The organism is Pseudomonas sp. NPDC089396, from assembly GCF_044749545.1.
Lineage (GTDB): Bacteria > Pseudomonadota > Gammaproteobacteria > Pseudomonadales > Pseudomonadaceae > Aquipseudomonas.
On sequence record NZ_JBIVIC010000006.1, the window covers coordinates 56,842 to 110,619 of the forward strand.

A 53,778-nucleotide genomic window follows, 5' to 3' on the forward strand; every position below is an offset into this window, starting at 1 on the left:
GGGCGAGGCGCGCGAAAGCGTGATGGTGTTCATCGCCGATGAACTGCCCGAGGCTAGGATTCGGGCTGGGTTCGAGGCGCTGGCTGCGGGCTGAGGCGGCGCGCTGGCTGAGCCTCGAACCACTGTGGCCAGGAGCTGCGGTGGCGGGTTTCGACCTCGATACAGGGGATCAGCCGCTCGCTGAGCACGGCGATCTGCTGCACCGCTTTGGCGGTGCGGTACTTGACGCTGTGGATGCACTCGCGGTCGCCGAACTCGCAGCGATTGAGCGCGGTGCCGCCGCAGGGGCCGTTGGCCAGGCCCTTGGGGCAGGTTTCCGGGCAGATGTACAAGGTGTCTTCCAGGCGGCAGCGGCCACAGGTATCGCAGCCCAGCAGCGGCCGCTTCACGCTGCGCTCCAGTCCATGCAGTAGCCGCGCACCCGTTGCCGTGCCCCACAGAGGCCGGCGCACCCCCCAGCCAAACGCCTTGCTCAGCCAGTTGTTGCGGCTGAACAGCGCTGCGTGGAACCCGTGCAGCAGGTGGTAACGCAGCTTCTCCGCGGGCGAGGCGCTGACCAGGGATTGGCCATTGCGCCAGTCGGCCAACGGCGGGTGGAAGGTCACGCCAGGCAGGCCAGGCATCTGCCAGCTCTGCGCCCAGGCCAGTGCCCATTGCGCCAGTGAATGAATGCGTGCCTGCCAGTGTTCGATGCGCGCCTCCAGCGCGAGCAATTGCTCGAGTTCGTGCACCCCCGACAGGTGTACCCCGGCGTAGCCCATCAGCTTCACTCCGATGATCTGCAAGGCCAGGCGATCGACGCTGCGCGTCTGGGCGAAGGCTTTGGAAACGGCAGTTTCGGCTTCGAGCATGGCGCGCATCGAAGGCGTGACGGTGACGCCGGCGACGTGTTCGAGCATCGCCGCGCGGCCGTGGGTGAGGCTCATTAGGCAGGCCAGCAGCGGTTTCGGCGTGGCTTGCCGGTTCATCCACTGCAGGGCCTCCTGATGCTTGTCGGCATCGAAGCCCAATTGCAGGATCAGGAAGTCGGCACCGGCGGCGAGCTTTTTCTGTGCCTTCAGGTATTGCGCGCCGCCTTCTTCCTCGCGGTACTTGAACGGGTTGAGCGCAGCGCCGAGCAGCCAGTGGGGGCACGCCTGACGGGCGATCTGCAGGGCGGCGACCGATTCCAGATAACGCACCGGCCGCTCACCGGGCTGATGGCCGGGGAGGCGGTCGCCCGTGAGCAGCAGCAGTTGATCGAGGCCGGCGGCGTCCATGCGTTGCAATTGCGCCAGCAGATGGTGGCGTTCGCGGTCCTTGCCGGAGAAGTGGGGCAGGGCGGGCACGGGCGTGCTGAAGCTGTCCAGAGCATCCAGCGGCGAAAGGTCCAGCGGGCTGGCGACGCGGTCGCCGATGGCCAGGGTCATGGGCCAGCCACACAGGTGCCCGCGCTGCATGATGGCCTGCATGGCGGCGAAGCGTTGCGCCGAGGGCTTGGGGACGAACTCCATGACGCAGACGAAGGATTTTTCGCGCAGCGCCGATTTCAGCAGGCTCATGGCAGGGTGGCACCTGGAGGGTTCAGGGCGACAGTGTGGCGCAAGAGTCGAAAGGGGTCATGTCCAGATGCGCAGGGGGATGCTCTGAACAAGACATTGCGTGTCAGTGGCGGCCCTTTCGCTGGCAAGCCAGCTCCCACACAGGTACCCCACTACCCTTGAGAACAGTGGCGTACCTGTGGGAGCCGGCTTGCCGGCGATAGGGCCAATTCTGACGCTGGAGAACGCACAGGCAGCGCGCCCCGACTAAGCTGGAAACGTTCAACCCAGCCTTTCAACTCCCAGATTGGAGCCTATCGTCATGCGTATCCTGATTGCCGCCACCCTGCTACTGGGCAGCAGTGCCGCCTTCGCCGCCACGCAATGCACCACTGCCGACAAGAGTACCTGGCAAGACCCGGATAAATTCCAGGCCCAGCTCAAGGAGCAGGGCTACAAGATCAACAAGTTCAAGGTCACCAAAGGCAACTGCTACGAGATCTATGGCTTCAACAAGGATGGCAAGAAGGTCGAGATCTACCATGACCCGGTCACCGGCAAGGCAGTCAAGACCGAGATCGAAGACTGATGCCAGACGCCACGGTAAAACTGTGGGACCCGCTGTTGCGCCTGTGCCACCTGTCTTTCGCCACCGTGTTCTTTGCCGATTATTTTTTTAACGAAGAGGGCGACGACTGGCATCAGTGGCTCGGTTACTACGCCCTGGGCTGTGTGGTCATACGCCTGGTGTGGGGCTTCGTCGGTCCGCAGAGCGCGCGTTGGGCAGACTTCTGGCCAACGCCTGCGCGCCTTGCGGCCCATGCCCGGGCGTTGTTCAAGGGCCAGCCTTACCACCGGCTGGGGCATTCGCCAATTGGCGCACTGGTGATGCTGTTGATGTTGACTGGCATCACCGGCCTGGGGCTGACGGGGTGGGCATCACAGGAAATCGATGCGCTATGGGGCGCCGATTGGCCCATGGATGTGCATAGCTTTCTGGCCGATGGCGTGTTGGCGCTGGTTTGCGTGCATGTGCTGGCGGCCATCGTCGAGAGCGTGCGTTTGCGCGAGAACCTGCCGCTGTCGATGCTGACCGGGCGTCGGCGGCGTATTTCTGATGAGCCGTGATGGCGTTTGACCGGCGTTGTTTGGACGGGCCTCATCGCCGGCAAGCCGGCTCCCACAACGATCCCACAGGCCTCAAGAGTACCTGTGGGAGCCGGCTTGCCGGCGATAGGGCCACTAGGCCGGGCACTGATGGGTGACGCAGTGAATGCCGCCACCGCCTGCCGCGATCGCATCGATGTCCAGTTGCACGACCTCGCGCTCCGGGTACAGCGCTGCCAGCAAGGCCCGCGCCTTTTCATCGGCCTGGGCATCGCCGAACTGCGGGGCGATGATGGCGCCATTGATCACGAAGTAGTTGATATAACCCGCCGCGAAGTCCGGGTTGCCCTTGCTGAACCTGTTTTTCCGCCCACGCATCGGCGGTGACACCACGTGCACCTGCAGGCGCCGCCCCTCGGCGTCGGTCGCCTTCTTGAGAATCTCCAGGTGCTTGCGGGTCACGTCGTAGTCATACGACTCGGGATCCTTGTCCAGGTTGGCAATGACCACGCCGGGTCGGACGAAGCGGGCATAGAAATCCACATGCCCGTCGGTAATGTCCTCGCCGGCGATGCCCGGCAGCCAGATGATCTTGCTCAGGCCCAGGCGCTGCTTGAGCTCGGTTTCGATATCGGCCTTGCTCCAGCCCGGATTGCGGTTGGCGTTGATCCAGCTGCTTTCGGTCATGATGCCGGTGCCATGGCCGTCCACTTCGATGGCGCCCCCTTCGCCAACCAGTTCGCTGCGCTGATACTGCGCACCTGCCAGCGTGGCGACTCGCTTGGCCAGCCGGGCATCGTTGCGATGGCGTTGCTTGTTGCCCCAACCGTTGAAGTTGAAGTCCACCGCGCCCAGGCCGTTGCCGTCATCGACGACGAAGTTGGCGCCGATGTCGCGCATCCAGATGTCATCCAGCTCGCAGGTCTCGAACTGGGTGTTGTGGCTGCCGCAATGTTGCACGGCCAGCTCGCGTTCGCTGGCACGGCAGAACACGGTCACCGGCTGGTAGCGGGCAATCGCCTGGGCGATACGGCCCAGGGCCGCTTGCACGTCGGCGGTGAAATCCTCCCAGATGGCGTCCTGGGCGCCGAAGGCAATGAACGCGCGTTGCTGCGGTTCGCCCTCGTCGGGCATGAACCAGCGCCCGGGTTGCTCGGCGCGGGCCAGGCCCAGGGGCAAGCCCAGGCTGGCCCCAAGGCCCGCGGCCAGTGACAGTTGCAGGAAGGTTCTACGGCTTGGCATGGGTCAGTCAGTCCTGTGCAGTCTTGAAGCGGGTCCACACCCGCATGCGCGCGCGCATGTCGGCCTGGGGAATGTCACGGCCCGGAATCAGCCGGGCATAGGTGGCTTCGTCGAGGTAGATATCGGGGTTGTCGCGCAAGCGCGGTTCAACCGCCTCGCGGGCCTTGGCGCTGGCCGTCGGGTAGCCGGTGAAGTTGCTGATTGCGGCCATGTTCTGCGGGCGCATGACGAAGTTGATGAAACGATAGGCGTATTCCGGGTGCTTGGCATCGGTGGGTATCGCCATGGTGTCCATCCACACCGTGGTGCCCTGGCGCGGTACGCGGTACTGGAAGTCGAGCTGCTTGCCGGCGGCCTCGGCGGTGCGCTGGGCCTGGATCACATCGCCGCTGTAGCCCAGCGACAGGCACAGGTTCTCGTTGACCAGCTCGGTGACCGGTTGCGACTGGAACTTGCGGATATACGGGCGCACCGCCTTGAGCAGTTCGCTGGCCGCGGCCAGGTCTTCGCGTTTGGCGCTGCGCGGTTCCCGGCCCAGGTAGTTGAGGACCACGGCCAGGACTTCGTCGGGCGAGTCGATGATCGAGATCCCGCAGTCGGCGAACTTGGCGGCAAGCTCCGGTTTGAACAGCAGGTCGAGGTTGTCCAGCGGGGCATCGGCCATGCGCTGGCGAATCATGCCGGCGTTGCTCGTCAGGCCGATGGTGCCCCAGGTATAGGGCACGGTGGCCTGGCTGGCCTTGGGGTACTGGTCATGCAGCTTGCGCAGGCCTGGCTCGATGTCGTCGAGCGCCTCCAGGCGGCTGCGGTCCAGCGGCTGCAGGCTGCCGGCGCGCATCAGCCGCTCGGCCACGGTATCGCCGGGGAAGACCAGGTCGTAGCCACTGCGGCCCGACATCAGCTTGGCTTCGAGCACCTCGCTGCCGTCCATGACGTCGTAGATCACCTGGATGCCGGTTTCAGCGGTGAACTGCTTGAGCGTGTCTTCGGCGAAATAGTCGGCCCAGTTGTACAGGCGCAGGGTCGGCTGTTCGGCCAGGGCGTGGCTGGCGCAGAGCGTCAGGGCGAGCGCCGCCAGGTGTGGCAGTTTCATGTTCAGGCCCTCGCAACGTGGGAGTGGTGGCCGTCCAGGGTCAACAGCGGCGCGTACATTTCCGGACGCCGGTCGCGGTAGATGCCCCAGCTCAGGCGGTCTTCGCGCATGCGCGCCAGGTCCAGGTCATGCAGCCAGATACCCGTGCTGCTGCGGTCGGCTTCGGCCAGCAGGGCGCCCTTGTGATCGCAGATGAACGACGAGCCATAAAAGCGCATGGACAGGGTCTGATCGCTGCCCGCGACTTCTTCGCCCACGCGATTGGCGGCCACCACCGGCAGCAGGTTGGCGGCGGCATGGCCGCGCATGGCGACTTGCCAATGGTCGCGCGAGTCCAGTTCGGCAGCGCCCGGTTCCGAGCCGATGGCGGTGGGGAACAACAGCACTTCAGCGCCTAGCAGTGCCAGGCAGCGGGCGGTTTCGGGGAACCACTGGTCCCAGCAGATGCCGATGCCCAGACGCCCGAAGGCGGTGTCCCAGACCTTGAAACCGGTGTCGCCGGGGCTGAAGTATTCCTTCTCCTGATAGCCGATGGCGTTAGGGATGTGGGTCTTGCGGTAGAGACCGAGCAGGCGGCCATCGGCGTCGGCGACGGTCAGCGAATTGAAGAAGGCATTGCCGGCCCGTTCGTACCAACTCAGCGGCAGGACCACGCCCAGCTCGCCGGCCAGGGCAGCGAAACGCTGCAGGATCGGGCTGTCGGCATAGGGTTCGGCCAGGGCCTGGTGGCGGTGGTCCTGTTCGATGCAGAAGTAGGGGGTGGCGAACAGTTCCTGCAGCAGGATCACCTGGGCGCCCTGGGCGGCGGCCTGACGCACCAGCTGCTCGGCGCGGTCGAGGTTGTCCGGCAGGCTCCAGCTGCATGGCATCTGGGTCGTGGCGATGCGCAGCAGGCTCATGGCTGCACCTCGGGTTGTTGCTGGGTGATGCAGTGGATGCCGCCACCGCCGTGGGCGATGTGGTCGATGCGCACCGGCACGATTTCCCGGCCGGGGAAGGCATGCGCCAGCTGTGTGGCCGCGTCGGCGTCGGCGGCGATGCCGTAGGCGGGCATGATGACCGCGCCGTTGGCGAGGTAGAAGTTGGTGTAGGAGGCGCAGAACACCTCGGCCTCGGGGTCGACAGCGGCGCTGGCTTCGTACAGGTCGAGCAGCTCGAACCGGCGGCCCTGTGCGTCCGTGGCCAGTTCCAGGGCTCGGCGGTTCTCTCGCGCGACCTCGGCATACACCGAGCCGTGATCATGGGTGGCATCGACCAGCAGCACGCCAGGGCGGGCGAAGGCGCACACACCGTCCACGTGGCCATCGGTCATGTCACCGGTGACGTACTGCGGGTCACCGGGCAGCCAGATGGTCTTGCGGATGCCCAGGTGGCGGGCGAAGCAGCGTTCGAACTCGGCCTTGCTGATACCGGGATTGCGGTTGGGGTTGAGCAGCACCGACTCGGTGGTGATCAGCGTGCCTTCGCCGTCCACATGAATGGCGCCGCCTTCGTTGCACAAGGCCGTGCTGAAGCCGTCGAGGCCCAGGTGGTCGAGGATGCGCCGGCCCAGGCTGCGGTCTTGGCCGTGCGCGGACTTGTCGCCCCAGGCATTGAAACGCCAGCTCAGGCCGGCAAGGCCATGTTGCGGGTGGCAGATGAAGCTGGGGCCGCTGTCCCGGCACCAGCTGTCGTCGACGGCCAGTTCGACCAGCTCGATGTTGGCACCGCACAAGGCGCGCGCAGTGGCCATTGCCGAGGGATCGACGACCATTTTCACCGGCTCGAAGCGGGCAATGGCGGCGGCCACCCGTGCAAAGTCGCGTTGTACATCGGCCAGGCGCACCTGCCAGCCGTTTTCCCACAGGGCCTGGTTGTGCGGCCAGATCATCCAGGTGGCAGCGTGGCGGGCCCATTCGGCAGGCATGCGCCAGCCGCTGTCGAGGGACAGGTCCATAGTGAACTCCGATCTATTAAGGATTTTTATCAACGAAGCCCGCCGTCGCGGGTGTTGGTGCCCATGCTATGGCTATGAAGCGGCAGCGACAAACGATAGATTTAGCGCACATCTGATTAGCAGGGCTTATCGATCATGCTGAAACACTGGCCACCCCTCAATGCCCTCCGGGGCTTCGAAGCCGCGGCTCGGCTGGGCAGTTTCCACAAGGCCGCCGAGGCGCTGAACCTGACCCAGTCGGCCATCAGCCAACAGATTCGCAGCCTGGAAACCTACCTGGAACAACCGCTGTTCCACCGCAGTGGCCGCAGCGTCAGCCTGACCGATGCCGGGCATGACCTGCTCAGCACCACTCAGTCGCTGTTGCAGCACCTGGCCGTAGGCATTCGCCGCCTCGATCAGTACCGCAAGCCCAACCAGCTGGTGGTCAACACCACGCCGGCGTTTGCCCGGCACTGGCTGCTGCCGCGGTTGGCCGATTTTCATCAGCGTTGCCCGGAGGTCGACCTGTGGCTGTTCACCAGTTTCGAGGTGCCGGACATGGCCACCGAAACCATCGACCTGGCCATCCGCGATGACCTCAGCGCCCAGGCCGAGTGCAGCTTCACGGTGCTGCACCAGGACCTGCTGTACCCGGCCTGCCACCCCTCGCTGGCGAATGCCCGCGCTCGTACCACCCTGCATGGCGAGCGCGAGATGGACTGGAGCCATTGGCAGCTGGAGGGCGGCGAGGAGGTCGGGCAGCAGGGCAAAGGGCTGAATTTCTCCGACCCTGGGCTGTTGCTGGATGCCGCGAGCGAAGGCTTGGGCATTGCCTTGGTCAGCCAGTTGCTGGCCCGGCGGGCGGTACACGAGGGGCAGCTGCAGGCGCTTTCGGCGCAGCGGGTACGGGGCCCGGCGTGGGCTTGCCTGGTGCATCGGGACAGCCAGGATGATCCGCTGGCCAGGCAGTTTCTCGCTTGGTTGAAAGACGCACTGGGGCAAGATTGATGCGGGCGGATTTGAATCCCCCCGATCAGCCCGTAATATGTGTCGGATAACCTTTGGGGGTAGTCTCACCCTCTGATCAATCGGAAGCGCTGCCTGGTGGCGCTTCCCCAGCATAAACCTGACGAGGTACAGACATTGGCCATCATTCATCCTAAGGTTCGCGGTTTCATCTGCACCACGACTCACCCGAAGGGCTGCGAGCTCAACGTCCGTGACCAGATCGAAGCCACCCGCAAGCTGGGCGTGCGCGAGGATGGCCCGAAGAAGGTCCTGGTCATCGGCGCTTCCAGCGGCTACGGCCTGGCGGCACGCATCACCGCGGCGTTCGGCTTCAAGGCCGATACCCTGGGTGTGTTCTTCGAAAAGCCAGGTACCGAAACCAAGGCCGGTACCGCCGGCTGGTACAACGCTGCAGCCTTCGACAAGTTCGCCAAGGCCGAAGGCCTGTACAGCAAGTCGATCAACGGTGACGCCTTCTCCGACGAAGCCCGCGCCAAGGTCATCGAGCTGATCAAGAACGAAATGGGCGGCCAGGTCGACCTGGTCATCTATTCGCTGGCCTCGCCAGTGCGCAAGCTGCCGCAGACCGGTGAAGTGATCCGCTCGGCGCTCAAGCCAATCGGCCAGCCGTACAAGTCGACCGCCATCGACACCAACAAGGACACCATCATCGAGGCCAGCATCGAGCCGGCCACCGAGCAGGAAATCCAGGACACCATCACCGTCATGGGTGGTCAGGACTGGGAACTGTGGATCGATGCCCTGAACGCCGCTGGCGTACTCGCGCCACAGGCGCGCACCGTGGCCTTCAGCTACATCGGCACCGAAATCACCTGGCCGATCTACTGGCACGGCGCCCTGGGCAAGGCCAAGCAGGACCTGGACGAGACTGCCCAGCGTCTGGCCCAGAAGGTAGGTGGCAGTGCCAACGTGGCGGTGCTCAAGTCGGTCGTCACCCAGGCCAGCTCGGCTATTCCGGTGATGCCGCTGTACCTGTCGATGGTCTTCAAGATCATGCAGGAGAAGGGCGTTCACGAAGGCACCCAGGATCAACTGGACCGCATGTTCCGTGACCGTATGTACCGCGCTGACGGTGCCCCGGCGGAGCTGGACGAGAAAGGCCGCCTGCGCCTGGACGACTGGGAACTGCGTGACGACGTACAGGACGCCTGCAAGGCCATGTGGCCGCAAGTGACCACCGAGAACCTGTTCCAGCTGACCGACTACGCCGGTTACAAGAAGCAGTTCCTCAACCTGTTCGGCTTCGAGCGCGCTGACGTCAACTACGACGAAGACGTGGCGACCGATGTGAAGTTCGACTGCGTCGAGCTGTAAGTAGAACCCGGCTGGCCTCATCGCCGGCAAGCCGGCTCCCACAGGAAGAGCATCGCCCTCAAGGCCTGCGCTGTACTTGTGGGAGCCGGCTTGCCGGCGATAGGGCCGGTACAGCCCCCAGATTTTTTGCTAGCGTTGGCGCACAACAAAAGGAATGCGCGCCATGAGCAGCCTCACCCAACCGGCCACCCCTTTTCGCCAGACCACAGCCGACGGCTACAGCCTCGGTGGCTTCTGCTGGCGCCACACCCCGGCCCATCCCCAGCGCCCGCTGGTGATCATCAATGCCGCCACCTCTGTACGCTGCCGCTACTACGCGCGCTTTGCCGACTACCTGTTCGCCCAGGGTTTCGATGTGCTGACCTACGATTACCGTGGCATCGGCGAATCGCGGCCGCCTTCCTTGCGCGGTTTCCAGGCTTCATGGAGCGATTGGGGTCGGCTGGATTTCGAAGCCATGCTGACGCACGCCGCGCAGGCGTTCCCCGGCCAGCCGGTGGATGTCGTGGGCCACAGTTTCGGCGGTTGCGCAGTGGGCCTGGCGCCGTCTGCCGGCCAGGTGCGGCGTGTGTTGATGGTGGGCGCGCAGTTCGCCTACTGGCGCGATTACGCGGCCAACCAGCGTTGGCGGCTGTTGGGCAAATGGCATGTGGTGATGCCGCTGCTGACGCGGGCGTTCGGTTATTTTCCCGGCAAGCGCCTGGGCTGGATGGAAGATACCCCGGCGGGCGTGGTGCATGACTGGACTACCCGGACTGCGCGTTATGAACACAGGCCCAGTGGGCGCAGCCTGGAAGTGGCACCCTTTGCCTTGGTACGTGCGGCGACCCTGGCGATCAGCCTGACCGACGACCCGTTCGGCACTGTGGCGGCTACCGAGCGATTACTGGGCTACCTGCAGGGGACCGAGCGCCAGCATTTGCGGATTGCGCCTGTGGATATCTCGGTTGAGGAAATTGGCCATTTCGCGTTTTTCCATGACCGGTTCCGCGCCAGCTTGTGGCCGATTGCGCTGGAGTGGTTGCAGCGGGGCAGGTTGCTGGCAGGTAGCCCGGGAAAGATCATCAGTTGATGGTGCCTGCACCGGCCTCATCGCCGGCAAGCCGGCTCCCACACGTACAGGCTACGCCACAACCCTGTGGGAGCCGGCTTGCCGGCGATTGGGCCGCGCAGCGGCCCCGGTGCTATCAGGCGCTACGCTTGAGCGGCAGTTCAGCGAACTTCACACCCGCCAAACCCTGCTTGATCAGCGCACGGATGTTGCCATGGTCACTGCCCTCTGGCGTGGCCACGACATCACGGTAGTGCTCGCCAAAGGCCAGCAAGGCCTCCTGGTCGCTCAAGCCTTCCAGCAAGGCCAGGCCCAGGGTCTTGCACGAGCCTTCGTTCTGCCCGGCGGCATTTTCCACGCCGCCGTTGTTGAAGGCTTGTGGCTGGTAGCTGTAATGGGCGGCAATGAACGCCAGGGTGTCGGCAAAGGCGTGTTGGCCGCTGGCCAGGCTCGCGCGCAGGGTATTCAGATCAGTCACGGGGTTTTCCTTTTTCGAACGCCGCTTGTTGCTCGGCGCTGGCTTCTTTCTGGTGTTGGGCTTTCCACTCGGCGTAAGGCATGCCGTACACCGCTTCGCGGGCATCATCCAGGCTGATGTCGAGCTGACGCTCGTCGGCGGCGGCCTTGTACCACTTGGACAGGCAGTTGCGGCAGAAACCGGACAGGTTCATCAGGTCGATGTTCTGCACATCGGTGCGTTTCTGCAGGTGTTCGACCAGGCGCCGGAAGGCGGCGGCCTCGAGTTCGAGTTGTTGTTGCGGGGTCATGGGGCTTCCCTCAGGTCATGCGATTCTTCAGATGGCGGCCACCGTTGATGACCACCTGGCTGCCGGTGCTGTACTGGCTGGCGAGCAGGTATTTGACCGTCTCGATCAGCGGCCCGGCGCCGGGTTCGAATTCCAGCAGGGCCTTTTTCAGGGTCTGCTGGCGGTAGGCCTCGTCACCGCCTTCCTTGAGGATCAGCAGGCCCGGCAGGATACCGTTGACGCGCACCTTGGGCGCGTACTTTTCGGCGAACGACAACACCATGTTCTGCAGCGCGGCCTTGGTCGCGGCATAGCCGATATGGCTCTTGCTGCCACGCGAGGAGGTTTCGTCACAGATATGGATGATGTCGGCCTTGTCGACCTTGGCCAGCAGCTCGCCGAGGGCCAGGTTGAGGTGGTACGGCGCTTCGACGTGCAGGCGGAACATGGTCTCGAGGTTGTCCAGGCCATCGTCGAGCCACAGCGAGGCGTTGTGGATGATCGCGCGCAGGCCGTCGTAGCGATGCTGCAGGAAGTCGATCAAGGCCTGGCGGTCGGCTGCCTGGCAGAGGTCGGCCTGGAACTGGACGATGTTCGGGTGCGCCGATTGCGCCTGGACGCTGCGGCTGGCGCTGACTACGGTATGGCCGGCCTGTGCCAGCTCAAGGGCCAGGGCCAGCCCGACGCGCTGGCTGGCTCCGGTAATGAGAATGGGGCTGTTCATGTGCGGGCGGTCAACTTGTCTGTCCTGTCGTTGCCGCCCAGCATACCCGAACTGTTTCCCTCTTGTAGCCCCGGCCTAGCGGCTGCGCAGGGCGGCGCCTGGGGCCGGTGCGGCGTGCAGCCAGCTGGCCAGCAGGCGGGTGGAGAGGGGGATGAACAGGTAGACCATCACCGGTGTCAGGGCCAGGGTGCTGAGCAGCACGCGTGGCACCAGTTCCAGCCCCGCCAGCCAGTGGCCGAACAACAGGTTGAACAGCAGCGAAACCGGGAAGAACGCCAGCCAGATGGCCACCGCCTGTTTCCAACGCGGCGGTTTTTGCACCGTATTGGTGCCAAACCAGTCGTCGATGCCGCTGACGCGCCTCTCTTTGGGGCGTTCGAACAGGCCGTTACCGCGCTGCAACCAGGCCCGACGCGAGGCCGAGTGCTCCCAGGCATGCAAGGTGGGCTCGTCGCTGAAGCGGAAAATGATCTGGAATTCGTCGCAGTCACGGGGTGGGGCGAAGATGCCCGAGCCGAGGTAGCCGGGGAAGTCGGTGGCCAGTTGCTCGCCTTCGTGCAGCCAGGCCAGCAGGTCCTGGTAGCGGCCGTGGGCGGCGCGGCGCGACACCATCAGGGTGACGGGTGGGGTAGACATCGTGTATCTCCTGGCGGCGGGGCTGGCGGGTAGCTGGCCCCTAGGCTGTGTCGCCCGGGGTGGTGGGCGGCGCAGGCGTGCATGCAAGAATTGGGCGCGGATTATCGCGTATACCGAATGTTCAGCAAAATTTGTCGGGCAAACGGCTGTTGTCCTGTGGGCTATCGCGACGTAGTAGAATGAGCGTTCAACTTCCGTGCACAGGTTACGCAGTGTTGATGAACAAACAGGGACGTACTTCGCAAACCGAAGCCGGTATGGAACACCGCGATTTGTTTCCGATACGTGAAGTTTCCCGCCTCACTGGGGTCAATGCCGTCACCCTGCGCGCCTGGGAGCGCCGCTACGGGCTGGTCCAGCCTACCCGCACCGAGAGTGGTCATCGCCTGTATTCCCAGGCCGACATCGACGATATCCGCCGTATCCTCGGTTGGCTCGAACGCGGTGTTGCAGTCAGCAAGGTCGGCAGCATTCTTGCCCGCGACCACGCCGTGGTGCAGAGCGCATTGGCGCCCGATGCCGCCAAAGGTTGGCAGGACCAGCTGCGCGACGCCGTGCAGCGTTTCGATGGCGCGGGCCTGGATCGCCTGTTCGACCAGGTATTTGCTGCGATCACCCAGGACCAGGTATTTGCCGATGTCTTCATGCCGGTCTGGCACGATCTGGCGGCGGGACAGGCGGTGTTTGGCCAGGCCAGTGAATGGCTGTTCCTCGACCAGTTCCTGCGGGGCCGTGTGTTCACGCGTTTGCAACTGTCACAGCAGCGGCGCGGCCGTCATGTGTTGTTGGCACCCTTGCCAGGGCAATGCCTTGAGCTGGAGCTGTTGGTAAATGGGCTGCTGCTGGCGAGTGATGAAGTCAGAGTGACCCCGCTGATGCCAGGGCAACCGCTGGAAGAGCTGGCACTGATCAGTGAGCGCCTCGGGCCGGATGCCGTGGTGCTGTTCTCCAATCGTTCACTGACCCTCCACATGGGCAAGCGGCTGAGCCGCTTGGCCGTGGGCCTGCATTGCCCATTGTTGCTGGCGGGCGAGGCGGCCGAACTGGCACAGGAAAGCCTGGCAGGCAGCCTGGTGGCATGTCTCGGCGCAGAGGCTGGGTTGATGCGGCGGCGCTTGCGGCAGTACCTGGCCGGTCAGCTCGACACCTGAGCGTGCAGCTCCGGGTGTGCCTGGCGATGGGCCTGGAGGATGTATTCGCGCAGGCGTTCGACTTCCTCGGGGCGGCTGCGGCTGAGGTCGTAGGCCGCCAGGTCAGGGCCGATACGCCGGCGTAGCCTGCCGTGCAGGGCAATTGGCGCAATACCCCCAGGGGCGAAGTTCAAGTCGAAGCGCGACGGGGCTTGTGCCAGGCCACGAATCTCCACCAGTGCGCCTTTGAAGGAAATATCACGCACCAACAAGCCGGAAGTCTGGCCTTGGGCGTCCAGCAGCGCGCTCGGTTGGTCCATCGACAGGCGCCAGGGGCGCAGCATCGGGCCGTCTTCGTAGATCTCCGGCGAGCCGATCTGCAGGTGCAGGGCGTGGAACTCGTCTTCCACCAGCTGCAACGGGAAGCTGATCTGCTGATTGTTGAATTGCGCCTGCAGGGTGACCTGCTCGTTGGCGACCAGGCGGGTCAGCAACGATTGAATGCGATGGTCGCCGTTGACCAGCAGGCTCGACATGGGGTCGGCCAGGTTCAACTGCGGGGAGTGCTGCATGTTCTGGATGAAATCCAGCTCGTCCTGGGTCAGGAGCGCATCGGCTTGCATGATCGAACTCGGAGGTGACGATTTCTTCAACGGGATTGACCGTGCCGTGGACGATTGGTTCACAAGCGCTCGTCGCAATTGCGACGAGCGTGCAGTTCGGCCAGTTCACGTTCCAGTTCGACCTGGCGGCTGACGTCCTTCTGGATGCCGATGAAATAGGTGCGCTGGTCTGCGTCGCTCTTGACCGGGGTGATCGACAACTCGTTCCAGAAGGCGCTGCCGTCCTTGCGGTAGTTGCGCAGCACTTCGCGGCATGGGCGGCCATCGGCAAGTGCCTTGCGGATGCGCGCACGGCCCAGCTGGTCGCGATCGTCGGCCTGCAGGAAACGGCAATCCTGATAGAGGATTTCGTCGCGGCTGTAGCCGGTCAGGCGTTCGAACGCCGCATTCACGTAGATCAGGATGGTGTCATCGCCTTCCTGTTCGGCGACCACGATCCCGTCATTGGACGCATCGACCATCGATTGCAGCAGTTGCGCGTTGATCATGTTCGGGCCGTTGATCGGAAGGGGGACTTTGGTAGAGGCGGCCTTTTGCCAGCGCCGAATGCTAGTATCCTACGTTTTCACTCAGTTTCGGAATCCTCTCCCCGATGAAAGTCGCCATTATTTCCGGCTCGGTGTACGGCACCGCCGAAGAAGTCGCCCGCCACGCCGAGGGCCTGCTCAAGGCCGCAGGCTTCGAAGCCTGGCACGCCGCCCGCGCCACCCTGCAGGATCTTGAAGGTTTTGCCCCTGCAGCGTTGCTGGCCGTGACTTCGACTACGGGCATGGGTGAACTGCCGGACAACCTGATGCCGCTGTACAGCACCATCCGTGACACGCTGCCAGCGGCCTGGCGCGGCCTGCCGGGTGCGGTGATTGCACTGGGCGATTCCAGCTATGGCGATACCTATTGTGGCGGTGGCGAGCAACTGCGCGAGCTGTTCGCCGAGCTGGGGGTGCGGGAAGTGCAGCCGATGCTCAAGCTCGATGCCAGCGAGACGGTGACTCCGGAGACCGATGCCGAGCCTTGGCTGGCGGACTTTGCACAGGCCTTGAAGGCCTGAGGTATCTGCTTTGTCTGCCCCGGCCTTATCGCCGGCAAGCCGGCTCCCACAGGGTTTTGCAGCGCTGCGTCCATTGTGGGAGCCGGCTTGCCGGCGATAGGGCCCTCATGTCCCCCTCACCAGCTCAAGCCAGGCCTGAGCCGCCCGCGACAGATACGCGCCACGCCGCCAGATGAACGCAATGTCCCAGCGCAGGTCCTTTGGCGCACTCAAAGGCAAACGCACCACCCCAGGGCGTTCCAGCGCCTTCGCCACCACCCGCGGCAGCAACACCACGCCCTGGCCCGCCGCCACCAGCGCCACCAGAAAATCCGCCTGGCCACTGCGCCCACCTTCCTTTGGCGTGAACCCTTGCTGCTGGCAAGCCTTGAGCAACCGGTCATTGAGTACGAAGCTGCGCTGATACAGCAGGAAAGGGGTATCCGCCAGTTGCTGCAAGGTCACCTGTCGCTGCCCCGCCAGCGCATGGCCGGCCGGTAGCAGCGCATCCAGCGGCTCGTTGCAGAACGGCTGATGTTCGAACGCCGGATCACTGGGCGTCAGGCTGCCGCCCAGTTCCAGCTCGCCACTGTGCACCGCCTGCTCGACCGTGCGGCTGCCGCCTTCGAGCAGTTGAATCGAAATGTTTGGATGGCGCCGCCGGTACTCGGCGAACAACCCGGCGAACAAGGCATCGCTGCCCAGCATCGGCAGGCCCAGGCGCAGCTCGCCGCGCTCCATCTGGCTGAGGTCGTCCAGCTCGTTGAGCAGCGCCTGGCGTTGGCGCAACAACGCCTCGCCCCGTTCCAGGACGATGCGCCCGGCAGCGGTCAGGTGCAGGTGCGAGGCCTGGCGTTCGAGCAGTGGCTGGCCGATAGCCTGCTCCAGCTGGGCCACCTGCTTGCTCACGGCTGATTGACTGATATGCAGCGTCTGCGCGGCTTGGGTGAAGCCACCGCGCTGGACCACTTCGATGAAGCTGCGCAGCTGTTTGAATTCCATCTTCTGAATTCCATAATGGAATGGCGATCAGTCTAACAATTCGCTTCTGGCCTAGGCAGCCGAATCTTAGAATGAAGGCCTGTCGAGGAACCCTCCCATGAAACCCGCGTTATTGAAAAAAACCCTGCGCCTGCTCACCGAGCTGGCGGTCCTCCTGGCGTTGTTCTGGACCGGTAGCCAACTGGCCGGTTGGCTGGGTTGGCCCATCCCTGGCGGGGTGATGGGCCTGGCCCTGCTTCTGCTGCTGTTCGCCTGCGGCGTGGTCAAGCCCGCTACCTTGCAACTGGGTGCAGGCTGGCTGATGGCCGAGATGCTGTTGTTCTTCATACCGGCGCTGATGAGCCTGCTCGATTACGGCACCCTGGTACGTGAAGAAGGCTGGCGCATCCTGCTGGTGATTGCCGTGAGCACCCTGATGGTCATGGTGGTCACCGCCGTCACCGTCGAGCTGGTCTGCCGTTGGAGGTTGCGCCATGAGCATTGAGCCCATGCCGCTGTTCTGGCTGGCGCTGACCCTGCTGGCCTACCTGGGCAGCCGTTGGCTGTACCGACGTACCGGGCGGTACCTGATGTCGCCGCTGATCCTGGTGCCGGCGCTGCTGTTGGCGGTGGCTGTGCCATTGCACACCGCCTATGCCGAATATGCCCGCAACACCCACTGGCTGATGGGCGTGCTGGGCCCGGTGACGGTGGCCTTCGCAGTACCGATCTGGCAACAGCGGGCGATGCTGGCCCGGGACTGGCCGGCATTGCTGATCGGCATGCTGGCAGGTAGCACGGCGTCGATCGCCAGTTCCTGGGGCCTGGCGCACCTGCTGTCCCTGGACACAGCGACCAGCCTGTCACTGGTGCCGCGTTCGATCACCACGCCATTCGCCATGCCGCTGGCCCATGACCTCGGTGGCGTGCCGGAGCTGACGGCGGTGTTCGTCATGTTCACCGGCGTGCTCGGTGCCCTGTTCGGCGGCGTGCTGCTGCGCTGGCTGCCGTTGCGCTCGGCGTTGGCGCGGGGTGCGCTGTTCGGTGTCGGCGCCCATGGCGCGGGAGTCAGCCGCGCCCACGAGGTAGGTCGCGAAGAAGGTTCCGTGGCCGGCCTGGTCATGGTGCTGACCGGCTTGCTCAACCTGTTCGCAGCGCCGCTGCTGGCCATGCTGCTGTGACCGTTCGTGCCACTGGCTCGCTCGGTCAACAAGCTGGCTGGCAACGCAAGTTTCACCTGTTGGGCGGCTGACTAGACTCAGCCTCGACAAAGAGAGCACAAGTAAGTGCCGAGGTGACTTGCAATGACCGCAGCCTTGCCTAACACCGTCAACACCTAGACAACCGGGACGAATACGATGCCATTGGCCGAGATACCATTGTGCGTCTGGCGTACCCGGGGACAGAGTTTCACGTTCCGGGGCCAGAGCATCCGCTACTGGACCGCAGGGCAAGGAGAGCCCCTGCTGCTACTGCATGGATTCCCAACCGCCAGCTGGGACTGGCACTACCTGTGGGCGCCGCTGACCCAGCATTTTCGGCTGATCGCCTGCGACATGCTGGGGTTTGGCGATTCGGCCAAACCGCTGGACCATACCTACAGCCTGATGGAGCAAGCCGACCTGCAACAGGCCTTGCTGGCCCATCTCAAGGTACAGGTGCCGGTGCACCTGCTGGCGCACGACTATGGCGGCAGCGTGGCCCAGGAGCTGTTGGCGCGGCACCACGAACAGCGTGCCGAGATCGCCAGCTGCGTATTCCTCAACAGCGGCCTGTTCCCTGAGAGCTGCCAGGTGCTGCTGGTGCAGAAACTGCTGCTCAGCCGCCTGGGCTGGCTGGTCGGGCGCTCGTTCAAGCGTGATGACCTGGTGCGCAATGTCTCGCAGACCTACGGGCCCTGTACCCGCCCCAGTGAAAGTGCCCTGGATGACTGCTGGAGCCTGATTGCCGCACACGGCGGTACCCGCATTTTGCACAAGCTGGTGAGCTTCGTGCCGGAGCGCCGCGCCCATCGCGAACGCTGGGTTGGCGCGCTGCAGGCCGAGGGTGTGCCACTGCGCTTCATCAACGGCGTGGTCGACCCGCTCTCGGGCGCGCGCATGGTCGAGCGCTACCGGCAACTGGTGCCCAACCCGGACACCGTGCAGCTGCAGGGCATTGGCCATTACCCCCATACCGAGGCCCCTGCGCAGGTCCTGCGCCACTACCTGGTTTTTCGCGAGCAATGCCTGAGCTACCTGCCGCAGAAAGTCGCCTGGTCCTGAACCGCCGACCATCGTCCTGCGTTATCGCCTGGCATTCAGCGTGGGTGCGCTTGATTGTCCGGCGCCTGGGCGTTGGCACAGACTCGACGCATTCAACCTGAGCTGGAGCCAAGCGCATGAGCGAGCCGGTAACGCTGCAAGACCGTGTGGTGATCGTCACGGGGGCCGGTGGCGGCCTGGGCCGCGCTCATGCGCTGCTGTTCGCCGCGCGAGGGGCCCGGGTGGTGGTCAATGACCTGGGCGGTTCGAGCCATGGCGAAGGTGCCAGTGTTTCCGCGGCCGACCGGGTGGTGGCCCAAATTCGCGCTGCCGGGGGGACCGCAGTGGCCAACCACGACTCGGTCAGCGCTGGCGCGCGCATCGTCGAACAAGCGCTGGACAGTTTCGGCCGGGTCGACGTGCTGGTGAACAATGCCGGCATCCTGCGCGACAAGACCTTCCACAAGATGGACGACGCTGACTGGGAGCAGGTCTACCAGGTGCATGTCGAGGGTGCCTACAAGGTGACCCACGCCGCCTGGCCGCACATGCGCGAGCAACAATGGGGGAGGGTGATCTTTACCGCCTCGACCTCCGGCATCTACGGCAACTTCGGCCAGGCCAACTATGGCATGGCCAAACTAGGCCTGTATGGCCTGACCCGCACCCTGGCCATCGAAGGGCGCAGGCAGGGCGTGCTGGTCAACGCCATCGCGCCCACCGGTGGCACGCGCATGACCGAGGGGCTGATCCCGGCGCAGGTCTTCGAGCGCCTCAAGCCTGAACTGGTCAGCCCGTTGGTGGTGTACCTGGGCAGCGAGCAGTGTCAGGACAGCGGCGAGCTGTTCGAGGTGGGCGGTGGCTGGATTGGCAAGGTGCGCTGGGAGCGCAGCCTGGGCGTCGGGTTCGACCCCCGTGAAGGGTTCACCCCGGAGCAGGTGGCGCAGCACTGGGCGCAGATCGGTGACTTCGATGGCGCGGTACACCCCCAGGACAACGTGCAGGCGTTGCAGCAGATGATGGCCAATCTGCAGAAGTATCCGCTGGGTTGATGGCGGCTTTGCGCCAGGCATAAAAAAGGCCGCTGCAATCGCAGCGGCCAATCGAGACGTTAGATCAAGGAGCTTCAAAATCTACGTCGGTGAAACCTCGCGGGCCTGAAAGGCGGGGGGGTGCCCTTCATGCCGGCCAGTGAGTTAAGAATAAGCGCTTGATCCTGTAGGAAAAATAGCCGCTTATGACATTCACCTTTACGTTTCGGGCAACAGTGTCCAGGGGGCCTTTCAAGGCTGTGGCGAGTGCCCCATGCGCCAGCTGGTATCGCGCGCCGCCGCCAGTAGGCGCTGTGCTGCCGGACCCTGTTCATCGGCGTGGAAGATCGACGTCGGCCCCACTACGGTCATCACTGCGGCGATCTGCCCCATGGCGTTGAACACCGGTGCCGACAGTGCATCCACACCGGGCATCAGCAGACCATGCACATGGTGCAGCCCCTGCTTTCGAATGCCGGCCAGCACGGGTTCATAGTCGCTGGCGCTGTGCGCCAGCATGGCCAGTTCGCGGTCGCGCAGCTCCACCGTTTCGCGTTCGGGCAGGTAGGCGGCGAACACCAGCCCGGTGGACGAACTGAGCAGCGGCAGCACTGAACCGATCTGGGTGACCACGGTGACAGCCCGCACTGCCGGCTCGATGCTCACCACCGTCGCACCCTGGTTGCCCCATACGGCGATAAAGCAGCTCTCGTTGAGTTCGTCGCGCAATTGCGACAGCGGCAGCGCCGCGACCTTCAGCACGTCGATGCTGCCCAGTGCTGCCAGGCCCACGCGCAAGGCTTCACGGCCTAGCCCATAGTGATTGGTGGCCGCATCCTGTTCGGCAAAGCCACTGGCGATCAGCGCCTGAAGGTAGCGGTGCACTTTACTCGCCGGCATCTGCACGTGTTCGGCCAGGCGCGACAGCGAGGTAGAAGGGGACAGTTCGGCGAGGGCCTTGAGGATGTCGGTGCCGACTTCCGCCGAGCGGACCTTCTGCTTGCCGGTGTCGGTGGGAGAGCTGGCTTTGACCATGGAGGTGGAGGTTCCGATTCGTCGAGTCGCGCCTTTATAGCTTGACGCCATGCACCGATCAAATTACGTTATTCGTAATCTGATTACGATAAAAACAAAACCCGGAGGCATCGATGAACCGCGACACGTCCCCCGACCTTCAGTACCTGAGCGGCTTCGGCAACGAATTCGCCTCTGAAGCCCTGCCCGGCGCATTGCCCATCGGGCAGAACTCGCCGCAGAAGGCCCCCTACGGGCTGTATGCCGAGCTGCTGTCGGGTACGGCGTTCACCATGGCCCGCAGCGAGCTGCGCCGCACCTGGCTGTACCGCATCCGCCCCTCGGCGCTGCACCCGCGTTTCGAGCGCCTGGAGCGCCAGCCGCTGGTCGGCCCGCTGGGCGCGGTCACCCCCAATCGCCTGCGCTGGAACCCGCAACCGATCCCCAGCGAGCCCACCGATTTCATCGAAGGCTGGTTGCCCATGGTGGCCAATTCGGCCGCTGAAAAGCCGGCGGGGGTGAGCATCTACATCTACTGCGCCAACCGCTCCATGGACCGGGTGTTCTTCAACGCCGACGGCGAGCTGCTGCTGGTGCCCGAGCAAGGTCGCCTGCGCATTGCCACGGAACTTGGGGTGATGGTGGTGGAGCCGCTGGAGATTGCGGTGATCCCGCGGGGCATGAAGTTCCGGGTCGAGCTGCTCGATGGCCAGGCGCGTGGTTACCTCGCGGAAAACCATGGCGCGCCGCTGCGCCTGCCGGACCTGGGCCCGATCGGCAGTAATGGCCTGGCCAACCCGCGCGACTTCCTCACTCCTGTGGCGCACTACGAAGTAGCCGAAGGGCCGGTGCAGCTGGTGCAGAAATTCCTGGGCGAGCACTGGGCCTGCGAGCTGCAGCATTCGCCCCTGGACGTGGTCGCCTGGCACGGTAGCAACGTGCCCTACAAGTACGACCTGCGCCGTTTCAACACCCTTGGCACGGTCAGTTTCGATCACCCGGACCCGTCGATCTTCACCGTCCTCACCTCGCCGAGCAGTGTGCACGGCCTGGCCAACATGGACTTCGTGATCTTCCCACCGCGCTGGATGGTGGCGGAAAACACCTTCCGACCCCCGTGGTTCCACCGCAACCTGATGAACGAGTTCATGGGCCTGATCAGCGGTGCCTACGATGCCAAGGCCGAAGGCTTCCTGCCGGGAGGCGCCTCGCTGCACGGTGTGATGAGCGCCCACGGGCCCGATGCCGACACCTGCGAAAAAGCCATCGCCGCCGACCTCGCGCCGCACAAGATCGACAACACCATGGCCTTCATGTTCGAGACCAGCCAGGTGCTGCGTCCGAGCCGCCACGCCCTCGAATGCCCGCAATTGCAGGCCGACTACGATAGTTGCTGGGCCACCTTGCCGAGCACCTTCAACCCGAACCGGAGATAACCGATGAACCAGACCGCCATTGCCCGTAGTTGGGTCAAGCACGCCAACGGGCACCGCGACTTCCCGCTGCAGAACCTGCCGCTGGGCATCTTCAGCCGTCCGGGCGAAGCGCTGCGCTGTGGCGTGGCCATCGGCGATGCCATCCTGGACCTGGAAGCCGTGCTGGCTGCCGGGCTGTTCGAAGGCCAGGCCAAGGCCGCCGTCGAGGCTACCCGTGGCGGCGCGCTGAATGCCTTCTTTGCCCTCGGCCGCACTGCCCGAGTGGCCCTGCGCGAGCGCCTGCTGGTGCTGTTGGGCGAGCACAGCGAGCACCAGGCGGCGCTGAACGCGGCGCTGTATCCGGCCAGCGAATGCCAGCTGCACATGCCGGCCAAGGTGGGCGACTACACCGACTTCTACGTGGGCATCCAGCACGCCACCAACGTCGGCAAACTGTTCCGCCCCGACAACCCGCTGCTGCCCAACTACAAGTACGTGCCGATCGGCTACCACGGCCGCGCTTCGACCCTGCGTCCTTCGGGCACCGATGTCCGCCGCCCCAAAGGCCAGACGCTGCCGGCCGGCCACACCGAGCCGAGCTTCGGCCCTTGCGCACGCCTGGACTACGAACTGGAGCTGGGCATCTGGATCGGCCAGGGCAACGAGATGGGCCAGGCCATTCCGATCGCCGAGGCTGAGCAGCACCTGGCTGGCCTGTGCCTGCTCAACGACTGGTCGGCGCGAGATATCCAGGCTTGGGAATACCAGCCTCTGGGCCCGTTCCTGTCGAAAAGTTTCATCACCTCGATCTCGCCCTGGGTAGTGACCGCCGAAGCGCTGGAGCCGTTCCGCCGTGCCCAGCCGGCGCGCCCTGAGGGTGACCCGCAACCGCTGCCGTACCTGCTGGATCAGCGTGACCAGGCCACCGGTGCGTTCGATATCGAACTGGAAGTGCTGCTGCTGACCGAGCGCATGCGCGAGCAGGGCTTGCCAGCCCACCGCCTGGCGCTGAGCAATACCCTGAACATGTACTGGACCGTGGCGCAACTGATCGCCCACCACAGCGTCAACGGCTGCCAGTTGCAGCCAGGCGACCTGTTCGGTTCGGGCACCTTGTCCGGTGCGACCCCAGATGCCTTCGGCAGCCTGCTGGAGACCACCGTGGGCGGCAAGCAGCCAGTCGAGCTGGCCAGTGGCGAGCTGCGCAAGTTCCTCGAAGACGGCGACGAGATCATCCTGCGCGCCCGTTGTCAGGGCGACGGCGTGGCCAGCATCGGCTTCGGTGAATGCCGCGGCAAGATCATCGCAGCCAACTGAGGGGGCAGGGCCATGGAGCTGTATACCTATTACCGTTCCACCTCGTCTTATCGGGTACGCATCGCCCTGGCGCTCAAGGGCCTGGATTACCAGGCCCTGCCGGTCAACCTGCTGAAGGGTGAGCAACGCGGCAGCGACTATGTGGCGCTGAACCCGCAGGGCCGAGTGCCGGCCCTGCGTACCGATGGCGGCGAACTGCTGGTGCAGTCGCCGGCGATCATCGAGTACCTGGAGGAGGTTTATCCACAGCCTGCGCTGTTACCCACAGGCGCCGAGGCGCGGGCCAAGGTGCGTGGCGTGGCGGCAATCATCGGTTGCGATGTGCACCCGCTGCACAACGTCAGTGTGCTCAACCAGCTGCGCCAGCTGGGGCATGACGAGGGACAGGTCAACCAGTGGATTGCCCACTGGATCGGCCAGGGCCTGGCCGCGGTGGAACAACTGATTGGCGACCAGGGCTTCTGCTTCGGCGACCAGCCGGGCCTGGCGGATGTCTACCTGATCCCGCAGCTGTATGCGGCCGAACGTTTCAACATCGACCTCGGCGGTTATCCACGTATTTGTCGGGTCGCGGCACTGGCCGCCGGGCACCCGGCTTTCGCCAAGGCGCATCCCGCCTGCCAGGTGGACACCCCCGCTCAGTGAATCGAATGGTTCTCCGCTGGAAGCTTGCCGATACGTTCGGACAGCTTCAGGCGCTGGACCGGGTCATCGGTCAGCAGCAGCGCATGCTCCAGGTCGAATCGCTCGGCCTGTGGGCATTCCAGGTGCTGGTACAAGGACGCGCGCGTCATGTAGTCGCTGACCTGCACCGGCCCCAGTTGCATGACCCGTTCGGCATCGACCAGCGCGGCCAGGTGGTTGTCGTTGCTGATGTGCAGCTGGCGCAGGTTGCGCGACAGGCGCTGGAGCATCTGCGCCGGGCTGGCCGTGCGCAGGTGCTCGGCGGTGAGCGGCACATGCGGGCCGAACTGGCGTGCCAGTAATTCGCGGCAATCATTGGGGTACAGACGCCGGCCACCACAAGGGTCGAGCAGATGATCGGCACCGGGTACGCGAAGCAGGAAGTGCCCCGGGAACGCCACCCCCTCCAGCGGGATCGACAGGCGTCGGGCCAGCTCCAGGGTGATGATGGCCAGAGCCAGCGGTTGGCCTCGGCGACGATGCAGCACTTTGTCCAACAGCGCCGCCTGCGGGCGCAGCGGATGAAATTCGTCCTGCTGGAAACCCAGCGCAGTCAGCTGACGCAGCAGTGGTTGGGCCAGTTCGCATACGGGCAGCATCGGCAGCCTGGCGCTGATCTCACGTTGCAGGTCCTGGATTATTGCAAGAGAGGTTGCGGGCTCGACCTTTCGATCGTGCTCGACGGCAATCCACAAGGCGGCTTCCAGCAGGGCGACAGGCTCGCATTCCATGCAGGCCAGGCAGGCTTTACGTGGGTTCATCGGGCTTCTCCACACACGTTTGAGTATTAGCTCTGGCGCCGTGTTTCGTCCAGTGGTCCGCCCGCAGCGCCAGGTATGGCCGCGTGCCTATACTGGTAGGAGCACCTCGATGGGGAGCCCGCCGATGTTCGCGCTGATGCAAAGCACCCGTACCCAGTCGCTGCACCTGTTCATCGACCCGCCTACCGGCCTCAAGGCCGTGGTGGCCATTCACAGCGAGCACCTGGGCCCGGCGATGGGCGGTTGCCGCTACTTGCCGTATGCCGATGACGAGAGCGCCATGACCGATGCCATCCGCCTGGCCCAGGGCATGAGCTACAAGGCGGCATTGGCCGGGCTGGCGCTGGGCGGCGGCAAGGCCGTGATCATGCGCAACCCCCATGTGGAAAACCGCGCCGCGTTGTTCGAGGCCTTTGGCCGTTTCATCGATACCCTGCACGGGCGCTTCATCATTGCCGTGGACAGCGGCACCTCGACGGTGGACATGGACTGCATCGCCCAGAGCACGCCCCATGTCACCAGCACCACGGCCTCCGGCGACCCCTCGCCGCATGCGGCCATGGGCGTGTTCGCCGGCATCCGTGCGACGTCCCAGGCGCGTTTGGGCAGCGGCAATCTCGAAGGGCTGCGGGTGGCGGTGCAGGGCCTGGGCAATGTCGGTTACGCGCTGGCCGAGCAGTTGCACGCGGCGGGGGCGGAACTGCTGGTCAGTGACCTCGACCCTGGCCGGGTGCGCCTGGCGGTGGAGCAGTTCAACGCCCATCCGGTAACCAACGACGCGCTGATCAGCACCCCCTGCGATATTTTCGCGCCCTGCGGCGTAGGGCCGGTGCTCACTGGCCAGAGCGTGATGCAACTGCGCTGCGCGGCAGTGGCGGGGGCGGCGAACAACCAGCTGACCACTTTGCAGGTGGCTGACCAGCTGGAGTCCCGCGGGATTCTGTATGCGCCGGATTACGTGATCAATGCTGGCGGGCTGATCTACGTGGCGATGACGCACCGTGGTGAAGACCTTGGAACCATCACGGCGCACCTGGCACGGATACCCTCACGACTGACCGAAGTGTTCGCCCATGCCCAGGCCGAGAAGCGCTCGCCGGCGCGGGTGGCGCAGATGCTGGCGGAGCGGTTGCTGTACGGCTGATGCTGCGCCGGCCGCTTCGCGGACACGCCCCACAGGTACAACACACGTTCTGAAAGCTGAGGTTTCCCCCTGTGGGAGCCGGCTTGCCGGCGATAGGGCCCTGACAGGCTGCTAAAAGCGACAGCTTTATGCCTGCCCCGGCCCCATCGCCGGCAAGCCGGCTCCCACAGGGATCGCGCAATCTTTTGGGTTGTTGTCAGTGTGCCCCACAGTCACTCGGCTGCGTTGGCTTCGAGCAGCTCCGCCAGGGCATCCGGTTGGCTCTTGAACGCCCGGGCGAACACATCGCGGTTCTTGGCCATGTAGATACCCGCTTCCTCGACCTGCTGCTCGGTCAGCGAAGGCACCGCCTTTTGCAACACCTCGGCCAGGCGCTCGGCCAGTTCGAGCATCTTGTCATGACGATCTGCTTCGGCCTTATCCATGAACAAGCGCTCCGGGTCGCGGCTGCTTCGGTACACCACTTCGACGGCCATTCATCACCTCTGTGCCTTTTTGCGGTTGGGTTATTCGATTACTGTATGCGCATACAGTAATGGCATGACGCTTCTGGCGCAAGCCTTGCTGCAAAAAAGCCTGGCCTACAGGTGCCTTGCGGCAATCGGTCGCCTTCCAAGGCGAGGGCCTGGCCCTTTAACTGCATGGCACAAGCGTCACAGTGATGACGCATCATCCTTCAGGTCGTATCGGGGAGTTGGACATCGTGAACATCAAATGGGCTGAAAAGCTGCGCAAGGGGTTGCATGGCTCGGCCGATTCGCTGGGCAATCTGTGTGTCGAGGGGTTTCATTACCTGGCGCTGTTCGGCATCGGTGCGATCACGGCCTATGCGGCGGTAGTGACCTTCCTCGACATGCTCGGCAAGGGCGGGGTCAGCGTCGATGACATCCTGCTGCTGTTCATCTACCTGGAGCTGGGGGCGATGGTCGGGATCTACTTCAAGACCAACCACATGCCGATCCGCTTCCTGCTCTACGTGGCGATCACCGCACTGACGCGCCTGCTGATCGGCGACGTCTCGCACCACAAGGCGCCGGACGTGGGCCTTCTGTATGTGTGCGGCGGCATCCTGCTGCTGGCCTTCGCGATCCTGGTAGTGCGCTACGCCTCGTACCGCTACCCGTCGACCAAGGTGCTGGATGCCAACGGCAAAGAAGTGGAAGACGGCAAGTAGGCTCAGTTGGCCCTGAAGTGGCTGGGTGCGTGGCGTGGGTCGCGGGTCAGCGCGGCCAGAACCTGCAAGGGGTTCTGCCCCAGCTCGATGGCCAGGCCCAGGCGAATGCTGTCGATGACCCGCTGCAGGCGCACCGGGTCGTTGCGCTGGGCCTGGCTGATCAGGCGCTTGGCGGCGACGCCTGCGTCGTCGGAGAGGGTCAGCATGATGCTGCCGTCCAGGCTTTCGATGCTCAGGTTGACCCGGTATTCGGGGGCGAAGGCGGCGCTGATCTGCTCGAATGGGTTGTTCATGCTTGGGGTCTGCAAAGATTGACTGCAGAAGTTGACCCGGCATTTGCCAGGTTGGTTCAGGGCCATTGATCGCCACAAACGAAAACGCCCGGCATTAGCCGGGCGTTGTTGTTCATGGGCGTGAATCAGGCGTCGGGGTCACTCAGCTCCAGGACGCCGCGCTTGCTGCGCAGTTTGCCGTAGAAGTGTTCCAGCGCGTTGTTCAGCTTGCTGGCGGCACCGTCGACCGCCTGGTCCAGCGAGGTGGCGGTGTGGGTCACGGAAATCGGTTGGTGGCCTTTGGGGCGAGCCTCCATTTGGCAACGTTTGTCATGCGGACCGGGTTTGGCACCGTTGTCGTCGCGCAGGTGCACCTCGATGCGGGTGAGGTCCTCCTCGTAACGTTCGAGTGTGGCTTCCAGCGTACTGCGGACCCACTCGTTGAGACGGATGTTGCCTTCGATATGGTTGCTGCTGTTGACCTGGATTTGCATGATTCAATCCTTATTCAGCTTGCTCGCATGGAGGCGTGCCTAGGCCCTTGAGGGACCTGGAATTTCTTCGCCTCTTGACTCTAAGGTCAGGCAACCGAGGAATGATTTCAACCCCCTTTTGAAAATAAATTTCCTGTTGCAAATGAGCTGAAAGGGGGCTGCTTTGCAGCCCAATCGCTGGCAAGCCAGCTCCCACAGGTAATGCAGTGCCTCGGACGATGTGGGAGCCGGCTTGCCGGCGATTGGGCCGCAAAGCGGCCCCGGCACGCCATCAGAACTCAACCGAAGTCTGCACATACAAGGTCCGCGGCTCACCCACATACTTGCCCTTGTTGTTGTCATCGTACGAGCGCGTGTAGTACTCACGGTTGAACAGGTTCTTAACCCCCACAGCAACCTTCAGGTTCGACACCTGCGGCCCGAAGTCATACCCGGCGCGGGTGCTCACCAGCATGTAGCCGGGGATGCGCCCGGTACTGCCGTCGGCACTCTCGGCGCTGGTGTTGGCATTGTCCGCGTACTGGCTGCTCTGGAAGCTGCCATCGAGGTTCAACTGCCACGGCCCCTCGGTATACCCCACGCCCAGGTTGCCCTTGTGCCGCGACGAGAACGGCACCTGGTTGCCCTTGTTCGGCCCGTCTTCGCGGATGGTGGCGTCGACGAAGGCGTAGCTGGCATGCACGTCGAAACCGGCCAGCGCAGGGCTCAGGCCGTCGAGGGCGTAGCGCACGCTGGTCTCGATGCCCTGGTGGCGGGTTTCGCCGCGGGCGATCACCGAGTCGTTGGTCTGGTTGCTTTCGTACTGGTTGTCGAAGTTGATCAGGAACGCGCCGATCTCGGCTTGCAGGTCGCCGTTGTCGTAGCGGGTACCGACCTCCCAGGTGCGGGCTTTCTCCGGCTTGACCTCGCCACTGCTGACGCGGTTGGGCATCTGGCTGTACTGCACGCTGCCGAACGAGCCTTCGGTATTGGCGTACAAATTCCAGTTGTCGGTCAGGTGGTACATCACGTTGAGCGCCGGCAGGGCGGTGTTGTAGCTGCCCTGGTAGCGCTGGCCGCTGAGCTTGTTGCTCTGCTCGGAGTCGATCATCTCGTAGCGGATGCCCGGGGTGATGGTCCAGCGGCCGATGTCGATGCGGTCATCCAGGTAGAGGGCATGGGCTTCGGTGCTGCCACGGGTGTCGCGGTCGTTGCGGCTGGCGGTGGTGGGCAGGTCGCCGTTGACCGGTTCGCGGTAGCGCAGTTCGTGGCCGGCTTCGTTGACGTAGCGGTAACCGATGCCCAGTTCATGCCAGCTCTCGCCCAGGGCCAGGCCTTGCGAGAACCGTGTCTCGATGCCGCGAACCCAGTATTCGCGTGGCGACAGCGAAACGAAGTTGCCCTGGTCCAGGTAGCCGCTGCGCAGGGTCTTGGTGAAGAAGCTGTTGACGCTGAACTGGCGGTCGTCCTGCTTGTAGTCGTAGCCGAAGTTGAACAGCGTACGGCGGCCCCAGAACTTGTCCTGCAGGCGCGTCGACTGGTACGGGTCGTCGTCGAAGTCGGCCGTGCTCAGCCCGCCGGGCATCTGCGCCTCGCCCTCGTAGTACTGGGCCATGGCATGCAGGCTGTTGGCGTCGTCGAGTTGCAGCTTGCCCTTGAGGATCAGGTCGTCGATCTGCGTGTCGCTGTGCTCGCGCCAGTCGCTGCCGCGCACGCCCGAGTACAGCAATGCACCGCCCAGGCCGTTGTCGTTGGTACCACCGACCAGCAGGTTGGCGCTGTTCTTGAGGCCGTCCTGGCTGGAGGACGGGCTGAGCTGGTTCTGCATGGCGGCCTTGAAGGTCGCCTGTTCGGGAATGGCGCGGGTGACGAAGTTGACGATCCCGCCGACGTTCTGCGGGCCATAGCGCACGGCACCGCCGCCGCGCACCACGTCCACCGCGTCCATGTTGCCCATGCTGATCGGCGCCAGCGACAGCTGCGGCTGGCCGTAGGGCGCGAAGGGCACCGGGATGCCGTCCATCAGTACGGTGGAGCGGGAGGCCAGGCGTGGGTTGAGGCCGCGAATGCCGAAGTTCAGTGCCAGGTCGTGGCTGCCGGTGCCGTTGTTGTCCGGGGCGTTGACGCCGGGAATACGGTTGAGCACTTCGCGCGCCGTGGTCGCGCCATCGCGTTCGAATGCCTCACGGCGTACCACGTCGCGCGCACCGGGGTGCTCGAAGACATTGTCCTGGCGCGCATCGGCCAGCCAGTCGCCGACCACGGTCGAGGCGCCCAGCTCCACGGCCGCTGACGCAGCAGGGGTTGTTACAGGCTGCAGGCTGAAGGCGTTGTCGGTTTCCTGCCGCGCTTGCAGGCCGCTGCCACGCAACAGCGCGTCGAGGCCCTGGGCGACATCGTATTGGCCATCCAGGCCTTGGGTATTCAGGCCCTGGGTCAGTTGCGAGCCGAACGAGATCAGCGCGCCGCTTTCGCGCCCGAACTGGTTCAAGGCATCTTCCAGCGAGCCGGCGGCGATGTGGTAGGTGTGTGCTTCGGCGGCCTGCAGGGCAGGTGAGGCTAGACCGAGGCTGGTGGCCAGCAGCAGGGCGTGGACGAGCGGGGTAGGGCGCTGGAACATCGAGAAGGGTCCTGTAGGAAGGGGGTCTGCCTTCTCTGTCACGCGAGGTTGGAAAAGTGGCTCAACCGATTGGAAAATTTTTCTTGTAGGAGCGGCCTTGTGTCGCGAAAGGGCTGCGCAGCAGCCCCAGGATTACAGCGGCGCTACACATTGCTGGGGCTGCTGCGCAGCCCTTTCGCGACACAAGGCCGCTCCTACACCCGCGCTTCAACGGTCACCCAGTACCGGGTGAAGCGTCGCACCCGCACCGGCAACGCCACTTCCAGCATGTGCAGGATCCGCTCACTGTCATCCAGCGGGTAGGAGCCGGAAACCCGCAGGTTCGCGACCGTCTCGCTGCACCCCAGTTGCCCTTGGCGATAACGGCCAAGCTCGGCAAGGAAATCCACCAGGCGCATCTGCGCAGCCACGAGCATGCCGTCGACCCAGGCGCCACTGTTGCGATCGAGCGGTGCGATGGCCTGCCAGCCGTGCGCGCCGAAGCGGGCCCGTTGCCCGGCCTGCAGCGCCTGCCCTGCGAAACTGGCCGTGCCACTGAACACCGACACCAGGCTGAAGCCTTCGAAAGCCCGCACGTTGAAACGGCCGCTGTCCAGTTGCAGGGTGCCCTCATCGGTGCGCAGCACGAGCGGGCGTGAATCACCGGCCACATCCAGCGCCAGTTCGCCTTCGCGCAGTCGCACCAGGCGCTGCTGGCCATCGAAGCGCACATCGGCGGCGCTGCGGGTATTGAGCTGCAGCAGGCTGCCATCGTCCAGCTGCAGGCGCCGCCGTTGCCCCACGGGGCTGCGGTAGTCGGCCATCAATCCGGGGAGCGGATTGTGAGACTGCAGCCCCAGGCCGGTGGCGCTGGCCACACCGAACAGCAGCAGCGCCTTGAGCGCTCGACGTCGGGCGGCCGAGGGTGGGGCTTGCAGCGTGGCGTGCACCACCGGCGAGGCGACCCCGCGCAAGCGTCGGTTGACCTGCTGGATATGCGCCCAGGCGCGCTGGTGCTCGTGGTCAGCCACCAGCCAGCGCTGCAGCGCCTGTTGCTGGGCCAGATCGAAGTCGTCGCCCTGGGATTCGATCAGCCAGTGCACGGCCTGTTCGGCGACTTGCGCCGAGAATGACGTGTTCACAGGGCGAAGTAGCAGCGCAGGGCTGCCTTGTTCAGGTAGCGCTTGACCGTGGCCAGCGAAATGTCCAGCTCGCGGGCGATCTCGGTCTGGCCCATGCCGTCGACCTGGGCCAGCAGGAACACGCGCTTGACCAGTGGCGGCAGGCCATCGAGCAAGCGGTCGAGCTCCAGCAGGGTCTCGAAGATGATCGCCTTCTGCTCTTCACTCGGGGCAACGTTTTCCGGCAGCTGGGCCAGGGCTTCCAGGTAGGCGCGCTCCAGCTCCTGGCGGCGGAAGTGGTTGCACAGTACGCGCTTCGCCACGGTGGCGAGAAAGGCGCGCGGCTCGATCAGCTGGGGTGCCTCGCGTGCTTGCAGTAGGCGCACATAGGTGTCCTGCGCCAGGTCGGCAGCACTGTGCGGGCAACCCAGGCGACGGCGCAGCCAGCCGGTCAGCCAGTTGTGATGGGCGTGGTAGAGACCTTCGACCGTGGAAGAGAGGGCGCTGGGCACCGAGATACTCCGGCGCCTGCGTAGCGCAACTGGTAGTAAGAATTGTTCGCATTGTAGTGGGGCTGAGTGTTCTCGGCAATCCGTCCCTGCGAAAGCGCGACGGGCAGTCTTTGCTTGTGAGAATTGAAATCATTACTATTGCACACCCAAATTCTTCCGGACCTTCGCCATGAAGCGCAACGCCGCCGGGCTCCCTCTCAGCTATCGCCTGGCTGTGACCTCACGCAGCCTGGCTGCGCTGCTGGGCGGTTACCTGTTGGCGTCCATGGCCAGTGTCTGCATCAGCCTGCTGCTGCCGCTGCCGCAGGTCGACGCGGCCCTGACCGGCATGATGCTGTCGTTCGTTTTCTACCTGTTGGCCTTCATCTGGTGCTTCGCCTGCCGCAGCGCGTGGCGCGCCTGGCTCGGCATGCTGGTGCCAAGCCTGCTGCTGGGGCTGCTGAACGGGTTCGTGTACTGGATGAAAAACCCATGAAGGAAGGCTTCCGCCAGGCGATGGCCTGGTTGCACACCTGGACCGGCCTGATTTTCGGCTGGCTGCTGTTCGCCATCTTCCTGACCGGCACGCTGTCGTACTTCAAGGATGAAATCAGCCACTGGACGCAGCCCGAGGTTCGCCGCCATGCGCTCGACCCGGTGGCCAGCCTGGGCCTGGCCCAGCGCTACCTGGAGGCCAATGCCGGGCACGCCGAGCGCTGGATGATCCGCCTGCCCAACGCCCGCGAGGCGGCGCTGGAGGTGAGCTGGCGCGAGCCTGGAAGTGGTCGCCGGGGAGGCGTCAGCAAGCCGCTCGACGCCCACACCGGGCAACCCGTCGAGGTCCGTGACAGCCGTGGTGGCGAGTTCTTCTACCGCTTCCACTTCCAGCTGCAGATGCCGCACCCCTGGGGCCGCTGGCTGGCGACCTTCTGCGCGTTCATCATGCTGCTTGGCCTGGTCACCGGCATCATCACCCACAAGAAGATCTTCAAGGAATTCTTCACTTTCCGCCCCGGCAAGGGCCAGCGCTCATGGCTGGACGGGCACAACGCCATTGGCGTGCTGGTGCTGCCGTTCCACCTGATGATCAGCTACAGCAGCCTGGTGATCTTCATGTACATGGTCATGCCGGCCAGCATCATGGCCAGCTATGGCGGCAGCACCGAGGGCTATTTCAACGACCTGTTCGGCCGCGAAGAGGTGCCCAAGGTGGCCAATGCGGCGGCGCCGCTGGTGCCGCTGGCCAGCCTGTACGCTCAGGTTCAGCAGCAGGTGCCCGGTGCGGCCATGGGCTATGTCCAGGTGTACAACCCGGGCGACCGCAATGCCCGGGTCAGCTTCACCCAGTCCGCAGCCGAGAGCATCGCCTACCAGCGCAGCGCCACCTGGATGTTCGACGGCGCCACGGGCCAGTTGCTGACCCAGGGCGCCCCGGAAAGCGCGACGATGATGACCGCGTTCAGCGTGGTCGGCCTGCACATGGGCAACTTCGCCGGGCCTTGGCTGCGCTGGCTGTATTTCGTCTTCGGCATCGCCGGGACTGCGGTCATCGGCACGGGCCTGGTGATGTGGCTGGGCAAACGCCAGCTCAAGCACGCCAAGCGTGAACGGCTGCCGGGCGAGCTGCGCCTGGTCGAAGTGCTCAACATCGCCGGCATGAGCGGCCTGCTGCTCGCCGTGGCCGGGTTCTTCTGGGCCAACCGGCTGTTGCCCATGGCCTGGCCAGGGCGGGCCGACTGGGAAGTGAACAGCTTCTTCCTGGTCTGGCTGGTGGCGCTGGTGCATGCCGTGCTGCGCCCAGGGCGCAAGGCGTGGGGCGAGCAACTGGCCCTTGGCGCGTTGGCGTTCGCGCTGCTGCCGTTGCTCAATGGCCTGACGACCGGGCAAGGGCTGAACCATTCACTGGTAGCGGGTGACTGGGCCATGGCCGGGTTTGACTTGACCGCGCTGGGTACCGGGCTGTTCCTCGCCTGGGCGGCGGGCAAGATGCTGCGCGCGCCAAAATCCGTCGCCAAGCGCGCCCCACGCGCGCCCAGAGCGACGGTGGATTCGACCGAGGTGAGCGGATGCTGAGCGTTGCCCTGATCGCTTTTGCCGGCTTCGCCGCCCTGTGCATGGCCATGGACAGGCACTTCAGCGAACTGCTCGGACGCAAGCCGGGCTCAGGCCAACTGCGTCTGTTGCGCTGCGCGGGGTGGTTGCTGCTGGCGCTGTCGCTGGCGATAGCCATGCACCTGCGTGGCTGGGCCCATGGCCTGGTGGAGTGGATCGCGGTGTCGATGGCCGGTGTCACCCTGTGGGTATTCGGCATGCCGTACCAGCCACGGCTGCTGCTGGGCTTGGCTGCCATCAGCCTGGTACTGGGGCCGTTGCTGGCCGCATTGGCCAGGTGATGCCTTGATCGAACAAGACAGCGACGGGGCTGCTGCGCAGCCCATCGCCGGCAAGCCGGCTCCCACAGGTACACCACAACCTTGAAAACAGAGGCGTACCCTGTGGGAGCCGGCTTGCCGGCGATGGCCGCTCAGTGGCTCTGGAGTCAGGCGCTAAGCGCTGCCCGGTACTCGCCAGGCGTTGCACCCAGAGCCTGACGAAAGCGGTTGCTGAAATGGCTGGCACTGGCAAAGCCACACATCAGCGCCACCTGCCCCAGGGGTAGTTCACCCAGGCGCAACAGCTGGCATGCCCGCTGCAGCCGCCGCGCCAGCAGGTACTGATGCGGCGGCAGGCCAAAGCTTTCGCGAAACATCCGCGCGAAGTGGTATTCGGAGAGGTTGCAGCGCAGCGCCAGCTCGCCCAGGGTCATGGGCTGATCCAGATGAGCCTCGATGTACTCCTGCAGTTGCCGGCGCTGAATCGGCGCCAACCCACCTTTCAAGCGCAGACCCTGGCGCAAACCCACCTGACTGAGCACCGCGTGATCGACGATCTCGTGCGCCAGGCTGCTGGCCAGCAAGCGCTCGCCGGGCTCATCCCAATCCAGGCTTATCAACTGCCGAAAGCGCAGCGACTGCTGTGGGTCGTCGAGAAACGTCGCTTCCTGCAGCTGCACCTCGCGCGGTTCGCGGTCGAGCAGGCGCACGCAGCCCAGGGCGAATTGTGCCTCGCTGATGTAAAGGTGCGCGAGGCGGATCGAGCCGTTGACCACCCAGTTCGATTCGTGGCCGGCCGGCATGATGCACAGCTTGTTCGGCGCGCCTTTGTCCGCCGGGCGCTGGCGGCGGTGGGTGCCGGTGCCGTCGGCGATGTAGCAGGACAGCGTGTGGTGGCTTGGCGCCTGGTAGTCGCGGGCATCGTCGCGGTTGTTCCACAACGCCGCTGCCAGGCCGTCGCCCAGGTGCGCGCTATGCTCCAGCCGGGCGTGGGGCGAGGCGTGCATGGCGTTGAACACTTGCAACTGGCTGAGCGGGGTCATGGGCGATTCCTCTGGGGCCATCGTACTGCTACTGGGACAGGGTGGCAGCAGGCGATGTGAGAAAACCGCAAGAATGTGCAAGCGCGGTGCGGCAGGCGGCGGAACACTGGTGGCCTTGGCGAGGGCTGCGCCCTCGATCGCCGGCAAGCCAGCTCCTACAGGTACCTGTGGGAGCTGGCTTGCCGGCGATGGGCCGCAAAGCGGCCCCATGATCGAACGCCCAAGGAGCCCCACCCATGAACCTGTCCCTGTACCTGCTCACTGTCCTGATCTGGGGCACCACCTGGATCGCCCTGAAACTGCAATTGGGCGTGGTCGCCATCCCGGTGTCGATCGTCTACCGCTTCGCCCTGGCCGGCCTGATCCTGTTCGCCATCCTCCTGCTCTCGCGCCGCCTGCAGCCGATGAACCGGCGCGGCCACCTGATCTGCCTGGCCCAGGGTTTCTGCCTGTTCTGCGTCAATTTCATGTGCTTTCTCACGGCCAGCCAGTGGATCGCCAGTGGCCTGATCGCCGTGGTGTTCTCGACCGCGACGCTGTGGAATGCGCTGAATGCGCGGGTGTTCTTCGGCCAGAAGATCGCCAGCAACGTACTCGGCGGCGGGGCGCTCGGCTTGCTGGGGCTGGGCCTGCTGTTCTGGCCCGAGCTGGCACACCATGCGGCCAGCCGCGAAACCCTGTACGGCCTGGGCCTGGCCCTGCTTGGCACCCTGTGCTTCTCGGCCGGCAACATGCTGTCGAGCATGCAGCAGAAGGCCGGGCTCAAGCCGATGACCACCAATGCCTGGGGCATGGTTTATGGCGCGGTGATGCTGGCCGGGTATTGCGTGGTCAGTGGCGTTCCGTTCGCCATGGAATGGAATACGCGTTACATCGGTTCGCTGCTGTACCTGGTCATACCGGGTTCGGTGATCGGCTTTACCGCTTACCTGACCCTGGTCGGGCGCATGGGGCCGGAGCGGGCGGCCTATTGCACGGTGCTGTTCCCGCTGGTGGCGCTGAATGTGTCGGCGTTTGCCGAGGGGTATGTGTGGACGGCGCCGGCGTTGCTGGGGCTGGTGGCGGTGATGGCGGGGAATGTGCTGGTGTTCCGCAAGCCCAAGGGCGCGGTGAAGGGGGGAGTGGTGTTGGCCAAGTAGGCAGTTTTCGCCTGTTCCGGCCCTATCGCCGGCAAGCCGGCTCCCACAGGTGCGCCACTGTTCTCAAGGTTGTGGTGTTACCTGTGGGAGCCGGCTTGCCGGCGATGAGGCCAGTGCAGGCGATAAAGATCTATCAGCCCTTCCACACCTGCGGATTCACCAGATCCCGCGGCCGCTCACCGAGCAGCGCCGCGCGCAGGTTGTCCATCGCCCGATTGGCCATGGCCTCGCGGGTTTCGGCAGTGGCCGAGCCAATGTGCGGCAAGGTCAGCGCATTGGGCAGCTTGAACAGCGGTGAGTCGCTCAGCGGTTCCTTCTCGTACACATCCAGGCCGGCACCGCGAATCGTGCCGTTCTGCAGCGCCTCGACCAGCGCCGCCTCGTCGACCACCGGGCCGCGGGCGATGTTGATCAGGAACGCGCTCGGCTTCATCAGCTTCAGCTCGCGCGCGCCGATCAGCTTGCGGGTGGCGTCGGACAGCGGCACCACGATGCAGACGAAGTCGGCTTCACCCAGCAGTTGCTCAAGGCTGCGATGTTGCGCACCCAGTTCCTGCTCAAGCGCCGGCTTGCGGTTGTTGCCGGCATACAGCACCTGCATGTTGAAACCGAAGCGGCCACGACGGGCGATGGCTGCACCGATGTTGCCCAGGCCGACGATACCCAGGGTCTTGCCGTGCACGTCCGTGCCGAAGTGGGCCGGGCCGACGGTGGCTTGCCACTGGCCGGCCTTGGTCCAGGCGTCCAGCTCGGCGGTGCGGCGGGCACAGCCCATGATCAGCGAGAAGCCCAGGTCGGCCGTGCTTTCGGTCAGCACGTCGGGGGTGTTGGTCAGGGCGATGCCGCGCTCGTTGAAGTAGTCGAGGTCGTAGTTGTCGTAACCGACCGAGACGCTGGACACCACTTCCAGCTTTGCCGCGCCTTCGAGCTGTGCGCGGCCCAGCTTGCGGCCAACCCCGATCAGGCCGTGGGCCTCGGGCAGGGCTTCGTTGAACTGGGCATTGATGTCGCCAAGTTTCGGGTTCGGCAGGATCACGTTGAAGTCTTGCTGCAGGCGCTCGGCCATGGCCGGGGTGATACGGCTGAAGGCCAGGACGGTCTTTTTCATCGGGCAACTTCTCAGGGCGGTGGGTCGGTGTGATTGCTTAGCAACCTACCATTGTCCACCACCGCCGCGCAGCAGCTTTTTCAGTTGGCGATCAGCAACTCATGGGTTTTCAGGTCGGCCTCATGGGCAGCCAGAATCTCCGGCAGCGAGTTGCGCAGGTACTCGACCCAAGTCTTGATCTTGGCATCCAGGTACTGGCGCGACGGATAGATGGCATACAGGTTCAGCTCCTGCAGCCGGTAGTCCGGCATCACCCGCACCAGGCTGCCATCGCGCAACCCATCGATCGCCGAGTAGATCGGCAGCACACCCATGCCCATGCCGCTGCGAATCGCCGTCTTCATGGCATCGGCCGAGTTGACCTGGAACGGCGAGCTGGTGATGTTGACCAGCTCCTGGCCTTCGGGGCCGTCGAACAGCCACTTCTCCAACGGAATCACCGGGCTGACCATGCGCAGACACGAATGGTTGAGCAGGTCCAGCGGCTTGTTCGCGAAGCCATGCCGGGCCACGTATTCCGGCGATGCGCAGACAATGCTGTAGGTGATGCCCAGGCGCTGCGACACGAAGCCTGAGTCCGGCAGCTCGGTGGCCAGCACGATGGACACGTCGTACCCCTCGTCGAGCAAGTCGGGCACGCGGTTGGCCATGGTCAGGTCGAAGGTCACGTCCGGGTGCGACTCGCGGTAGCGGGCAATGGCATCGACGACGAAATGCTGGCCGACCCCGGTCATCGAGTGCACCTTCAACTGCCCGGCAGGCCGGGCGTGGGCATCGCTGGCTTCGGCTTCAGCTTCTTCCACGTAGGTAAGAATCTGTTCGCAGCGCATCAGGTAACGCTTGCCTGCCTCGGTCAGGGCGATGCGCCGAGTCGTACGGTTGAGCAGCCGGGTATGCAGATGGGCTTCCAGGTTGGAGACCGCCCGCGACACGTTCGCGGTGGTCGTATCCAGTTGCGCCGCAGCGGCCGTAAAGCTGCCGAGCTGGGCTACGCAACTGAAAGCACGCATGTTTTGCAGGGTGTCCATGGGTCACTCTCAAGGTAGAGGACAAAATTGTGTCACGAAGTTACTTCAAAAGAACGAAAAGTTGCCTTCGACCAAAGCCGGATTATCGCTGTTTTGGTAACAAAGATTCGCAGGAATCTGCGCTTATCGCCAGTGCGGCGGCCCCCTAGAATTGCTCGGCCCCTCCACCTCTTCCTCGGGAAATCGCAGCTGTGCCGCGTCGCATCATCAGAGCGCTTCAAGCGTTCAGTGCCTGTGCCCTTAGCCTTACCTTGAGCGGCTGTATCGGAACTTGGGGCATCGCCCCGCAAAACAAAGCGCTGCCAGCCAATACCCTGACCACCGACGCGGCCATCCGTGAAGCCGCGACCGACGCCCACTGGCCCGACCAGCAGTGGTGGCACGCCTATGGCGACCCCCAGTTGGACCGTTGGCTTGCCCTGGCCGTAGCCGGTAGCCCAAGCATGGCCATGGCCGCGGCGCGGGTGCGCGAGGCCAAGGCCATGGCCGGTGTGGTCGAGTCGGCAGAAAAGCTTCAGGTCAATGGCCAGGCGAGCCTCAAGCGCCACAACTGGCCTGAAGACCAGTTCTACGGCCCTGGCGCGCTGTCGGGCGCCAACACCTGGGACAACAACGCTGCCATCGGCTTCAGCTACGCCCTCGACCTCTGGGGCCGCGAACGCAACGCCAGCGAGCAGGCCGTGGACCAGGCGCACATGAGCGTGGCCGAGGCCCGCCAGGCGCAGCTGGAGCTGCAGAACAACGTAGTACGCGCCTATATCCAGCTGAGCCTGCACTTTGCCCAGCGCGATATCGTCAAGGCCGAGCTCGAACAGCAGGAACAGATCCTGGCCCTGGCCAAGCGCCGCCTCGACGGCGGCATCGGCACCCATTTCGAGGTCAGTCAGGCCGAAGCGCCGCTGCCTGAAACCCACCGTCAGCTCGACAGCCTCAACGAAGAAATCGCCCTGACCCGCAACCAGCTGGCAGCACTGGCCGGCAAAGGGCCGGGGGAGGGCGCGCAGATCCAGCGTCCGACCCTGACCCTCGGCGCCCCGCTGAAGCTGCCGTCGGCACTGCCGGCCGAACTGGTCGGCCAGCGCCCCGACGTGGTTGCCAGCCGCTGGCAGGTGGCCGCCCAGGCACGCGGCATCGATGTCGCCCATGCCGGCTTCTTCCCCAACGTCGACCTGGTCGGCAGCCTGGGCTTCATGGCCACGGGCGGCGGGGCGCTGGAATTTCTTACCGGGCGCAAGTTCAACTACAACGTCGGCCCCGCCATCAGCTTGCCGATCTTCGACGGCGGCCGCCTGCGTTCGCAGTTGGGCGTGGCCTCGGCTGGCTATGACATGGCCGTGGCGCACTACAACCAGACCGTGGTTGGCGCGCTGAAAAATATCTCCGACCAGCTGATCCGTCGTGAGTCGATGCAGGAGCAGTCGCACTTCGCCGCCGAGTCGGTGGCGGCCGCGCAAAAGACCTACGACATCGCCCTGGTGGCCTTCCAGCGCGGCCTCACCGACTACCTCAACGTGCTCAACGCGCAGACCTTGCTGTTCCGCCAGCAACAAGTGCAACAGCAGGTGCAGGCCGCCCGCCTGGTGGCCCATGCCGAGCTTGTGACCGCCCTGGGCGGCGGCCTGCAGGCGGGCCAGGACGTGCCTGACGACGATCGCCAGGCCGCCCCGAAAACCCCGGCCACCCTGGCCATCCTCGACCGCAAGGCGGACCACGCCGAATGAGCACATCGAGCCTGCCCCTGCGCTGGCTGCACAGCCTGGAATGGCGCCGGGGCTTCTTTGCCTGGGCGCGCACCGACGGGGTGACCTGGGTCTATATCTTCAAGGTCCTGGCCGCCGCGTTCATCACCCTGTGGCTGGCCATGCGCCTGGAACTGCCGCAACCGCGCACGGCGATGATCACCGTGTTCATCGTCATGCAGCCGCAGAGCGGCCATGTGTTCGCCAAGAGCTTCTACCGGGTGCTGGGCACCTTGGCCGGCTCGGCGATGATGGTGGCGCTGATCGCCATCTTCCCGCAGAACACCGAGCTGTTCCTGCCCAGCCTGGCCGTGTGGGTCGGCCTGTGCTCGGCCGGTGCCATGCGTTACCGCACCTTCCGTGCCTACGCCTTCGTGCTGGCCGGCTACACCGCGGCGATGATCGGCCTGCCCGTGCTGCAGCACCCCGACCAGGCCTTCATGGCGGCGGTGTGGCGGGTGCTGGAGATTGCCCTGGGGATTCTGGTGTCGACCTTCGTCAGCGCTGCGATCCTGCCGCAATCGGCCAGTGCCGCCATGCGCAACGCCTTGTACCAGCGCTTTGGGGTGTTCGCCGGGGTGGTCGTCGAAGCCTTGCGCGGCGACAGCCAGCGCGACCGTTTCGAAACCAGCAACGTGCGTTTTGTCGCCGAGGCGGTGGGCCTTGAGAGCCTGCGTAACGTTACCGCGTTCGAAGACCCGCACATGCGCAGGCGCTCTGGCCGACTGGTGCGCATGAACAGCGAGTTCATGGCCATCACCACCCGCTTCAACGCCTTGCACCGTCTGCTGGAGCGCCTGCGCGCCCGCGGTCCGCTGCAGATCGTCGGCGCCATCGAGCCGGGCCTCAATACCTTGGTCGAGCTGTTGCAGCCCTACGTTGGCCGCGCCCTGACCGACGCCGACGCGCTGCGCCTGACCCTGGAGCTGGCCGCTTACAAAGAGGGACTGCAGGCCCAGGTACGTGGCCTGCGCAACGAGTACCTGGAGACCAACCCCAGCGAGTCCGACCTGCTCGACTTCCACACCGCGTTCGAGCTGCTGTACCGCTTCGTCGACGAGATGTTCAGCTACGCCGAGACCCACGCCTCGCTGGCCGCGCACACCCACGAACGCGAGCAGTGGGATGAGCCGTATGTCGCGCAGACCAGCTGGCTGGTATCGCTGGCAGCTGGCGTGCGTGCATCGGCGGTGCTGTTGCTGCTGGGCAGTTACTGGCTGCTCAGCGACTGGCCCAGCGGTGCCATGATGACCCTGATCGCCACTGTTACCGTGGGCCTGTCGGCGGCTTCGCCGAACCCCAAGCGCATGTCGTTCCAGATGGCCTGCGGCACCGCGATCGGCGCCTTTATCGGCTTCTTCGAAACCTTCTTCGTGTTCCCCTGGATCGATGGCTTCCCCTTGCTGTGCATGGTGCTGGCGCCGGTGTTCGTGCTCGGCGCGTTTCTGTCCTCGCGCCCGGCGTATGCCGGTTATGGCCTGGGCCTGCTGGTGTTCTTCGCCATCGGTACAGTGCCCAACAACCTCACCGTCTACGACCCGTACAGCTTCATCAATGACTACATCGGCATGGTCATCGGCATGTTCGTCTGCGCCGCGGCCGGGGCGATCATCCTCCCGCCCAACAGCCGCTGGTTGTGGAGCCGCCTTGAGCAGGAATTGCGCGAGCAGGTGCTGTACGCCATCAGTGGGCGCCTACGCGGCCTCGGCTCGGCCTTCGAAAGCCGCACCCGCGACCTGCTGCACCAGGCCTATGGCCTGGCGGCCGGCAAGCCGCAGGTGCAGAGCGAGCTGATGGGCTGGATGTTCACCGTACTTGAGATCGGCCACGCCATCATCGAGCTGCGCAAGGAGCAGGCCCGCGCCCCGATTCACCCGGCCTATGCCGAATCGCAGCCATGGCGCCAGGCGATTCGTGTCATGGGGCGGGCCCTGGCGCGGCTGTTCCTGCAGCCCAGTGCCAGCAACCACGAACGCGCACTGGTGGCGGTGGACCATGCCATCAGCCGCGTGCAAGCCACCGACGAACCTTTCGCCCGGCACTTCGACACCTCGGTGCTGCGCCGTGCGCAGAGCTACCTGCACTTCATCCGTTCTTCCCTGCTCGACCCACAGTCGCCGCTGGCACCGGCGAAAGGATTGCACCATGCCCCGTGAAATCGCCTTCCATGGCGTGTACATGCCCACCATGACCCTGATGTTCCTGTTCGCCCTGGGCCTGGCCTGGGGCCTGGACCGGTTCATCGCCAGTCATGATGGTTACCGCTTCTTCTGGCACCCGGCGCTGCTGCGCCTGTCCCTGTTCGTCTGCCTGTTCGGCGCCCTGGCGCTGTCGCTCTACTGGTGAGAATCCTTCGATGAAAAAGTTTTTCAGCCTGATCGCCACCCTGTTGGTGCTGACCGCTGCCGTGGTGATCGGTCGCCAGTTGTGGCTGCACTACATGACCACGCCGTGGACCCGCGACGGCCGCGTGCGCGCCGACATCATCAACGTCGCCGCCGACGTGCCCGGCTATGTGGTGGACGTGAAGGTCCTGGACAACCAGCGGGTGAAGAAGGGCGATGTGCTGATCCAGATCGACCCCGAGCATTACCAACTGGCCGTCGACCAGGCCAAGGCCCTGGTCGCCTCGCGCAAGGCCACCTGGGACATGCGCAAGGTCAACGCCAAGCGCCGTGCCGACATGGACAACCTGGTGATCTCCAAGGAAAACCGTGACGACGCCAGCAACATCGCCAACTCCGCGCTGGCCGATTACCAGCAGGCCCAGGCCACGCTGGCGGCGGCGCAGTTGAACCTCAAGCGCACCCAGATCGTGGCCACGGTGGATGGTTACGTGACCAACCTGAATATCCACAAAGGTGACTATGCGCGCACCGGCGAGGCGGTGATGGCGGTGGTCGACGAGAACTCGTTCTGGGTATACGGGTTCTTCGAGGAGACCAAGCTGCCGCATGTGAAGGTGGGTGACCAGGCTGACCTGCAGATGATGAGCGGCGAGCGCCTCAAGGGCCATGTGGAGAGCATCGCGCGCGGTATCTATGACCGCGACAACCCGCAGAGCCGCGAGCTGATCGCCGATGTGAACCCGACCTTCAACTGGGTGCGACTGGCGCAGCGGGTGCCGGTGCGGATTCACATCGATGAAGTGCCGGAGGGGTTCTTGCTGGCGGCGGGGACGACTTGTACGGTGGTGGTGAAGCCGAGCGAGGGGTGAATAATTGACTACCGACGTATTTGGGAAATGGACTACGGAAGGATGGGACTAGGGCTTGATGAGGGCGATGGGGGGCGGATAGCACAATATCGACTTCGAATCGCCCGTTGAGTGCAGAGGCTTTGCCGTTAGCGATCCGGAAAACAAATGGCCCCGCAATGCGGGGCCATTAATACGTACCTAGCGTCATCACCAGCATGACCATCCGGTCTTCTGGGAGAGGGCGACATAGGGCTGCACCGCGAATGCTAATACAGGATGGTCGAGTTTGACAAACCAGGACTGGAATCCTCCACTCGAGCAGGCATTTTCCAAGCCACGCCTTGCTCGATACGCAATCAACCCTCGTAAAGCCCCTGCTGCCAAGGCCTACGCCCACAGTATGCTGTTAGGGCAGGCACTCTACCCCTGTCTTCACGTACTGGAGATCAGTCTGCGCAACGCCATGCATCATGCACTGAAGGTCAAGTATGGCCGGGCTGACTGGTGGGAGGCTGCGGGCACATTCACTACGGGTGATCGATCTGAAATCGAAAAGGCCAAGACCGCTATCAAAGCGAAGCGTCATGCTTTAACACCTGACAAGGTTATTTCAGACCTGAGCTTTGGATTTTGGGTCTCCCTGCTCAATACGCGGCATGAGCATGAATTCTGGAAGGAGTTACGTCTGGCCTTTCCTCGATGCCCGAAGAAAAGGCGACAAAGGAATGAAATTTCAAAGGCGCTGAACCTGATTCGGGATCTACGCAACCGAGCGGCTCATCATGATGCGTTGCTTTAGTTGGAGCCTGACCTTCGCCAAAGGCACCTCCTCTGCCTGGAGGTCATTGGTTGGGTAAGCCCGGAGTTGAAGCCTTGGCTTACCCGCTATGACGGTTTTCCTGACGCTTGGTCTGAATGGGTTAACTGCACTGCTTTTGACGATTAGCCTGCAGCTCCCACCAATACGGGTACTTTCACTCGATCAATCACCTTCGCGCTGATCGAAGGATCCAGCATCCGCCCCAATCGTGACAAATGCCGGTGCCCCATGATGATCAGCTCGCACTGCAGTTCCTGCGCCTTGGCGACAATCGCCTCGACCGGCTGCCCGGCGACCATGCAGCCCTGACTGGTGAAGCCGGCCTGTTGCAGGGTGGCGACGGCCTCGGCCACGGCGCGCTCGCCCACGCGTTGTTCTTCGCAGGCAGCGGGGTATTCCTCCAGTTCCTCGGCGGTGTAGGGCGCCGGTGCGTCATGCACGGTGAAGGTCGAATCGATGGCCAGCAGCACGTGCAGTTCGTGCTCGCCGGGGCGGCAGTAGCGGCGGGCGAGGGTGAGCAGGGCGCTGGCGGCGGGGGAGGCGTCGATGGCGATGAGGACGGGGCTGGGCATGGGGATCCTTGTTGAAGCGGGATGATCTGTTGCCTGTACTGGCCCAATCGCCGGCAAGCCGGCTCCCACAAGGTACAGCGCAGTGCTTGAAATCTGCCTGTACCTTGTGGGAGCACAGGATCAGCACAGTGCTTGAATTTTGTGATGTACCTGTGGGAGCCGGCTTGCCGGCGATTGGGCTGGTACAGCCACTGCATCACTTATGGCCCATTCAAGGATTCAGATAAATGCCCCAGCACGCACGAGCGCATTGCGTCTGGTGCAATCCACCAAGCTGTTAACATCCGCTTTCCCACAACCGCCATGGAAATCGGCCATGCAACTCCCGGACATGAACCTGCTCGTCGCCCTCGATGCCCTGCTCGACGAAGGCAGCGTGGTCGGCGCTGCACAGCGCATGAACCTGAGCCCGGCGGCCATGAGCCGGACCCTGGGACGCATCCGTGATGCTCTGGGCGATCCGATCCTGGTGCGGGCCGGCCGTGGCCTGGTGCCGACACCACGGGCACTGGCCCTGCGCGAGCAGGTTGCAGCGCTGGTGGAGCAGGCCGGGGAAGTATTTCGCAGTGCTGACGAAGTCGATTTGCCTCGGCTTGACCGCGCCTTCAACATCCGCACCAACGATTTGTTCATTGCCTTGTACGGCGCCCAGTTGCTGCGCCGCATGCACGAGCAGGCGCCGCGCACGGTATTGCGCTTCGTACCCGAGAGCCCCGGCGGTGACGATGACAGCGTGCTGCGCGATGGGCGCACCGACCTGATCATCAGTTCGACCGTCGACCTGGGCCCGGAAATCAAGGTACAGAGCCTTTTCCAGACCTACTACGTGGGCCTTGCGCGGCGTGACCACCCGATCTTCGATCTGCCGATCACCCCGCACAGCTTTGCCAGTTATCCACAGATCAGCGTGTCCCGACGGGGGCGGGCCAATGGGCCGATCGACGTCGAACTCGCCAACTTCAAGGTCCAGCGGCGGGTGGCACTGATTACCCCGAGCTTTCACTCGGCGCTGTTTTCGCTGCCGGATTCGGACCTGATCCTGCCGATGCCGGCGAACATCCTCAACAGTGTGCACAAGCTCGGGCTGCCGCTGCGCTCGTTCGAGATACCGGTGCCGCTGGAGCGGGTAACGGTGCTGCAGGCGTGGCACCCGCGCTTTCACAACGACCCGGCGCATCGCTGGTTACGGCAGACCTTGAAGGCGTGTTGCAGCGTTGATCCTTGATGGGCTGTGAGGGCCCTATCGCCGGCTTGCCGGCGATAGGGCCCTCACTGACGAACCTGGATTGCGTCTGACGCAACTTAAAACTACCGATAAGTCAGTTTTCGTCAGCATTGGACCTTCATAGACTTGCTCCAGTCGTAAATTGTTGCTGGAGATGTCTGCCCGTGAGTTCCCTATCCACCCCATCTGCCGCGATTACCGTCGCCGCTGCGCCGGTCGCACCGGTGCAGACGGCGTTCGGCCTGCGGGTGGTGGTCGGGCTGTTCGGTGTTTTGCTGGCGGTGCTCTGTGCCGGCCTCAACGAGTCGGTGACCAAGATTTCCCTGGCCGATATCCGCGGTGCCATGGGCATCGGCGCCGATGAAGGCGCCTGGCTGCTGGCGGTCTACAGCGCCGCCTCGGTCTCGGCCATGGCCTTCGCCCCTTGGCTGGCCACCACCTTCTCCCTGCGCCGCTTCACCCTGAGCGCGATCGGCCTGTTCGCCGTGCTCGGCCTGCTGCAGCCGTTCGCGCCCAACCTGCACAGCCTGATGCTGCTGCGCATCCTCCAGGGCTTCGCCTCGGGGGCCTTGCCGCCCATGCTGATGAGCGTGGCGCTGCGCTTCCTGCCGCCGGGCATCAAGGTCTACGGCCTGGCCTGCTATGCCCTGACCGCTACCTTCGGGCCCAATCTCGGCACGCCACTGGCCGGTCTGTGGACCGAGTATGTCGGCTGGCAGTGGGCGTTCTGGCAGATCATCCTGCCCTCGGCGCTGGCGATGTTCTGTGTGGGCTGGGGCCTGCCGCAAGACCCGCTGCGCCTGGAGCGTTTCAAGCAGTTCGACTGGCGCGGAGTGCTGCTCGGCCTGCCGGCCATCAGTTGCATCGTGCTCGGTCTGTCGCTGGGCGATCGCTGGGGCTGGTTCGACTCGCCGCTGATCGGCTGGCTGCTCGGTGGCGGTGTGCTGCTGCTGGTGCTGTTCATGTACAACGAATGGTCCGAGCCCCTGCCGTTCTTCCAGCTGCGCATGCTGCAGCGGCGCAACCTGAGCTTCGCTCTGGTGACCCTGGCGGGCGTGCTCATCGTGCTCTCCGGTGTGGGCAGCATCCCCTCGGCGTACCTGGCGCAGATCCAGGGCTATCGCCCGGCGCAGACCAGCCCATTGATGATGCTGGTGGCCATGCCGCAGTTGATCGCCCTGCCGCTGACGGCAGCGCTGTGCAATATCCGCGCGGTGGATTGCCGCTGGGTGCTGGGCGCCGGGCTGGCGATGCTGGCAGCGTCCTGCATCGGCAGCAGCCTGCTGACATCGCAATGGATCCGCGGCGACTTCTACCCGTTCTACCTGCTGCAGGTGTTCGGCCAGCCGATGGCCGTGCTGCCGCTACTGATGCTCTCCACCAATGGCATGACGCCGCAGGAAGGCCCGTTCGCATCGAGCTGGTTCAACACCGTCAAGGGCCTGGCCGCAGTCATCGCCGGTGGCTTGCTGGATGCCCTCGGCACCCTGCGCCGGCACTTTCATTCCAACCACCTGGTGGACAGCCTGGGCAATGCCCCGCTGATCGACGACAACGCCGCGGGCCTTGCCAAGCGTATCCACGATCAAGCGCTGGTGCTGACCTCGGCCGACCTCTACCTGGTCATGGCCTGCATCGCCGTGGCGCTGATCTGCCTGATTCCTTTCGTGCCTACCCGGGTCTACCCGCCGCGTGCGGTGGCTTGAACCCTGGATGAATTCCGAGACGCTGAAAATGACCCACAAGCGCAAGACAATCGTGATCGGCTCGGTGCTCGCCGTGGCCGTGCTGGCCGGCATCGTCGGCCCCTGGATGCTCGGCAGCGACCACCGCCAGAGCACCAATGATGCCTACATCATCGCCGACTACACCGTGGTCGCGCCCAAGGTCGCTGGGTTCATCAGGGAAGTGCTGGTCGAAGACAACCAGCAGGTCCAGGCCGGCCAACTGCTGGCGACTATCGACGCGCGCGATTACCAGGCCGCCCTGGATGCTGCCCAGGCCCAGTTGCTGGTGGCCAAGGCGCAAAGCGCCGATGCCCGCGCCACCCTTGAGCGCCAGGCCTCGTTGATCGCCCAGGCCGAGGCGGCAGTGAAGGCCGCGCAGGCCGAAGCGGCCTTTGCCGATCATGAGGTCAACCGCTACAGCCGCCTGGCCGAGCAGGGCGCCGGCACGGTGCAGAACGCCCAGCAGGCGCGCAGCCGGGTCGACCAGGCCCGTGCACGGCTGGCCAATGCTCAGGCGGCGCTGGTGGCAACACGCAAGCAGGTAGACATTCTCAGCGCCCAGGTAGCCAGCGCCGACGGCCAGTTGAAACGTGCCGAAGCGGGCCTGGAAAAAGCCCAGCTCGATCTTTCCTACACCCGCATCACCGCGCCAGCCGATGGCATGGTCGGCGAGCGTGCGCTGCGGGTGGGAGCGTTCGTCAATCCGGGCGCGCGCCTGCTGTCGGTGGTGCCGTTGCAGCACGCCTATGTGGTCGGCAATTTTCAGGAAACCCAGCTGACCCACGTGCAGCCTGGCCAGCCGGTGCGCATCAGCGTTGACACGTTCGCCGGTGAAACACTCACCGGCCATGTCGAAAGCATCGCCCCGGCCACGGGCGTGACCTTCGCCGCGGTGAAGCCGGACAACGCCACCGGCAATTTCACCAAGGTGGTGCAGCGCATTCCGGTGAAGATTGTCTTCGATGACGGCCAGCCGCTGCTCGAACGCCTGCGCGTGGGCATGTCGGTGGAAGCGACCATCGATACCCAGGGCGACACGCTCGCCGGCAAACAGGTCAGTGCCCGATGAAGCCCGCCGTACGCTTGAGCCCATTGCTGTTGGCCATGCTGCTGGCCGGCTGCACCCTCGGGCCGGACTATCAGCGCCCGGACAGCCAGGCGCCAGCGCAGTGGGCACCACTGCAAGGTGAAGCCGCGCCGAGCCAGCCACAGGCCGAGCCGCTGGAACTGCGCTGGTGGGAAAGCTTCAACGATGCCCGCTTGAGCGCGCTGATCCAGCGCGTCGCCGAACGCAACCTCGACTTGCAGATGGCCAGCGCACGTCTGCTGCAAAGCCGCGCCCTGCGTAGCACCGTGGCGGCCGATGAAGTACCGTCGGTCGATGCCGGCGCAGGCTACAGCCGCGCCCGTAACAGCGCCGAAGGCCTGAGCGACCCCTCTGGTCATGCAGGTAAATCGGCTTTCAACCTCTGGCAGGGCGACCTGGTCGCCGGCTGGGAGCTGGACCTCTGGGGCCGTGTGCGGCGCCAGGTGGAAGCCGCCGATGCCAGCGTGGAAGTGGCCGAGAACGACCGCCGTGGTGTGCTGCTGGCGCTGCTCTCGGAAACGGCCGGCAACTACATTCAGCTGCGGGCTGTGCAGCACACCCTGGAGGTGACCCGCGACAACCTGAAGGTTGCCCGGCACAGCCTGAAACTGTCCGAAGACCGCCAGGCCGAAGGTGTCGCCACCCGCCTCGACGTCGCCCAGGCCAGCGCCCAGGTCGCGTCCATCGAAGCGCGCCTGCCGAGCCTGGAGGCCCGGCGTGACGATCTGATCAACGCCCTCAGCCTGCTGGCGGCCGAGCCGCCGCGCAGTCTGCAGGCCGAGTTGCTGGAGGGTGGCGAGCTGCCCGCACCGCAGCAGTCGTTCGCCATCGGCTTGCCATCTGAGCTGGCCGAGCGCCGCCCGGACATCCGCCAGGCCGAAGCCCGCCTGCATGCCGCCACGGCCAGCATCGGCGTGGCCAAGGCGGACTTCTACCCGAGCATCCGTCTGTCGGGCAGCGTCGGCTTCCAGGCCATGCAGCTCTCTGACTTTGGTGCCTGGGATTCGCGCCGCTTCGCTTTTGGCCCGCAGCTGTCGCTGCCGATCTTCGAGGGCGGGCGGCTCACCGGCACCCTGGAGCTGCGTGAAGCGCAACAGCAGGAAGCGGCGCTGAACTACCGCAAAGTGGTGCTCGCGGCCTGGCATGAAATCGACGATGTGCTACGCCTGTACAACGCCAGCCAGTTGCGTCGCGATCATTTGGCCGAGGCGGTGCGGCAGAACCGTATCGCCCTGGAAACGGCCCAGCGCCAGTACGTGGAAGGGGCGGTGGACTTTCTCAATGTGCTGACCGTGCAGGGCGACCTGCTGGCCAGTGAAGAGCAGTGGATCGACAGCTCCGCGGCGGTGTCGCAGGCGCTGGTGGGGTTGTACAAGGCTTTGGGTGGTGGGTGGCAGGCGTTTGATGACCAGCTTGCGCACAAGGCGTGATTTTTGGGGCCGCTTTGCGGCCCTTTCGCGACACAAGGCCGCTCCTACAGGCACCACGCGAACCCGTGTAGGAGCGGCCTTGTGTCGCGAAAGGGCGGCAAAGCCGCCCCAGCGATTCTCCAGACTAGCGAGGAGGCAAAAATGCACATTTCCTTGAATGGTAAACGCGCCATTGTCAGCGGTTCCACCGCCGGCATCGGCTTGGCAATTGCCACCGGCCTGGCCGACGCCGGTGCCGAAGTGGTGCTCAACGGCCGCACCCAGGCGCGTGTCGACGATGCCCTCAACGCGGTCCGCGAGCGCTTGCCGCACGCCCGGATCATCGGCGTCGCCGCCGACCTGAGCACACAGGAGGGCGCGCAGCAGCTGTTCGACCAGGTGCCGCACACCGACATCCTGGTCAACAACCTCGGCATCTTCGAGCCCAAGCCGTTCTTCGAGATCGAGGATGCCGACTGGCAGCGCTTCTTCGACGTCAATGTGCTGAGCGCCGTGCGCCTGTCGCGCCACTACGCCCAGGGCATGGCCGAACGCTCGTGGGGGCGGGTGATCTTCCTGTCCAGCGAGTCGGCGTTGCAGATCCCGATCGAGATGGTGCATTACGGCATGTCCAAGACGGCGCTGCTGGCGGTGTCGCGTGGGTTGGCCGAGACCTTGGCCGGCACTGGGGTGACCGTCAACTCGGTGTTGCCTGGGCCGACGCGTTCCGAAGGGGTGGATGACTTCATGACCAAGCTGGCACTGGAGCAAGGCGTCAGTCGTGAGGAGCTTGAAGCCAACTTCCTGGCCGAGCACCGGCCTACTTCGCTGCTCAAGCGATTGGAAACGGTGGAGGAGGTGGCGAACATGGTGGTCTATCTGGCTTCGCTGCAGGCCAGTGGGACCACCGGGGCAGCGTTGCGGGTCGATGGTGGGGTATTGCGTTCCATTGCCTGATCGTAGGGTTGCCTGTTCTGGCCCTATCGCCGGCAAGCCGGCTCCCACAGGGTATGTGCAACACACGGTTCCTGGGGGAGCCGGCTTGCCGGCGATAGGGCCGGTACAGCCAAGCGAAATCTCAAAGCGGGCGCAAAAGCCCGAAGCGCTTGCGCAACGCCCAATCCAGCAACCGCCGTGGCAGCAGCCGAGCCATCAATGGCAGCGCCGTACTGCCATTGCCCAAGCGAACCACCGCAGGCACCGGCGACTTGCGCGTGGCCGCCAGCAGTCCTTGGGCAAACGCCGCTGCCGAGGTTGGCTTGTCCTGCGAAGCCCGCGCCCGAGCCTGCACATGCTCACGCAGCGGCCACCACGGCGAATCTGCCGCCAGTACCTGCTCGGCCTGCCGCTGGGCATTGCTGGCGAATTGCGAGGCAATCGCCCCGGGTTGCACTTCCATCACCCGTACACCGAACGGCGCCAGTTCCAGGCGCAAGGCATCGCTTAAAGCATTCACCGCAGCTTTCGAGGCGCAGTAGGCGCCTGCGAAAGGCGTCACCAGCACACCCGAGACACTGCCGATGTTCACCACCAGCCCGCGCGTGCGGCGCAGCAGCGGGAACAACGCGCGGGTGACGCCGACCACGGCGAACACGTTGGTCTCGAATTGCTGGCGCATGGCGTCCACACCGCCATCGAGCAAGGGGCCCATGGCGCCGTAGCCGGCGTTGTTGATCAGCATGTCGAGGGTTTCGATTTCCTCGGCCAGGCGGGCCAGGGCGTCGGTGTCGTTTACATCCAGTTGCCGGGCTGTGAAGCCGGCGGCGCTCAGACGCTCGACATCATCGGGCTTGCGGGCGGTGGCCCAGACGGTGTAGCCGGCATCGCGGAAGGCGTCGGCCAGGGCGCGGCCGATGCCGCTGGAACAACCGGTGATCAGGACGGTGGGCATGGGGTAGGCCTGTGGTCGGGAGAGGTTTGGGTTGACTGCACTGGCCCTATCGCCGGCAAGCCGGCTCCCACAGGTACACCACAGATCTCAAGCATTGTGGCGTACCTGTGGGAGCCGGCTTGCCGGCGATAGGGCCGGTGCAGCCTATGCATCAATTGGAAAATGTACCTTGCAGGTGCTCGGCCCGAAACTCCAGGGTCTGCGGTCGATACCCGGCACGCAGCGGTGGCAACGGCAGGCAGTCCTTCCACTCGGCCCCCGGCTGTAGCTCACCCGGCCCACGATAGCGTGGAGCGCTGTAGGTGTTCTCGGCCAGGTTCACCGTATCGCCCGGCGCATAGGCCGCCACGCGCCAGCGCAGCTCAGTGAGTGGAACCTCGTTGCCGTTTTTCATGCGCACCTGCAGGGCGCGGTCGGCGGGGCATTGGTCCGGGGCGTAGGTCAGGCGCAGATCGAGCCGTGCCAGTTGCGAGGTTTCACGGTTGTCTTGCCAGACGACCGCCAGCGCCACGAGGGCCAGGCCACAGACAGCGGCCAGCGAAATCGGCAGGGCCTTGGCCGGGTAGCGCAAAAGCAGCACCAGCCAGGTGAGGATGAGGAAGGCACCGATGATCATGGCGCAGGCAGACCTTGGTTGTGCGGGTCCGACCATCGTAGCGCCAAATCGCGGTGGCCTCAAAAGTGGGGAGGGCTTTGCCCTCCAATCGCCGGCAAGCCGGCTCCCACAGGTACAGCGCAGCGTTTGAAGTCTGTGCAGTACCTGTGGGAGCCGGCTTGCCGGCGATTGGGCCGCAAAGCGGCCCAGGGTCTTGCTTACTGCGCGATGGTCTTCACCGAAACCCCACGCTCGACCGGCGTCGAAGTCCGCCCATACACATCCTCGAAGCGCTCGATGTCATCCTCGCCCAGGTAGCTTCCGGACTGCACTTCGATGATTTCCAGCGGGATCTTGCCCGGGTTGCGCAGGCGGTGGATCGAGGCAATCGGAATGTAGGTCGACTGGTTCTCGGTCAGCAGGAACACGTTCTCGTCACAGGTCACCTCGGCAGTGCCGGACACCACGATCCAGTGCTCGGCACGGTGGTGGTGCATCTGCAGCGACAGGCTGGCGCCGGGCTTGACGGTGATGTGCTTGACCTGGAAGCGGCCGCCCATGTCCACCGAATCATACGAGCCCCACGGGCGGTACACTTCCAGGTGGTTCTGGGTTTCGCTGCGGCCCCGGTCGTCGAGGGTCTTGACCATCTGCTTGACGCCTTGGACCTTGTCCTTGTGGGCAATCATCATCGCGTCCTTGGTCTCGACCACGACGATGTTCTCGAGGCCGATCACCGACACCAGCTTGCCGTTGCCATGGATCATGCAGTTGCGGCTGTCCTGCACCACCACATCGCCCTTGGTGACGTTGCCGTCGGCGTCCTTCTCGTGCACTTCCCACAGCGACGACCAGCAGCCCACGTCGCTCCAGCCGGCCGTCATCGGCACCACGCAGGCGCGCTGGGTCTTCTCCATCACCGCGTAGTCAATGGAGTTGTCCGG

The 53,778-nt window shown here is 64.6% G+C and carries 58 protein-coding genes (2 of these 58 cut by a window edge); 31 read left to right on the forward strand and 27 right to left on the reverse strand.

Annotated features, from left to right (window positions below):
* A protein-coding gene (gene yjiA, locus ACIPZB_RS12655) for a GTPase (protein WP_400640465.1) crosses the window boundary here: on the forward strand, positions 1-94 show its final stretch. It extends 884 nt beyond the left edge of the window; only the last 94 of its 978 coding nucleotides appear in the window; its start codon lies off the left edge, out of view; the stop codon is at positions 92-94.
* On the opposite strand, the gene ACIPZB_RS12660 is transcribed toward yjiA, so the two are convergent.
* On the reverse strand, positions 54-1,541 hold the full coding sequence (locus tag ACIPZB_RS12660) for a methylenetetrahydrofolate reductase C-terminal domain-containing protein (protein WP_400640466.1): 1,488 nt from the start codon (positions 1,539-1,541) through the stop codon (positions 54-56). The two genes, yjiA and ACIPZB_RS12660, sit on opposite strands and share 41 nt — an antisense overlap.
* A 301-nt stretch (positions 1,542-1,842) precedes the next feature.
* On the opposite strand from ACIPZB_RS12660, the gene ACIPZB_RS12665 reads away from it, so the two are divergent.
* Both ACIPZB_RS12665 and ACIPZB_RS12670 read left to right on the forward strand, forming a co-directional pair.
* A complete protein-coding gene (locus tag ACIPZB_RS12665; protein ID WP_400640467.1) occupies positions 1,843-2,109 on the forward strand; it encodes a PepSY domain-containing protein in 267 nt (88 codons plus the stop codon).
* Positions 2,109-2,648: a cytochrome b/b6 domain-containing protein gene (locus tag ACIPZB_RS12670; RefSeq protein WP_400640468.1), complete on the forward strand. Its 540-nt coding sequence runs from the start codon at positions 2,109-2,111 to the stop codon at positions 2,646-2,648. The genes ACIPZB_RS12665 and ACIPZB_RS12670 overlap by 1 nt, the downstream gene beginning before the upstream one ends.
* 114 nt (positions 2,649-2,762) lie before the next feature.
* On the opposite strand, the gene ACIPZB_RS12675 is transcribed toward ACIPZB_RS12670, so the two are convergent.
* The 4 genes from ACIPZB_RS12675 to ACIPZB_RS12690 are packed head-to-tail and all read right to left on the reverse strand — an operon-like array spanning position 2,763 to position 6,898.
* Entirely contained in the window at positions 2,763-3,869 is a 1,107-nt protein-coding gene (locus ACIPZB_RS12675; RefSeq protein ID WP_400640469.1) for an agmatine/peptidylarginine deiminase, read from the reverse strand.
* A 7-nt stretch (positions 3,870-3,876) separates the two neighbouring features.
* Positions 3,877-4,962 (reverse strand): extracellular solute-binding protein, encoded by a 1,086-nt coding sequence (locus tag ACIPZB_RS12680; RefSeq protein WP_400640470.1) that lies wholly within the window; start codon positions 4,960-4,962, stop codon positions 3,877-3,879.
* 2 nt (positions 4,963-4,964) lie between these two features.
* A complete protein-coding gene (gene aguB, locus ACIPZB_RS12685; RefSeq protein WP_400640471.1) occupies positions 4,965-5,861 on the reverse strand; it encodes an N-carbamoylputrescine amidase in 897 nt (298 codons plus the stop codon).
* A complete protein-coding gene (locus ACIPZB_RS12690; RefSeq protein ID WP_400640472.1) occupies positions 5,858-6,898 on the reverse strand; it encodes an agmatine/peptidylarginine deiminase in 1,041 nt (346 codons plus the stop codon). Before ACIPZB_RS12690 ends, aguB begins: the two co-directional genes overlap by 4 nt.
* Before the next feature lie 135 nt (positions 6,899-7,033).
* Between ACIPZB_RS12690 and ACIPZB_RS12695 the strand changes: the two genes are divergently transcribed.
* The 3 genes from ACIPZB_RS12695 (at position 7,034) to ACIPZB_RS12705 (ending at position 10,295) form a co-directional block, all read left to right on the forward strand.
* On the forward strand, positions 7,034-7,888 hold the full coding sequence (locus ACIPZB_RS12695; protein WP_400640473.1) for a LysR substrate-binding domain-containing protein: 855 nt from the start codon (positions 7,034-7,036) through the stop codon (positions 7,886-7,888).
* A 135-nt stretch (positions 7,889-8,023) separates the two neighbouring features.
* Positions 8,024-9,223, forward strand: coding sequence for an enoyl-ACP reductase FabV (fabV, locus tag ACIPZB_RS12700; RefSeq protein WP_400640474.1), 1,200 nt, complete (start codon positions 8,024-8,026; stop codon positions 9,221-9,223).
* A 163-nt stretch (positions 9,224-9,386) separates the two neighbouring features.
* Positions 9,387-10,295, forward strand: a complete 909-nt coding sequence (locus ACIPZB_RS12705) for an alpha/beta fold hydrolase (RefSeq protein WP_400640475.1) — start codon at positions 9,387-9,389, stop codon at positions 10,293-10,295.
* A 115-nt stretch (positions 10,296-10,410) separates the two neighbouring features.
* Here the strand turns inward: ACIPZB_RS12705 and ACIPZB_RS12710 are convergent, their stop codons facing one another.
* The 4 genes from ACIPZB_RS12710 to ACIPZB_RS12725 all read right to left on the reverse strand — a co-directional run bounded on the left by ACIPZB_RS12710 (position 10,411) and on the right by ACIPZB_RS12725 (position 12,380).
* Positions 10,411-10,752: a HopJ type III effector protein gene (locus ACIPZB_RS12710; protein ID WP_400640476.1), complete on the reverse strand. Its 342-nt coding sequence runs from the start codon at positions 10,750-10,752 to the stop codon at positions 10,411-10,413.
* Complete coding sequence (locus ACIPZB_RS12715; protein WP_400640477.1) at positions 10,745-11,041, reverse strand: DUF1244 domain-containing protein; 297 nt, start codon at positions 11,039-11,041, stop codon at positions 10,745-10,747. Before ACIPZB_RS12715 ends, ACIPZB_RS12710 begins: the two co-directional genes overlap by 8 nt.
* Positions 11,042-11,051: 10 nt before the next feature.
* Positions 11,052-11,744, reverse strand: coding sequence for a dihydromonapterin reductase (folM, locus tag ACIPZB_RS12720; RefSeq protein ID WP_400640478.1), 693 nt, complete (start codon positions 11,742-11,744; stop codon positions 11,052-11,054).
* Positions 11,745-11,819: 75 nt separating this feature from the next.
* Complete coding sequence (locus ACIPZB_RS12725) at positions 11,820-12,380, reverse strand: antibiotic biosynthesis monooxygenase (RefSeq protein ID WP_400640479.1); 561 nt, start codon at positions 12,378-12,380, stop codon at positions 11,820-11,822.
* A 218-nt stretch (positions 12,381-12,598) separates the two neighbouring features.
* On the opposite strand from ACIPZB_RS12725, the gene ACIPZB_RS12730 reads away from it, so the two are divergent.
* Positions 12,599-13,531, forward strand: coding sequence for a MerR family transcriptional regulator (locus ACIPZB_RS12730; protein ID WP_400640480.1), 933 nt, complete (start codon positions 12,599-12,601; stop codon positions 13,529-13,531).
* Here ACIPZB_RS12730 and ACIPZB_RS12735 read toward each other — a convergent pair.
* Together ACIPZB_RS12735 and ACIPZB_RS12740 are read right to left on the reverse strand one after the other, a co-directional pair.
* Entirely contained in the window at positions 13,516-14,133 is a 618-nt protein-coding gene (locus ACIPZB_RS12735; RefSeq protein ID WP_400640481.1) for a hypothetical protein, read from the reverse strand. The genes ACIPZB_RS12730 and ACIPZB_RS12735 overlap by 16 nt on opposite strands.
* Positions 14,134-14,192: 59 nt before the next feature.
* Complete coding sequence (locus tag ACIPZB_RS12740; RefSeq protein WP_400640482.1) at positions 14,193-14,621, reverse strand: PAS domain S-box protein; 429 nt, start codon at positions 14,619-14,621, stop codon at positions 14,193-14,195.
* A 104-nt stretch (positions 14,622-14,725) separates the two neighbouring features.
* Here ACIPZB_RS12740 and ACIPZB_RS12745 point away from each other — a divergent pair, with 104 nt between their 5' ends.
* The gene (locus tag ACIPZB_RS12745) at positions 14,726-15,181 is read left to right on the forward strand and encodes a flavodoxin (RefSeq protein WP_400640483.1); all 456 of its coding nucleotides are present in this window, start codon (positions 14,726-14,728) and stop codon (positions 15,179-15,181) included.
* Between the two features lie 105 nt (positions 15,182-15,286).
* On the opposite strand, the gene ACIPZB_RS12750 is transcribed toward ACIPZB_RS12745, so the two are convergent.
* A complete protein-coding gene (locus ACIPZB_RS12750) occupies positions 15,287-16,162 on the reverse strand; it encodes a LysR substrate-binding domain-containing protein (protein ID WP_400640484.1) in 876 nt (291 codons plus the stop codon).
* A gap of 97 nt (positions 16,163-16,259) precedes the next feature.
* Here ACIPZB_RS12750 and ACIPZB_RS12755 point away from each other — a divergent pair, with 97 nt between their 5' ends.
* The 4 genes from ACIPZB_RS12755 (at position 16,260) to ACIPZB_RS12770 (ending at position 19,436) form a co-directional block, all read left to right on the forward strand.
* On the forward strand, positions 16,260-16,646 hold the full coding sequence (locus tag ACIPZB_RS12755; protein WP_008096694.1) for a CidA/LrgA family protein: 387 nt from the start codon (positions 16,260-16,262) through the stop codon (positions 16,644-16,646).
* On the forward strand, positions 16,636-17,322 hold the full coding sequence (locus ACIPZB_RS12760) for an LrgB family protein (protein WP_008096693.1): 687 nt from the start codon (positions 16,636-16,638) through the stop codon (positions 17,320-17,322). The genes ACIPZB_RS12755 and ACIPZB_RS12760 overlap by 11 nt, the downstream gene beginning before the upstream one ends.
* Positions 17,323-17,499: 177 nt before the next feature.
* Positions 17,500-18,405, forward strand: coding sequence for an alpha/beta fold hydrolase (locus ACIPZB_RS12765; RefSeq protein WP_008096690.1), 906 nt, complete (start codon positions 17,500-17,502; stop codon positions 18,403-18,405).
* A 116-nt stretch (positions 18,406-18,521) separates the two neighbouring features.
* The gene (locus tag ACIPZB_RS12770; protein WP_400640485.1) at positions 18,522-19,436 is read left to right on the forward strand and encodes an SDR family oxidoreductase; all 915 of its coding nucleotides are present in this window, start codon (positions 18,522-18,524) and stop codon (positions 19,434-19,436) included.
* A gap of 231 nt (positions 19,437-19,667) precedes the next feature.
* On the opposite strand, the gene ACIPZB_RS12775 is transcribed toward ACIPZB_RS12770, so the two are convergent.
* Positions 19,668-20,450: an IclR family transcriptional regulator gene (locus ACIPZB_RS12775; protein ID WP_400640486.1), complete on the reverse strand. Its 783-nt coding sequence runs from the start codon at positions 20,448-20,450 to the stop codon at positions 19,668-19,670.
* 113 nt (positions 20,451-20,563) lie between these two features.
* Here ACIPZB_RS12775 and hmgA point away from each other — a divergent pair, with 113 nt between their 5' ends.
* From hmgA to maiA, 3 genes are read left to right on the forward strand one after another with little or no spacing between them, the layout of a single operon-like run.
* Complete coding sequence (gene hmgA / locus ACIPZB_RS12780; RefSeq protein WP_400640487.1) at positions 20,564-21,865, forward strand: homogentisate 1,2-dioxygenase; 1,302 nt, start codon at positions 20,564-20,566, stop codon at positions 21,863-21,865.
* Between the two features lie 3 nt (positions 21,866-21,868).
* Complete coding sequence (fahA, locus tag ACIPZB_RS12785; protein WP_400640488.1) at positions 21,869-23,161, forward strand: fumarylacetoacetase; 1,293 nt, start codon at positions 21,869-21,871, stop codon at positions 23,159-23,161.
* A 12-nt stretch (positions 23,162-23,173) separates the two neighbouring features.
* The gene (gene maiA / locus ACIPZB_RS12790) at positions 23,174-23,806 is read left to right on the forward strand and encodes a maleylacetoacetate isomerase (RefSeq protein ID WP_400640489.1); all 633 of its coding nucleotides are present in this window, start codon (positions 23,174-23,176) and stop codon (positions 23,804-23,806) included.
* On the opposite strand, the gene ACIPZB_RS12795 is transcribed toward maiA, so the two are convergent.
* Positions 23,800-24,606 carry a SirB1 family protein gene (locus tag ACIPZB_RS12795; RefSeq protein ID WP_400640490.1) on the reverse strand — a complete coding sequence of 269 codons (807 nt, stop codon included), beginning with the start codon at positions 24,604-24,606 and terminating at the stop codon, positions 23,800-23,802. The two genes, maiA and ACIPZB_RS12795, sit on opposite strands and share 7 nt — an antisense overlap.
* 124 nt (positions 24,607-24,730) lie before the next feature.
* Here ACIPZB_RS12795 and ACIPZB_RS12800 point away from each other — a divergent pair, with 124 nt between their 5' ends.
* Positions 24,731-25,750: a Glu/Leu/Phe/Val dehydrogenase family protein gene (locus ACIPZB_RS12800; protein ID WP_043273873.1), complete on the forward strand. Its 1,020-nt coding sequence runs from the start codon at positions 24,731-24,733 to the stop codon at positions 25,748-25,750.
* A gap of 212 nt (positions 25,751-25,962) precedes the next feature.
* Here ACIPZB_RS12800 and ACIPZB_RS12805 read toward each other — a convergent pair whose 3' ends face one another.
* Positions 25,963-26,226: a YebG family protein gene (locus ACIPZB_RS12805; protein WP_008096675.1), complete on the reverse strand. Its 264-nt coding sequence runs from the start codon at positions 26,224-26,226 to the stop codon at positions 25,963-25,965.
* Positions 26,227-26,453: 227 nt separating this feature from the next.
* Here ACIPZB_RS12805 and ACIPZB_RS12810 point away from each other — a divergent pair, with 227 nt between their 5' ends.
* Positions 26,454-26,924 carry a phosphate-starvation-inducible protein PsiE gene (locus tag ACIPZB_RS12810; protein WP_008096673.1) on the forward strand — a complete coding sequence of 157 codons (471 nt, stop codon included), beginning with the start codon at positions 26,454-26,456 and terminating at the stop codon, positions 26,922-26,924.
* Positions 26,925-26,926: 2 nt separating this feature from the next.
* On the opposite strand, the gene ACIPZB_RS12815 is transcribed toward ACIPZB_RS12810, so the two are convergent.
* From ACIPZB_RS12815 to ACIPZB_RS12835, 5 genes are all read right to left on the reverse strand, one after another.
* The gene (locus ACIPZB_RS12815) at positions 26,927-27,217 is read right to left on the reverse strand and encodes a DUF3509 domain-containing protein (protein ID WP_400640491.1); all 291 of its coding nucleotides are present in this window, start codon (positions 27,215-27,217) and stop codon (positions 26,927-26,929) included.
* A 125-nt stretch (positions 27,218-27,342) separates the two neighbouring features.
* Positions 27,343-27,690, reverse strand: coding sequence for an HPF/RaiA family ribosome-associated protein (locus ACIPZB_RS12820; RefSeq protein WP_008096669.1), 348 nt, complete (start codon positions 27,688-27,690; stop codon positions 27,343-27,345).
* A 271-nt stretch (positions 27,691-27,961) separates the two neighbouring features.
* Positions 27,962-30,289, reverse strand: coding sequence for a TonB-dependent Fe(3+) dicitrate receptor FecA (gene fecA, locus ACIPZB_RS12825; RefSeq protein ID WP_400640492.1), 2,328 nt, complete (start codon positions 30,287-30,289; stop codon positions 27,962-27,964).
* Positions 30,290-30,483: 194 nt separating this feature from the next.
* Positions 30,484-31,410: a FecR domain-containing protein gene (locus tag ACIPZB_RS12830; RefSeq protein ID WP_400640493.1), complete on the reverse strand. Its 927-nt coding sequence runs from the start codon at positions 31,408-31,410 to the stop codon at positions 30,484-30,486.
* Positions 31,407-31,901, reverse strand: a complete 495-nt coding sequence (locus ACIPZB_RS12835; RefSeq protein ID WP_400640494.1) for a sigma-70 family RNA polymerase sigma factor — start codon at positions 31,899-31,901, stop codon at positions 31,407-31,409. Before ACIPZB_RS12835 ends, ACIPZB_RS12830 begins: the two co-directional genes overlap by 4 nt.
* A gap of 169 nt (positions 31,902-32,070) precedes the next feature.
* Here ACIPZB_RS12835 and ACIPZB_RS12840 point away from each other — a divergent pair, with 169 nt between their 5' ends.
* From ACIPZB_RS12840 to ACIPZB_RS12850, 3 genes are read left to right on the forward strand one after another with little or no spacing between them, the layout of a single operon-like run.
* On the forward strand, positions 32,071-32,376 hold the full coding sequence (locus ACIPZB_RS12840) for a DUF3649 domain-containing protein (RefSeq protein ID WP_400640495.1): 306 nt from the start codon (positions 32,071-32,073) through the stop codon (positions 32,374-32,376).
* Positions 32,373-33,953: a PepSY-associated TM helix domain-containing protein gene (locus tag ACIPZB_RS12845; protein WP_400640496.1), complete on the forward strand. Its 1,581-nt coding sequence runs from the start codon at positions 32,373-32,375 to the stop codon at positions 33,951-33,953. The genes ACIPZB_RS12840 and ACIPZB_RS12845 overlap by 4 nt, the downstream gene beginning before the upstream one ends.
* Positions 33,947-34,273: a DUF3325 domain-containing protein gene (locus ACIPZB_RS12850; RefSeq protein ID WP_400640497.1), complete on the forward strand. Its 327-nt coding sequence runs from the start codon at positions 33,947-33,949 to the stop codon at positions 34,271-34,273. Before ACIPZB_RS12845 ends, ACIPZB_RS12850 begins: the two co-directional genes overlap by 7 nt.
* 146 nt (positions 34,274-34,419) lie before the next feature.
* Here ACIPZB_RS12850 and ACIPZB_RS12855 read toward each other — a convergent pair whose 3' ends face one another.
* Positions 34,420-35,295, reverse strand: a complete 876-nt coding sequence (locus ACIPZB_RS12855) for a helix-turn-helix domain-containing protein (protein ID WP_400640498.1) — start codon at positions 35,293-35,295, stop codon at positions 34,420-34,422.
* A 236-nt stretch (positions 35,296-35,531) separates the two neighbouring features.
* Here ACIPZB_RS12855 and ACIPZB_RS12860 point away from each other — a divergent pair, with 236 nt between their 5' ends.
* On the forward strand, positions 35,532-36,434 hold the full coding sequence (locus tag ACIPZB_RS12860) for a DMT family transporter (RefSeq protein ID WP_400640499.1): 903 nt from the start codon (positions 35,532-35,534) through the stop codon (positions 36,432-36,434).
* Positions 36,435-36,567: 133 nt separating this feature from the next.
* Here the strand turns inward: ACIPZB_RS12860 and ACIPZB_RS12865 are convergent, their stop codons facing one another.
* The gene (locus ACIPZB_RS12865; RefSeq protein ID WP_400640500.1) at positions 36,568-37,542 is read right to left on the reverse strand and encodes a 2-hydroxyacid dehydrogenase; all 975 of its coding nucleotides are present in this window, start codon (positions 37,540-37,542) and stop codon (positions 36,568-36,570) included.
* A gap of 80 nt (positions 37,543-37,622) precedes the next feature.
* Positions 37,623-38,570, reverse strand: a complete 948-nt coding sequence (locus ACIPZB_RS12870; protein ID WP_008097771.1) for a LysR family transcriptional regulator — start codon at positions 38,568-38,570, stop codon at positions 37,623-37,625.
* Between the two features lie 191 nt (positions 38,571-38,761).
* On the opposite strand from ACIPZB_RS12870, the gene ACIPZB_RS12875 reads away from it, so the two are divergent.
* The 5 genes from ACIPZB_RS12875 to ACIPZB_RS12895 all read left to right on the forward strand — a co-directional run bounded on the left by ACIPZB_RS12875 (position 38,762) and on the right by ACIPZB_RS12895 (position 44,307).
* The gene (locus tag ACIPZB_RS12875) at positions 38,762-40,291 is read left to right on the forward strand and encodes an efflux transporter outer membrane subunit (protein ID WP_400640501.1); all 1,530 of its coding nucleotides are present in this window, start codon (positions 38,762-38,764) and stop codon (positions 40,289-40,291) included.
* Positions 40,288-42,465 carry an FUSC family protein gene (locus tag ACIPZB_RS12880; RefSeq protein WP_008097768.1) on the forward strand — a complete coding sequence of 726 codons (2,178 nt, stop codon included), beginning with the start codon at positions 40,288-40,290 and terminating at the stop codon, positions 42,463-42,465. Before ACIPZB_RS12875 ends, ACIPZB_RS12880 begins: the two co-directional genes overlap by 4 nt.
* Complete coding sequence (locus ACIPZB_RS12885) at positions 42,455-42,655, forward strand: DUF1656 domain-containing protein (protein ID WP_008097766.1); 201 nt, start codon at positions 42,455-42,457, stop codon at positions 42,653-42,655. Before ACIPZB_RS12880 ends, ACIPZB_RS12885 begins: the two co-directional genes overlap by 11 nt.
* Before the next feature lie 10 nt (positions 42,656-42,665).
* Entirely contained in the window at positions 42,666-43,526 is an 861-nt protein-coding gene (locus ACIPZB_RS12890) for an HlyD family secretion protein (RefSeq protein WP_008097764.1), read from the forward strand.
* Positions 43,527-43,794: 268 nt separating this feature from the next.
* A complete protein-coding gene (locus tag ACIPZB_RS12895; protein WP_400640502.1) occupies positions 43,795-44,307 on the forward strand; it encodes a hypothetical protein in 513 nt (170 codons plus the stop codon).
* A 143-nt stretch (positions 44,308-44,450) separates the two neighbouring features.
* Here the strand turns inward: ACIPZB_RS12895 and ACIPZB_RS12900 are convergent, their stop codons facing one another.
* On the reverse strand, positions 44,451-44,900 hold the full coding sequence (locus ACIPZB_RS12900; RefSeq protein ID WP_400640503.1) for a universal stress protein: 450 nt from the start codon (positions 44,898-44,900) through the stop codon (positions 44,451-44,453).
* A gap of 316 nt (positions 44,901-45,216) precedes the next feature.
* Here ACIPZB_RS12900 and ACIPZB_RS12905 point away from each other — a divergent pair, with 316 nt between their 5' ends.
* From ACIPZB_RS12905 to ACIPZB_RS12925, 5 genes are all read left to right on the forward strand, one after another.
* The gene (locus tag ACIPZB_RS12905) at positions 45,217-46,125 is read left to right on the forward strand and encodes a LysR family transcriptional regulator (RefSeq protein WP_008093574.1); all 909 of its coding nucleotides are present in this window, start codon (positions 45,217-45,219) and stop codon (positions 46,123-46,125) included.
* Between the two features lie 164 nt (positions 46,126-46,289).
* A complete protein-coding gene (locus ACIPZB_RS12910; RefSeq protein WP_400640504.1) occupies positions 46,290-47,831 on the forward strand; it encodes an MFS transporter in 1,542 nt (513 codons plus the stop codon).
* A 28-nt stretch (positions 47,832-47,859) separates the two neighbouring features.
* A complete protein-coding gene (locus ACIPZB_RS12915) occupies positions 47,860-48,921 on the forward strand; it encodes an HlyD family secretion protein (protein WP_400640930.1) in 1,062 nt (353 codons plus the stop codon).
* Complete coding sequence (locus ACIPZB_RS12920; RefSeq protein WP_400640505.1) at positions 48,918-50,369, forward strand: efflux transporter outer membrane subunit; 1,452 nt, start codon at positions 48,918-48,920, stop codon at positions 50,367-50,369. The genes ACIPZB_RS12915 and ACIPZB_RS12920 overlap by 4 nt, the downstream gene beginning before the upstream one ends.
* Positions 50,370-50,510: 141 nt before the next feature.
* On the forward strand, positions 50,511-51,305 hold the full coding sequence (locus tag ACIPZB_RS12925; RefSeq protein WP_400640506.1) for an SDR family NAD(P)-dependent oxidoreductase: 795 nt from the start codon (positions 50,511-50,513) through the stop codon (positions 51,303-51,305).
* Between the two features lie 121 nt (positions 51,306-51,426).
* Here the strand turns inward: ACIPZB_RS12925 and ACIPZB_RS12930 are convergent, their stop codons facing one another.
* The 3 genes from ACIPZB_RS12930 to ACIPZB_RS12940 all read right to left on the reverse strand — a co-directional run.
* Complete coding sequence (locus ACIPZB_RS12930) at positions 51,427-52,239, reverse strand: SDR family oxidoreductase (protein ID WP_400640507.1); 813 nt, start codon at positions 52,237-52,239, stop codon at positions 51,427-51,429.
* A gap of 151 nt (positions 52,240-52,390) precedes the next feature.
* Entirely contained in the window at positions 52,391-52,855 is a 465-nt protein-coding gene (locus ACIPZB_RS12935) for a multidrug transporter (protein WP_400640508.1), read from the reverse strand.
* Positions 52,856-53,052: 197 nt separating this feature from the next.
* Positions 53,053-53,778: the 3' portion of a mannose-1-phosphate guanylyltransferase/mannose-6-phosphate isomerase gene (locus tag ACIPZB_RS12940; protein ID WP_400640509.1), read on the reverse strand. Its footprint extends 729 nt past the window's final position; only the last 726 of its 1,455 coding nucleotides appear in the window; its start codon lies off the right edge, out of view — the gene reads right to left on this strand; it ends in the stop codon at positions 53,053-53,055.

Excerpts from the sequence above, each read along its gene's own strand:
- ACIPZB_RS12735 (WP_400640481.1), bottom strand. The coding sequence starts at position 14,133 with ATGCAAGCCGATGCGCTCCTGACCCAGGACGAGCTGGATTTCATCCAG.
- ACIPZB_RS12935 (WP_400640508.1), bottom strand. The coding sequence starts at position 52,855 with ATGATCATCGGTGCCTTCCTCATCCTCACCTGGCTGGTGCTGCTTTTG.
- ACIPZB_RS12705 (WP_400640475.1), top strand. The coding sequence starts at position 9,387 with ATGAGCAGCCTCACCCAACCGGCCACCCCTTTTCGCCAGACCACAGCC.
- ACIPZB_RS12800 (WP_043273873.1), top strand. The coding sequence starts at position 24,731 with ATGTTCGCGCTGATGCAAAGCACCCGTACCCAGTCGCTGCACCTGTTC.
- ACIPZB_RS12680 (WP_400640470.1), bottom strand. The coding sequence starts at position 4,962 with ATGAAACTGCCACACCTGGCGGCGCTCGCCCTGACGCTCTGCGCCAGC.
- fecA (WP_400640492.1), bottom strand. The coding sequence starts at position 30,289 with ATGTTCCAGCGCCCTACCCCGCTCGTCCACGCCCTGCTGCTGGCCACC.
- ACIPZB_RS12675 (WP_400640469.1), bottom strand. The coding sequence starts at position 3,869 with ATGCCAAGCCGTAGAACCTTCCTGCAACTGTCACTGGCCGCGGGCCTT.
- folM (WP_400640478.1), bottom strand. The coding sequence starts at position 11,744 with ATGAACAGCCCCATTCTCATTACCGGAGCCAGCCAGCGCGTCGGGCTG.
- ACIPZB_RS12845 (WP_400640496.1), top strand. The coding sequence starts at position 32,373 with ATGAAGGAAGGCTTCCGCCAGGCGATGGCCTGGTTGCACACCTGGACC.
- ACIPZB_RS12805 (WP_008096675.1), bottom strand. The coding sequence starts at position 26,226 with ATGGCCGTCGAAGTGGTGTACCGAAGCAGCCGCGACCCGGAGCGCTTG.
- ACIPZB_RS12820 (WP_008096669.1), bottom strand. The coding sequence starts at position 27,690 with ATGCAAATCCAGGTCAACAGCAGCAACCATATCGAAGGCAACATCCGT.
- ACIPZB_RS12770 (WP_400640485.1), top strand. The coding sequence starts at position 18,522 with ATGAGCGAGCCGGTAACGCTGCAAGACCGTGTGGTGATCGTCACGGGG.
- fahA (WP_400640488.1), top strand. The coding sequence starts at position 21,869 with ATGAACCAGACCGCCATTGCCCGTAGTTGGGTCAAGCACGCCAACGGG.
- ACIPZB_RS12880 (WP_008097768.1), top strand. The coding sequence starts at position 40,288 with ATGAGCACATCGAGCCTGCCCCTGCGCTGGCTGCACAGCCTGGAATGG.
- ACIPZB_RS12860 (WP_400640499.1), top strand. The coding sequence starts at position 35,532 with ATGAACCTGTCCCTGTACCTGCTCACTGTCCTGATCTGGGGCACCACC.
- ACIPZB_RS12920 (WP_400640505.1), top strand. The coding sequence starts at position 48,918 with ATGAAGCCCGCCGTACGCTTGAGCCCATTGCTGTTGGCCATGCTGCTG.
- ACIPZB_RS12915 (WP_400640930.1), top strand. The coding sequence starts at position 47,860 with ATGACCCACAAGCGCAAGACAATCGTGATCGGCTCGGTGCTCGCCGTG.
- ACIPZB_RS12755 (WP_008096694.1), top strand. The coding sequence starts at position 16,260 with ATGAAACCCGCGTTATTGAAAAAAACCCTGCGCCTGCTCACCGAGCTG.
- ACIPZB_RS12775 (WP_400640486.1), bottom strand. The coding sequence starts at position 20,450 with ATGGTCAAAGCCAGCTCTCCCACCGACACCGGCAAGCAGAAGGTCCGC.
- ACIPZB_RS12695 (WP_400640473.1), top strand. The coding sequence starts at position 7,034 with ATGCTGAAACACTGGCCACCCCTCAATGCCCTCCGGGGCTTCGAAGCC.
- ACIPZB_RS12690 (WP_400640472.1), bottom strand. The coding sequence starts at position 6,898 with ATGGACCTGTCCCTCGACAGCGGCTGGCGCATGCCTGCCGAATGGGCC.
- ACIPZB_RS12850 (WP_400640497.1), top strand. The coding sequence starts at position 33,947 with ATGCTGAGCGTTGCCCTGATCGCTTTTGCCGGCTTCGCCGCCCTGTGC.
- aguB (WP_400640471.1), bottom strand. The coding sequence starts at position 5,861 with ATGAGCCTGCTGCGCATCGCCACGACCCAGATGCCATGCAGCTGGAGC.
- ACIPZB_RS12740 (WP_400640482.1), bottom strand. The coding sequence starts at position 14,621 with ATGATCAACGCGCAACTGCTGCAATCGATGGTCGATGCGTCCAATGAC.
- ACIPZB_RS12715 (WP_400640477.1), bottom strand. The coding sequence starts at position 11,041 with ATGACCCCGCAACAACAACTCGAACTCGAGGCCGCCGCCTTCCGGCGC.
- ACIPZB_RS12815 (WP_400640491.1), bottom strand. The coding sequence starts at position 27,217 with ATGAACAACCCATTCGAGCAGATCAGCGCCGCCTTCGCCCCCGAATAC.
- ACIPZB_RS12865 (WP_400640500.1), bottom strand. The coding sequence starts at position 37,542 with ATGAAAAAGACCGTCCTGGCCTTCAGCCGTATCACCCCGGCCATGGCC.
- ACIPZB_RS12670 (WP_400640468.1), top strand. The coding sequence starts at position 2,109 with ATGCCAGACGCCACGGTAAAACTGTGGGACCCGCTGTTGCGCCTGTGC.
- ACIPZB_RS12665 (WP_400640467.1), top strand. The coding sequence starts at position 1,843 with ATGCGTATCCTGATTGCCGCCACCCTGCTACTGGGCAGCAGTGCCGCC.
- ACIPZB_RS12765 (WP_008096690.1), top strand. The coding sequence starts at position 17,500 with ATGCCATTGGCCGAGATACCATTGTGCGTCTGGCGTACCCGGGGACAG.
- ACIPZB_RS12730 (WP_400640480.1), top strand. The coding sequence starts at position 12,599 with ATGAACAAACAGGGACGTACTTCGCAAACCGAAGCCGGTATGGAACAC.
- ACIPZB_RS12660 (WP_400640466.1), bottom strand. The coding sequence starts at position 1,541 with ATGAGCCTGCTGAAATCGGCGCTGCGCGAAAAATCCTTCGTCTGCGTC.
- ACIPZB_RS12760 (WP_008096693.1), top strand. The coding sequence starts at position 16,636 with ATGAGCATTGAGCCCATGCCGCTGTTCTGGCTGGCGCTGACCCTGCTG.
- ACIPZB_RS12855 (WP_400640498.1), bottom strand. The coding sequence starts at position 35,295 with ATGACCCCGCTCAGCCAGTTGCAAGTGTTCAACGCCATGCACGCCTCG.
- hmgA (WP_400640487.1), top strand. The coding sequence starts at position 20,564 with ATGAACCGCGACACGTCCCCCGACCTTCAGTACCTGAGCGGCTTCGGC.
- ACIPZB_RS12905 (WP_008093574.1), top strand. The coding sequence starts at position 45,217 with ATGCAACTCCCGGACATGAACCTGCTCGTCGCCCTCGATGCCCTGCTC.
- ACIPZB_RS12840 (WP_400640495.1), top strand. The coding sequence starts at position 32,071 with ATGAAGCGCAACGCCGCCGGGCTCCCTCTCAGCTATCGCCTGGCTGTG.
- ACIPZB_RS12890 (WP_008097764.1), top strand. The coding sequence starts at position 42,666 with ATGAAAAAGTTTTTCAGCCTGATCGCCACCCTGTTGGTGCTGACCGCT.
- ACIPZB_RS12750 (WP_400640484.1), bottom strand. The coding sequence starts at position 16,162 with ATGGAATTCAAACAGCTGCGCAGCTTCATCGAAGTGGTCCAGCGCGGT.
- ACIPZB_RS12795 (WP_400640490.1), bottom strand. The coding sequence starts at position 24,606 with ATGAACCCACGTAAAGCCTGCCTGGCCTGCATGGAATGCGAGCCTGTC.
- ACIPZB_RS12900 (WP_400640503.1), bottom strand. The coding sequence starts at position 44,900 with ATGCCCAGCCCCGTCCTCATCGCCATCGACGCCTCCCCCGCCGCCAGC.
- ACIPZB_RS12925 (WP_400640506.1), top strand. The coding sequence starts at position 50,511 with ATGCACATTTCCTTGAATGGTAAACGCGCCATTGTCAGCGGTTCCACC.
- ACIPZB_RS12885 (WP_008097766.1), top strand. The coding sequence starts at position 42,455 with ATGCCCCGTGAAATCGCCTTCCATGGCGTGTACATGCCCACCATGACC.
- ACIPZB_RS12725 (WP_400640479.1), bottom strand. The coding sequence starts at position 12,380 with ATGTCTACCCCACCCGTCACCCTGATGGTGTCGCGCCGCGCCGCCCAC.
- maiA (WP_400640489.1), top strand. The coding sequence starts at position 23,174 with ATGGAGCTGTATACCTATTACCGTTCCACCTCGTCTTATCGGGTACGC.
- ACIPZB_RS12870 (WP_008097771.1), bottom strand. The coding sequence starts at position 38,570 with ATGGACACCCTGCAAAACATGCGTGCTTTCAGTTGCGTAGCCCAGCTC.
- ACIPZB_RS12930 (WP_400640507.1), bottom strand. The coding sequence starts at position 52,239 with ATGCCCACCGTCCTGATCACCGGTTGTTCCAGCGGCATCGGCCGCGCC.
- ACIPZB_RS12745 (WP_400640483.1), top strand. The coding sequence starts at position 14,726 with ATGAAAGTCGCCATTATTTCCGGCTCGGTGTACGGCACCGCCGAAGAA.